Origin of the sequence: Pleomorphomonas diazotrophica (assembly GCF_002844595.1) — a bacterium.
GTDB classification, from domain to species: Bacteria; Pseudomonadota; Alphaproteobacteria; order Rhizobiales; family Pleomorphomonadaceae; genus Pleomorphomonas; species Pleomorphomonas diazotrophica.
The window spans coordinates 110,371-166,881 of record NZ_PJNW01000009.1; the positions used below are offsets into that span (position 1 = coordinate 110,371).

Below are 56,511 nucleotides of genomic sequence, written 5' to 3' on the forward strand. Positions count from 1 at the left end.
TGGGAACGGCAAGGCTTCAAGCTGAACCGGACCAGCGGGCCGCACGCCTTCGGCAAGCGGCATCACCTGGTCCACAGGTTGGAGCTGCCGCTCGGCGGGAACGCATAAGGATTGCCCGCACACGCTGCAATCTTCGGGTTATCGCGAAATCTTCATATCCGCTTTACGCCTTCTTTACGTGCGACCGCGCACAAACTCAGACGAAAGTATCGGTGGCGGCGGGAACCAGTCGTCGGTGGAAGCCGAGCCGGTCTGCCGGTTCGGGACGAGCGCTCGACGTTCGCTCCCGGCCTCGGCATCGCGAAAACAGGCGGTCCCGCGCCAACTTAGCGGGGACAGGCATGCTGAGATCGTTCACGGGGAGAATAGTTTTCGTCGTGCTGGCGTCCGCGCTGGCACTGGCTGCCGTCCTTACCTTCGCGACGCAGCGGATGGCCGAGCGGACGGTCACCGATCTGTCAGGTGAGGCCATCGTCACGGCGGCCGGCGCTCGCGCCGACGCGCTGCAGGCCTGGATCGACAGCCTGACCAGCCAGGCGGCCGCCGTCGCCTCGGCCTCCGGCCTCCAGGCATCGGCGCGCGAGTTCAAGAGCGCCTGGAACCAGCTTCTCGACGACGATCCCGGCGCCCGCCTGCGGCAGGTGTTCGTCGACGGCAATCCGAACCCGCAGCATCGCGAGGAGATGGTGACCGTCGACGATACGTCGGAACGCTATTTCATCTACCACGCCACAGGCCACAAGGCGGTGGCCTCCGCCCTGCGTGACACCGGTTTCGACGACCTGGTGCTGTTCGACGACGGCGGCAAGGCCTATTACTCCTACGCCAAGGACGACATGTTCGGCCGCCGTATCGGCGATGTGGCGGGCAAGCCGGCACTGGTCGACGCCGTCAAGGCGATGATTCCGGCGCCCGGTGCCAAGCCGGCCGAGGCCAAGCCCGCTTTCACAGGCTTCCTGCCGGATCCATCTGCCTCCACCGGTCTCAGTGGCTATTTCGCGGCCCCGGTGATCCTGGAGGGACGCTTCGTCGCGGTGGTGGCGCTGCGCATCAACATGGAACAGGCCGCCAGGATCCTGAGCGACAAGACCGGCCTTGGCGCCGAAGGCCGTTCCATCCTTCTGTCGTCGGAAACCGGAATCGGCTTTGCCTTTGGTCAGACGGCGAAGGGCGACATGACGATCGACCTTTCGGCCAATCCCCTGCGCAAGGCGGCGGAGGAGGGCATCTTCGAGGCCGAGATCGATCCGGGCGTCGTCGAGCTGGCGGTTCTGGCGCCGGTGCGCCCCGGCTGGCAGGTGCTGTCCCTGCGCGACCGCAGCGCGGCGCTGGCGCCGGTCAACCGGCTGACGCTGATCCTCGTGGCGGTTGCCGCGGCGGTTCTGCTGCTGGTCGGCGGTATCGCCGTGCAGCTTACCCGCCGGCTGACCCGACCTCTGGCAGTCCTGGCCTCCGATGTCCGCCGTCTTGGAGCGGGCGAGCTGGAAACCGAACTGTCGGGCCGCGATCGCAAGGACGAGATCGGCGACCTCGCCCGCGCCGTCGACGTGTTCCGCGCTGCCGCCATCGAACGGTTGCGGCTCGAGGAGCAGCAGATCGAGGAAGGACGCCGGCGCGAGAGCCGCCAGCAGGAGGTTGACCGCCTCGTCACCGAGTTCCGGGCCGAGGTGCACAACACCATCGAGGCGGTTGCCCGCCGCATGGCCGACATGACCGCCACCGCCGCCGACCTGACGCAGGTCGCCGAGGAGACTACCGTCCGCACCGGCGAGGCTGCCCACGCCTCTTCGACCGCATCGGGCTCGGTGGGATCTGTCGCCGCTGCCGCCGAGGAGCTGGACGCCTCGATCCGCAACCTCGGCACCCAGGTGAACGCCGCCCGCGACGTGGTGGAAAGCGCCACCGAAGGCGCCAATGCCGCCAATGCCAAGGTCGGCGGCCTGCGGGTCGCCTCAGAAGAAATCGGCAAGATCGTCACGCTGATCCAGTCGATCGCCGGCCAGACCAACCTGTTGGCATTGAACGCCACCATCGAGGCGGCGCGGGCAGGCGAAGCCGGCAAGGGCTTTGCCGTCGTGGCCAGCGAGGTCAAGAACCTCGCCGGTCAGACCGCCAAGGCCACCGAGGAGATCTCCCACCAGATCGCCGCGATCCAGACCTCTTCCGAAGAGGCGGCCGAGGCCATCCAGGCGATCACCGACACCATGGCGACCGTCAATCGCTATACCGTCGCCATGGCCGACGCCATGGGGCAGCAGAGCGAGGCGACCACCTCGATCAGCGGCAACGTCCACGCTGCCGCCGCTGCCACCGGCTCGGTGCTCGGCATCGTCGAGCGAGTCGCCAGTGCCGCTGATGCCACCACGCGTTCGGCACAGTCGGTGAAGGACAGCGCCGCCGACGTCGAGCGTGAGACCAAGGCACTCGAAGACCTCGTGGCCGGCTTCCTTAGCAAAGTCACGGCGGCATAAGGCGCACACCGCGCAACCGCGGTGGAATCGATCAGGCCCGGAGCAGGCGACGACACCTGTCAGTCGCACGGCTCCGGGCCTTTCTTCTGCGGCTCCCCTCAGATCGGCAGCTTGGTCGAGCGCTTCACCGTCCGGAGCGTCAGCTGCGACTGAACGCGCACGACGCCGGGCAGGGGCGTCAGGATCTCGCTGTGGATGCGTTCGAGGTCGGCGGCGTCGCGGTAGACGACGCGTAGGAGATAGTCATGTTGGCCGGCCAGAAGGTAGCATTCGGTGATCTCGGGAATGGCGCGCACGGCGGCTTCAAACTTGTCGAGCGAGGCGCGCCCTTGGCTGTCGAGCGTCACGGAAACATAGGCGGTGCCGGGCACGCCGGCTATTCGGGGGTCGAGAATGGCGACAAAGCGGGCGATGAGGCCGCTTTCCTCGAGGAGGCGCGTGCGCCTCAGGCAGGCCGAGGCTGAGAGATGGACCCGATCCGCGAGCTCGGCGTTGGTCGGTCGGGCATTGTCTTGCAAGGCGGTCAGGATCGCACGATCCGTCACGTCGAGGCGCATGGGTTGAATTTCCTGCGTTTCAAGGGGCGATGATCAGAATTTTATGCTGTTTTTCGACCATAGTCTGCTGAATCTCTGCAAGAAATTGCGCCAAGATTGGCCAATTATGCGCCATCTCGCCAAGCTGGGACCAAACCCGGCGGCAGAACCAGCAGGGGACAATCCAGAATGCTTGTCGGTACGCCTAAGGAGATCAAGGATCACGAGGACCGCGTCGGCCTCGTTCCCTCGTCCGTGCGCGAACTCGTTGCCGCCGGACACAAGGTCATCATCGAGAAGAACGCCGGCGCCGGCATCGGCGTTGCCGATGCGGCCTACGTCAAGGCAGGCGCCACCATCGTCGACACGCCCGACGAAATCTTTGCCAAGGCCGACATGGTGGTCAAGGTGAAGGAGCCGCTCGCCGTCGAGCGCAAGAAGCTGCGCGAAGGCCAGACGCTCTTCACCTATCTCCACCTCGCTCCCGATCCGGAGCAGGCCGAGGACCTGATGAAATCGGGCGCCACCTGCATCGCCTATGAGACGGTGACGGCGCCCAACGGCTCGCTGCCGCTGCTCGCCCCGATGTCCGAAGTGGCCGGCCGCATGGCGCCTCAAGTCGGCGCCGCCGCGCTGGAGAATGCGGCCGGTGGCATGGGCATCCTGCTCGGTGGCGTCGCCGGTGTGGCGCCGGCCAAGGTGGTCATCCTCGGCGCCGGCGTCGCCGGCACCAACGCCACCCACGTTGCCCTGGGCATGGGCGCCGACGTGACGCTGGTCGACAATTCGATCGATGCGCTGCGCCGCGCCATCGCCACCTTCGGCGTGCGCATCAAGACGGCCCATTCCAACAAGGACACTGTGGCCGATCTCGTCACCGGTGCCGATCTCGTCATCTCCACGGTGCTGGTGCCCGGCGCCGCCGCGCCCAAGCTGATCAGCCGCGAGCTGATCGCCGCCATGAAGAAGGGCTCGGCCTTCGTCGACGTCGCCATCGACCAGGGCGGCGCCTCTGAAACGTCGCGCGCCACCACACACTCTGCCCCGACCTATATCGAGAGCGGCGTCGTCCACTACTGCGTCGCCAACATGCCCGGTGGCGTCGCCCGCACGTCGACCTTCGCTCTCAACAACGCCACGCTGCCCTTCACGCTGGCGCTTGCCAACAAGGGCTGGAAGCAGGCTTGCAAGGACGACATTCACCTCGCCCACGGCCTCAACGTCCATGCCGGCAAGATCACCTACAAGGCGGTGAGCGACGCTCTCGGCTTTGCCTATCTCGACCCGGCCAAGGCGCTCGCCTGAGCCAGGGCTACCTGATACCAAGATGCATTGAAAATGCGGCTTGGTACTCCGCTTGCCGATTTCTCATGCCATTGATGCAACTGAGAAATCGACAATGGCTCAATGAGCGGATGCGGCAGCATCTTCGCGAGTTGGTATGACATGAACAGGGCCGGAGCGGGGGTATCTGCTCCGGCCTTTCGTTCGTCCGAAGCGGTCTTTTTCAGCGCCTCAGCACGGCCACCACCTCGACGTGGCTCGACCACAGGAACTGGTCGACGGGAGTCGCGCTCTCGATGCGATACCCGCCGTCGACCAGCGTCCTGAGATCGCGGGACAGCGTCGCCGGGTTGCAGGAGACGGCGACGATGGTCGGCACCTTGGAGCGCGCCAGCCACTGGCTCTGCTCGGCGGCGCCGGCGCGCGGCGGATCGAACACCACGGCGTCGATCTTCTCGAGTTCCTTTTCGATGAGCGGCCGGCGGGCCAGGTCGCGCTTCTCGGTGGTGATCCGATGGCGACCGGTCATGCCGCGCGCCGCGCGATCGAGAGCCGCCACGGCCCCAGCCTCCCCCTCGACGGCCAGCACTTCTGCCAACCGGGCGAGGCGTAGCGAGAAGGTGCCGACACCCGAGAAGAGATCGGCGACCCGTTTCGCTTTGGCTGGAATGGCAGCCGCCACCAGTTCGCCCATGATCGTTTCGGCTTCTTCCGAGGCCTGCAGGAAGCCGCCCGGCGGCAGAGTGACGGCAAGGCCGTCGATGGTGATCACGGCGGGACGGCGCTCGACGATGGCCTCACCGCCGGCCGACAGGCGGGCGAGGTCGAAGCGCGCCGCAAGCTCGATGAGTGGCAGGCGTAGCCGGTCGACGTCACGCGCCGCAATGCCGGCGACAGAGACGTCAAGGCCGCCGGAGGTGAGCGTCACCGTGAGATCGAGCCCACCCTTTCTGGGCGCGACGAGGCCGGTCAGGGCCGTCAGTGCCGGTAGCGCAGCAAGAAGCTGCGGCTTCACCACCGGACATTCTTCCAGGCCGACGAGGCGATGGCTGGCCCGCTCGTTGAATCCGACCAGTGGATGGCGACCGGCCATGATGCCGGCAAAGGTGGCGCGCCGGCGGGAGTGCGGAGGCACGACACGCGTCTCTCCGACCTCGGGCGACAGGCCGCGATCATCAAGCGCATCGATGACGAGTTGCCGCTTGAAGTCGGCATAGGGCGACGGCGCGATGTGCTGCAGCAGGCAGCCGCCGCAGGTGCCGAAGTGACGGCAGGCCGGTTCGATGCGGTCTGGGGAGGGCGTCACGATGCGGTTGAGCCGCGCAGAGCTGCCCTGCAGCTCGACATCGACGGTTTCGCCGGCCAGCGTGTAGGGCACGAACAGCGGCTTGCCGTTCGGCTGGAGGACGACGCCGTCACCGCGATGGCCGAGGCGATCGATCACGAGTTCAGTCAAGGCTGGCTCCGAGTAGATATTCGTGGTTGCCGTCGCCGCCGAGGATGGGCGAGGGGATGAGATCATGGACGCGCCAGCCGTCGCGGCCGTCGAGCCAGGCGCGCAGGCGCTCGGCGGCGGCGCGGCCGGTTGCCTCGTCGACGAGGCCGCCCTTGCCGATCGCCTGCCGCCCCGCCTCGAACTGCGGCTTGACGAGAAAGAGGCCGAGGCCGGGGCGCCGAGCCAGCGTTAGCGCCGGCGGCAGCGCCAGGGTCAGCGAGATGAAGGATACATCGGAGACGATCACCTCGGGGCGGAAGGGCAGGTCGGCCGAGGTGAGCTCGCGGGCGTTCAGTCCCTCGATATTGCTGACGCGTGGATCGCCGGCGATGCGGGGATGCAGTTGGCCGTGGCCGACATCGAGCGCCACCACGCGGGCCGCCCCCCGTTGCAGCAGCACCTCGGTGAAGCCGCCGGTGGACGCGCCGACGTCGAGACAATCCCGGTTGCTGACATCGAAGCCGAAATGGTCGAGGCCGGCGACGAGCTTCAGGGCGGCACGCGATACGTAGGCGGCCGCCGGGTCGGACATCCCAAGCTCGGCATCCTCCTCAATGGTGAGGCCGGGCTTGTCGGCCGGCTGTCCCGCCACGGTCACGTGGCCGCGCAGGATGGCGTCGCGGGCGCGAGCGCGACTCTCCGCGAAGCCGCGGGCGACGAGAAGCTGATCGAGACGGATCCTTGCCATGGCGGTTGCTTTGCTGCAGACGCCCGCCTTTGGCAAGACCCGTCAGGGAGAATCAGCGTCTGGCGGTGTCTTTGGCTCAGCCGACGGCACCACGGGCGTCTGTAATATTGGATCATCCGGCGCCGGCGCTTCCGGCGGGATGGCGCCACCCACCGGAGCAGTGGCAAACATCTCGTAAGCTTCCTTCGGATCATCCGGACGCGAGGGGCGCATGCGCCAGCGCAACGCGATGAAGGCAACAAGCATCAGCTCGACGATGGCCATGAAGACGAACAGCGAGGCGTTGCCCCAGCTCTCCATCGCGAAGGAGGCGATCAGCGGCCCGAGCACGGCGCCGACACCGTTGGCAAGCAGAACGCCGGTGGCCATCTCGACATAGGCGGTCTTTTCGGCCCGGTCATAGGCATGGGCGGCAGCTACCGAATAGGCGGTCAGCACCACGGTGCCGAGCACGAAGGCCATGATGAACAGGCCGTAGCCATCGAGCGGCAACAGAGCGGTGAGAAGGCTAGCGATCGCCGAGAGAACAACCACGCCGGCAAGGACCAGACGACGGTCGTAGGCATCGGACAGCCGGCCTACTGGCCATTGCATCAGGGCGCCGCCGATGACGGCGAGCGACAGGAAGATGGCCGCACCGTTCGACGTGAGGCCTCGATCGATGGCGAAAACGGTCACCAACGACCAGAATGCACCGTTAGCGACGCCGATCATGAAGGTGCCGGCAAGACCCACCGGGGCGATCTTGAGGAGGCGTAGCGGACGGAACTGCACGATGGCGATCGGCGCCGGCTGGGCCGAGGTGGTAAGCGCCACCGGCACCACCGCGAGCGATACCAGCAGCGAAGCGGCTGCGAACAGCTCGAAATGCTCGATGGGGGCCAGCAGCACCATCAACTGGCCGGCGGTCGTCGTCAGGAAGTTGACGACGATGTAGACGCTCATGATGAGGCCGCGATTGTCGTTGGTGGCGCGGTCGTTGAGCCAGCTTTCGATGATGAGATAGAGGCCGGCGAGGCAGAAGCCGGTGATGGAGCGTGCCCCGATCCAGACGAGCGGATCGACGATCATCGGATGGACGAGCGTCGTGGCGGCGGCCAGCGACACCAGCGTCGAATAGGCGCGGATATGGCCGGCCCGCAGGATCAGGTAGGGGCAGGCGAGACAGCCGACCACGAAGCCGAGATTGTAGGACGACCCCATCAGACCGATCGTTACCGGCGTGAAGTGCTCGTAGAGGCCACGCAACGGAATGACCGTGCCCAGCAGCGCATTGCCGCACAACAGGAAGCCGATACCGGTCAGGAGCGAGACGAGCGGAGCGAAGGTCTTGGACAAGGACAAACTCGTGTGCAGGCGGAAGAACGATGGCCGCCGGCAGAACCGGCCACGATAGCCGCGCCGACATCGGTCTGCGCGACCACTCGACGCGGAAGGTGTCGAAGCTCTACGGCGTTTCCATGAACTTTGTATTTTTGAATCGGTTTGAGGCAGTTCGTCTGGAAATGCAAGCAGGCCTCATCCATATTCGCTGCGTTGGGAGGAGGCTGCGGCATGGCGAAGACAGCTTGGGCGATGGCCGAAGGGCAGTTCGACGCCGGCGATGGTGCTTTCCAGCCGGCGAGAGCTGAACTGTCCCACGACGGACTGGCGATCATTGCCGCCGATGGAGAGCCGATAACCCTTTGGAGACCGGCCGACCTCATTCGCGCGATGGTCCCGGACGGCTTCAGGATCGGTGCCCGAAGGCAGACCGGCATATTCGTGTTCGATCCCGATCACGGCGGAGAGTTGATCCGGGCGCTGGCTTCCATTCCCGATGCCGATGCGCCGATGATGCCGCGCGCCTTGATCTCGACAATGGTGATGATCGTCGGGCTGGCGCTCGCGGCGCTATTTGCCCTCGGCTGGGGATTTTTCTGGCTGATCGAATGGCTCACGGCGCCGGCGATCCCGGGATGAGAGAGTCCATGCGGGTTCATCCGGACTCATGGCGAGTCATGCGACTTCGACGAGATTCATGGAGTGCCATGGACGGCCACGCCGTACCGTGGCGGCCGGGTCTGGTACCATGAGCGACGACGAGATACCTGAGTTCATGCCCACCTATGGTGTCGCCGAAAAGATCGCCGAGGGTGTCCGCCGTCTCACCGCCCGAAACGGCGGACCGCTGACTTTCCGCGGCACCAACTGCTATCTGCTGGGTGAGCATGAGGTCACCGTCATCGATCCCGGCCCCGACGACGAGAGCCACGTTTCCGATCTTCTTGCGGCTGTCGGCGCGCCGATCCGCCGGATCGTCGTGACCCATGACCACGCCGACCACGCCGGCGCTGCGCGCCGGCTTTCCGAGCTGACTGGTGCCGAAGTGATCGGCGCCGCGCCCAGTCCGGCACGTCCCTTCTACACCCCGGATCGAGTGCTCGCCGATGGCGACACGGTGGCGACGGAACCGGGCGGCCTTCGCGCCATCGCGACGCCGGGACACACCGCGAACCATCTCTGTTACGACCTTGCCGACTCGGGACTGCTCTTCTCCGGGGATCACGTCATGGGCTGGTCGACCAGCGTCGTGGTGCCGCCGGACGGCCGTATGGCCGATTACATGGCCTCCCTCGACCGCCTCGCCGCGATCGGCCCCCGCACCTATCTGCCGGGACACGGCGACGAGGTGATCGACGGCCTGGCCCGCGTCGCTGAGCTGAAGCGCCATCGTGAAGCGCGCGAGGCAGCCATCCTCCGCGCGCTCGACGGAGGCGACCGAACCGTCGAGGACATCGTCGCCGCCGTCTACATCGGCCTCGATCCGTCGCTGGCCGCTGCGGCGGCGCTGTCGGTCGCAGCGCATGCCGACTGGCTGGAGGAGCGGGGCCTTGTGAGGAAGGTTGCCGACCGGCTGAGCCGGCTCTGATCAGTTGGCGGCCTGCCGCTGCGACACTTCGGCGAAGCGGGCGATGAAGTCGCCGACATGGCGGGCATTCTCGCCGAGGTCGGGCATCGCCACGCGGCTCAGCGACCGCACGTCGATGCGGCTGCCGCCATCGCCGGGGCGGATGCGAACGACGACATCCTCCTGCGTGCCGAGCACCAGCGACCGTGCCTCGGCCTCGATCCGGCCGCTCGCCGCCTCGGTGTCCGGCTCCTCGGCCAGCCGGATCACCCAGCCGAGGTCATCGATGGTCTGCCGGGCCAGCGCATAGGCCTCGACGGTGGAGAGGTCGGCGGCCTGCGTGGTCAGGTCGGGATAGGCGTCTTCCTGAAGGGCGGCGGCTTCGTCGGGCGCCGCACGCAAGTCGATCGGCAGGACCACCTGCGAGAAGCTGGCCGGCACTGCCGGCGGGTCGTCCGGGTCGGTCGAAACGCTGTCGAGAGCGGGGTAGGCGACATAGGCCGCCGCGGCGCCGATCAGCGGTGAAAAGGCGGCGATGATCAGCAGCAGCGTGCCGAAGGCGCTGTCCGCCCCGCCTCGCCCCTCGCGCCAGACGTCGCGTATCGTCACCGCCAGTACGCCGACCGCCACGAGACCGAGCAGCAGGCCGGTGGCGACAGCAGTGTACATGGTGCCGCTCGAAATCAGGTCGAGGTGACGGGAGATGATTCCCACCACCATCACCATGAAGGCGAGGCTGGCGACGAAACGCGCGGGACGGGCGCCGCGCGCCGGCGGCAGCGGCAGCGGCGGCAGACGGCTCATGAAGAAAATTCCGGGCCGCGTACGTCATAGGGACGCACCTCGCGCCAGCGCTCCATCAGCTTTTCGAGCCCGGCGTCGGCGCCGTCCGGCAGCACGATGCGCGGTGTGACGAAGATGTCGCCCCGAACGCCCTTCTTGTCGGGCAGGCCCTTGCCGCGCAGGCGGAAGGCCTTCGATCCGGTGACACCGGCCGGAATGGTCATGTCGACGGCGCCTTCCAGCGTCGGCACCCGCACCTTGCCGCCCAGCACCGCCTCGTCGAGCGTAACCGGCAGGTCGAGGCGCAGGTTATAGCCATCCGGGCGGAACAGACCGTGCGGCTCGTAGACGAGGATGGCGATGGCGTCGCCCGGCGGCGTGCCCTCGCCGCCCTGGCCCTTGAGGCGGAGCTGCTGGCCCGGCTCGAAGCCGGCGGGGATCTTGGCGTCGAGCGACTTTCCGTTCGGCAGTGTGATGCGCACCTTGCCCGAGCCGACGATATCCTCAAGACGGACGCGGGCCGTCACCATGACGTCGGCTCCCTTGGCCGATGCGGCGCTCGCGCCGGACGTGGAACTTCCGGCACCGCCCGGCGCAAAGCCCTCGAAACCCGAGAACCCGCCACGACGGCCGCCGCGCCCACCGCGGGCTGTGCCATTGGCAAAGCTGGCGAAGGCGTCGCCGAAGATATCGTGCAGAATGTCGTCGGTCGGCCGGCCGCCAGCCTGACGGAAGCCGCCGCCCATGCCGCTCGCCCCGCCGAAGCCCTCGAAGCCGGTGAAACGCGGCTTGCCGTCGGCGTCGATCTCGCCGGCGTCGAACTGGCGACGCTTGTCCTTGTCGCCGACGATTTCATAGGCCGAGTTCACCTCGGCGAAACGCTCTTTCGAGCGCGGATCGTTCTTGTTGGCATCCGGATGATGCTGCTTGGCGAGCTTACGATAAGCCTTCTTGATCGTCGTTTCGTCCGCGCTCCTGGGCACGCCCAGGACCTCATACGGATCACGCATGCTGGTTGGCCCTCTTCAGATGGATGATGGCGCTCCATGGCGCCAAGGTTCTGCCAAGCATGTAATGCCCGATCACGTTCCGTTCCAGAGTGTGCCATTATACGGGTCGGACCGCTTTGACAAAATCTTTTAGAGGGGGAACGCCTCAGAGGTTGTCGCCGGCCCGGATGTGGCTATATGCCGGTCGAACGCTTGCCCGAATCTGGTCGCCGGCCAGACCGCATGACGAGGCGCCAACGAGAAATGTCCAGTTCCGAGCCCGATTTCACCGAGGCCTCCGAGCCCTACCAGCTGTTCGTGAGCTGGATGAAGGAGGCGGAGAAGAGCGAGCCGAACGATCCCAACGCCATGGCGCTCGCCACGACGGACGAGGATGGGCTGCCGGACGTGCGCATGGTGCTTCTCAAGGGCTTCGACGAGCGCGGCTTCGTCTTCTACACCAACTTCGAGTCCGCCAAGGGCCAGCAGATCCTGGCGAACCGCAAGGCGGCGCTGCTCTTCCACTGGAAGAGCCTGAAGCGGCAGGTGCGCATCCGCGGCAACGTCTCCGAGGTGTCGAAGGACGAGGCGGACGCCTATTTCCAGAGCCGCGATCGCGGCAGCCGCATCGGCGCCTGGGCGTCCAAGCAGTCGCGTCCGCTCGAAAGCCGCTTTGCGCTTGAGAAGGCGGTGGCCGAATGGGGCCTCAAGTTCGGCATTGGCGCCGTGCCGCGCCCCGACCACTGGTCGGGCCTGCGCGTTACGCCGACCGCCATCGAGTTCTGGCGCGACGGACTGTTCCGTCTGCACGATCGCGTCCGCTTCCTGCCCGATGGCAACGGCGGCTGGACGCGCACCCGCCTCTATCCCTGACCGTTGAAAGGCCGACGAACATGACCACCGCCACTGACGTCAGCGCCCTCAGCTTCGAGCAGGCTCTGAAGGAACTCGAAGGCATCGTCGCCCGGCTGGAGCAGGGTTCGGTGCCGCTCGAGGAAAGCATTTCCATCTACGAACGCGGCGACGCGCTCCGCAAGCATTGCGACGGCCTGCTGAAGGCTGCCGAAGCCAAGGTCGAGAAGATCCGCATCGCCGGTGACGGGTCTGCCGCTGGTGTCGAGCCGCTCGATCGCGAATGATCGATCCGAGGCGGTATTTTTCTCGCCTGCGGCCTGACCCCCAAAATATGTTTCGTGCATTTGCCGCAATCGAGTCCGATAAACACGAAGCTTGCGAATTGAAGAGACTGTGATTGACTGGTATCTGAGGACGAGGGATTTGCCCTCGTAATTTCACGGATTTTTGGATTGTCGCGTCCTGCCACACCGCTTCTCGACACGGTCTCATCGCCTGATGATCTCAAGGTGCTGTCGGTTGCCGAGCTTGAGCAGCTCGCATCCGAAGTGCGCGCCGAGATGATCGACGCGGTGTCGGCGACCGGCGGCCATCTCGGCGCCGGGCTTGGCGTCGTCGAGCTGACGGTGGCCTTGCATGCCGTGTTCGATACGCCGCGCGATCGGCTGATCTGGGACGTCGGTCACCAGGCCTATCCGCACAAGATCCTGACCGGCCGGCGCGGCGACATCCGTACCCTGCGCCAAGGCGGCGGCCTTTCCGGCTTCACCAAGCGCAGCGAGAGCGTCTACGACCCGTTCGGCGCCGGCCATTCCTCAACGTCGATCTCGGCCGGCTTGGGCATGGCGGTGGCCCGCGACCTCAAGGGCGACGACAATCAGGTGATCGCCGTCATAGGTGACGGCGCCATGTCGGCCGGCATGGCCTATGAGGCGATGAACAACGCCGGCGCCATGGACAGCCGCCTCGTCGTCATCCTCAACGACAACGACATGTCGATCGCGCCGCCCACCGGCGCCATGAGCGCCTATCTGGCGCGTCTCGTGTCCGGGCCCACCTATCTGACGCTGCGCGAGGCGATGAAGCAGCTCGCCTTCAATCTGCCGAAAGGCCTCCGGCAGAAGGCGCAGCGGGCCGAGGAATACGCGCGTGGTTTCCTCACCGGCGGCACGCTGTTCGAGGAACTCGGCTTCTACTACGTCGGCCCTATCGACGGGCACAACCTCAACCACCTGCTGCCTGTGTTGCGCAACGTCCGCAACGCCAAGGACGGGCCGGTGCTGCTGCATGTCGTCACCAAGAAGGGCAAGGGCTATCCGCCGGCCGAGGCGGCGGCCGACAAGTATCATGGCGTCAGCCGGTTCGACGTGGTGACGGGGGCTCAGGTCAAGCCGAAGGCCAATGCGCCGAGCTACACGCAGGTGTTCGGCGAGACGCTGGTGGATGAGGGGCGACGCGACGAGCGCATCGTCGGCATTACCGCCGCCATGCCGGCCGGCACCGGTCTCGACCTCTTCGCTGAAGCCTTCCCCGATCGCGTGTTCGACGTCGGCATTGCCGAGCAGCATGCCGTCACCTTCGCGGCGGGCATGGCAACCGAGGGCTTGAAGCCCTTCTGCGCCATCTATTCCACCTTCCTGCAACGCGCCTACGATCAGGTCGTGCATGACGTGGCCCTGCAGAACCTTCCCGTGCGCCTGCCGATCGACCGGGCCGGTTTCGTCGGTGCCGACGGCGCCACCCATGCCGGTGCATTCGATACGGCCTTCCTTGCCTGCCTGCCCAACATGGTGGTGATGGCGCCGGGCGACGAGGCGGAACTCCGGCACATGGTGGCGACGGCGGTCGCCTATGACGATGGTCCCATCGCCTTCCGCTATCCGCGCGGCGAGGGCGTCGGCGTCGAGCTGCCGGCGCGGGGCCAGCTTCTGGATATCGGCCGGGGCCGCATCGTCTCCGACGGCGGCAAGGTGGCGATCCTGTCCTTCGGCACCCGGCTTGCCGAGGCGATGAAGGCGGCCGAGGAACTGGCCACCTTCGGCCTGCCGGCCACCGTGGCCGACGCGCGTTTTGCCAAGCCGCTCGACCGCGAGCTCATCCGTCAGCTTGCCGCGCACCATGAACTGCTGATCACCGTGGAGGAAGGCTCGGCCGGCGGTTTCGGCAGCCAAGTGGTGCAGGCGCTGGTCGAGGACGGCCGCTTCGATCGCGGTTTCCGGTTTCGGGCCTTGACCCTGCCCGATGCCTTCATCGATCACGACAGGCCGGAGCGCATGTATGCCGCCGCCGGCCTTGATGCGCGCGGCATCGTCCAGGCGGTGCTCACGGCGCTTGGACAGCATCGGGTCGAACTTGCCGGCGTGGTTGCCAAGTAAGGCGGGCGCGGCGAGAGCATCGTGCTGAAGGCGGGGGCTTTCACAGGCGATGCGTTGACAGGGAGATGGAGCGCCGCCACTGCGTTCTCGGCGAGCGTTGCCCATAGGGGGACACATGAGCTTGCGTGAGACGGACGGCAGCGATGATCCGATAGGACCGGTGGTCGTGGGGTGGGCGCCGCGCCCGCGCCCGTCGCACATAACCCTGGAGGGCCGGACGGTCCGCCTGGAGCCCCTATCGGCCGCCCATGTTCCCGACCTCTTTGCTGCCTATTCCGCTGATACGACCGGCCGGATGTGGACCTATCTTTCGGTCGGCCCTTTCGCGCGAGAGACCGACTTTGCCGCCTGGATCCATGCCCTCGTTCCCTCCGAGGATCCGCTGTTCTTCGCAGCGCGGGACAAGACGACGGGCCGGGCGGTGGGCATCGTTTCCTATCTCCGCATCGATCCCGCCAACGGCTCCATCGAGGTCGGCTGGGTGACATGGTCGCCGCTGATGCAGCGCTCGCCCATTTCCACCGAAGCTCATTATCTGCTGATGAAGCATGCCTTCGATGATCTCGGCTATCGTCGCTACGAGTGGAAGTGCAACGCGCTCAATGCGCCGTCGATGAAAGCCGCCGAACGCCTGGGCTTTACCTACGAGGGGACGTTCCGTCAGGCCGTCATCGTCAAGGGACGCAACCGTGATACTGCCTGGTTCTCGGTGATCGACAACGAATGGCCGGCGCTGAAGCGTGCGTTCGAGGCTTGGCTGAACCGGGACAATTTCGATGCGGCGGGGCGACAGAAGAAACGCCTGCAAGACTTCAGGTAGCGTGTTTCGCGTCGTCGCCGAAGCGTTTCGCCCGCAGCGGGCGTTCATTCATTGAGGAGACAAGTCGTTATGCCGATCCATCGTCTCAGCCGCCGTGAGTTGCTTCTGGCCACCGCTGCCGGCGCGCTCGTCGCTTTTGTTCCCGCCGTTGCCTCGGCCGCAGAACCCGCCGTTCGCCTGCGCTTGATGGCGACCACCGACCTTCACGTCAACGTCTACCCTTACGACTATTATCGCGACAAGGCGGACGACACGGTTGGCCTCGCCAAGACAGCCGCGTTGATCGCCGCCGCTCGCGACGAGGTACGCAACGCCCTTCTGTTCGACAACGGCGACCTCATCCAGGGTAGCCCGCTCGGCGACTATATCGCCTATGAAAAGGGGCTCGACGGCGGCAACAAGCACCCGATCGTCGCGGCGATGAACGGCCTCGGCTATCTCTGCGGCACGCTCGGCAACCATGAGTTCAACTACGGGCTCGATTTCCTCGGCAAGGCGCTGTCCGGGGCGGAGTTCCCGGCCGTCTGCGCCAACGTTCTGAAGCCGGACGGCACGCCGCTCATCGAGCCGACCCGCGTTTTCGATGCCAAGGTGACCGACGCGTCCGGCGGCGAGCATGTGCTGCGCATCGGCGTCATCGGCTTCGTGCCGCCGCAGATCGTCCAGTGGGACAAGGACAACCTAGCCGGCAAGGCGACCACCATCGATATCGTCGACGCCGCCGGAAAATACCTGCCGGCGCTGCGACAGCAGTCCGACGTCGTCGTGGCGCTCTGCCATTCCGGCATCGCCGGCGGCGAGCGGGCGGGCGACGAGGAGAACGCGGCGCTGTTCCTGTCGAAGGTTCCTGGCATCGACGCCATCTTCACCGGCCATCAGCACCTCGTGTTTCCCGGCAAGGACTTTGCGGGGATCGACGGCGCCGACATCGAGAAGGGCACGCTCAACGGCGTGCCGACGGTCATGCCCGGCTTCTGGGGCAGCCACCTCGGCGTCATCGACCTCGATCTCGTCAAGGAGGGCGAAGGCTGGAAGGTGAGCGGCTTCAAGGTGGAGGCGCGTCCGATCTACGAACGCACCCCCGACAAGAAGATCGTCTCGCGGGTAGACGCGGTGCCGGCCGTGCTGGCGTCGGTGAAGGACGATCACGAGGCAACGCTCGACTATGTCCGCCGCCCGGTCGGCGAAACCTCGGCTCCGATTTCCAGCTACTGGGCGCTGGTCGCCGACGATCCGTCGGTGCAGATCGTCAGCCAGGCACAGCTCTGGTATGGCGCCGCCCAGGCCAAGGCGGCCGGTCTGCCGGACCTGCCGATCCTGTCGGCCGCGGCGCCGTTCAAGTGTGGCGGCCGCTCCGGTCCGGACTACTATACCTTCGTGCCCAAGGGGCCGATTGCCATCAAGAACGTCGCCGACATCTATCTCTATCCCAACACCATCCGCATCGTGAAGGTGACAGGAGAGCAGGTGAGGGAATGGCTCGAACGCTCGGCCGGCATCTTCAATCAAATCGACCCGACCAAGACCGACGAGCAGCCGCTGATCGATACGTCCTTCCCGTCCTACAATTATGACGTCATCGACGGCGTCACCTACCGCATCGATGTCACGCAGGCGAAGCGCTACGACAACGACGGCAAGGTGATCGCGCCGGACGCGCACCGCATCGTCGACCTTGCCTATCAGGGCAAGCCGGTCGAGCCGACCCAGGAGTTCCTGGTGGTGACCAACAACTATCGCGCCGGCGGCGGTGGCCATTTCCCGGGCGCCGATGGCAGCACGGTGGTCTTCCAGGGGCCGGACAGCAACCGCGATGTCATCGTCCGCTACATCGTTGAGAACAAGACCATCAACCCGTCCGCCGACGGCAACTGGTCGATCGCCAAGCTGCCCGAGGGCGTCAACCTCACCTTCCCGAACTCGCCCAACGCGACGCTCGATACCGTTCCGGCGGGCGTCAGGGTGGAGAAGGTCGGCGATGCCGGCGAGGGCTTTGCGAAATATCGCCTGACGGTTGCGTGACGGTCGGCGCGGCCTCACATCGATCGCGAGACGTCCGACGCCCGGCCACGAGCCGGGCGTCGTCATATTCGGCGTGGCCCGGTGGCTTGATATTCCTTGCCCGGAATGTATGAGTACTTATCCAGACCGTCGGTTCCTTGCCGGAGCGCCCGATTGAGATGAGCGCTGATTCCCCCGATCCGAAACTCCTGCGTTCCCATTTCGACACCCGCGCCTTGCCCGCCCATCTCGCCCAGCAGGCGTGGACCGAGGCGATCGGCGTTCTCTTCGACTCCCGCCCGCGCAAGACCGTGGAGGAAGGCTTCTTCGCCGAAGTCGATGCCGCCTTCATGGGCGATGTCGCGCTCGGCCGGCTGCGGAGCACGGCGCAGGATTTCGATCGCTCGCGCTACAAGATCGCCCGCGACGGCATGGATGGCTATCTCCTGCAGTTCTATCTCTCTGGGCGCAGCGCGACGCGCGGCGGGAGCAACGCCGAGGTGGCGGGCGAGGGCGATCTCTATGTGATCGACATGGCGCAGCCATTGGCGACCACCACCACCGATCTCGACCAGATCAGTCTTGTGGTGCCGCGCCGGCTGCTCTCCGCCCGGCTGGAAAGCCCGGACGCCTCCCACATGCGGATCATTCCGGCGGGGCTGCCGCTGGTCACGCTGTTTCGTGAAAGCCTTAGGAGTTTCCACGGTCAGATCGACAACATGTCGCGCCGTGAGGCCGAGGCGGTGATCCATCCGCTCCTCGACCTCGCGGCAGCGGCCGTCAATGGTCATGTCGATGAGCGGAACATGACAGGCGTCAATCTGGCGCATTTCGTTGGCCTGAGGCGCCATGTCGAAGCCAACCTTCTCGACCCGGATCTGACGCTCGACAGCTTGCTCGCAACCTTTGGCCTGTCCCGGCGGAAAGCCTACCGGTTGTTTGAGCCGGTCGGCGGCTTTTCCACCTACGTCAATCGTCGCCGTCTGCAGCGGGCCTTGCAGGCGCTCCGCTCGGTGGACAGCCGGCACCTGTCCATTTCCGAGATCGGCCTGGCCCACGGTTTTCCAAACCCTGAAAACTTCAGCCGGGCGTTCCGCCGCGAACATGGCCTCTCGCCGCGCGAGGCGCGTCAACTCGCCGGTTCGGGCCGAAGCCTGCCGGAGTTGGCGGAAAAGCTGTCGGAAAAAGGCTGGGCCAAGTGGATCGAGGATATCGGCCGGTGAAGGCGGGCGGTCGATGCACCCACGTCCCTTAACGTGAGAAAAGGTGACACGAAATGCCGGATGGCTGGCACAAAACGACCATTTCCGAACCGCTACGTATTAGGCCATAGAATTCCGCCGCCCTGCATGCGATGGAGCATCGGTCCCGAGACAATCGGGCCCATCGAGGCGGTTGAACACATGGCGATCCCATTCGTAGCCATTTTCAAAGTAGATTTTTAGATCTTTCTTTTAGCCTTTAAGCAACCGCAAGATAAAGACTCCGGGTGAGTCCGGTGCAACCGCCTCGATCTCCTTCCGTTCAGAGATGCGACGATCTCGTCGTTCGACAGCCGTCCCGCCCTGCCGCCGTCCCTTGATGACAGCGACAGGGTAAGCTTCGACTTCAAACCATTGGGAAGGTCACGACAGCGGCAGGCAGGCGTCGACGTCGTCCGGTTTGACGCGTCCCGCCTTCAGGTCGCTCAACTGCGGAATGGAAGGATCGGGGCCGCCGATTGCCGCGTCATAGGTGGCGCGATCCACCTCGATCTGTCGGCCGCCGGTCGAGAACATGACCATGCCTTTCTTGCCGACATAGGCGCGTGCAGCCTTCAATTTGCAGAAATACTGTTTCTCGCCATTCGAGGCGACCCAGCCCGGCAGGCCGGACTTTCCTGTGGTGAGCTTGCCGAGCTTGTACCCCTGCTGGGCCAGCTTGGCATAGGACTCCGCTTGTGCGGCTCCCGTTACGGCGATCAAGGCAACAGTCGCGCCGATAACCATTCTTTTCAAAGGCATGAACATGAACTCCCCCACGTCACACTCAACCGGAGTCGTGTAGCAGGTTTAAAGGGACGCAACCACAGCCTGCGTTGCTCGGTCCCCGATGCTTTTGCTGGTGCCGTATCCGCTGCTCCCTCGTGGCCTGCAAGCACGTTCGCCTTTGGTCGTCATTGAATCCCGCCGTTTGTCGTCTAGGTGAGAGCTTCGGTGCCGAATTTGTTAGTCGACTAGCGCTTAGAGTTGCTGGCCTAGACTGCTCCACGGAAGCCAGTGCGATGACGATCCTGAACTTTGCGATCCAGCTGTTGAGCGGCGCCATGGTTCTCCTGTTTGCCGTACGCTTCATGCGTATCGGCATCGAGCGTCTGTGGGGCTCCCAGATCCGATCGAGCCTCAACGAGGGATCGTCGACCGTTCGCAACGTCATGACCGGCACGGGGCTGGGATTCGTCATGCAAGGGAGCACCGCCGTCGTGCTGATTGCGGCAGGTCTTGCCGGTACCGGGTCGATACCCGTTGGCGTGGCAGCAAGCGTGGCACTCGGCGCCGACATGGGCTCGGCACTGGCCGTCCAGTTTCTGCAGTTGCCCGTGTCGGCGCTCGGTCCGCTTTGCATTCTTGTCGGCGCGACCCTTTATCTGCGCGCGACGGAGCCGCGACTGCGCAATTATGGCCGCACCATTCTCGGCTTGGGACTGATCTTCCTTTCCCTTTCGATCATCAGGCAAAGCGTCGCCCCGCTTGCCGGTCTGCCGGGAGCGGCGGCCGTCGTCGGCTATCTCAACAGCGATCCGATAACGGCCCTGCTGGTCGGAAGTGCGCTGACGCTTCTCATGCATTCCAGCATTGCCGCGCTATTGGCCGCCTTGGCCTTTGCCCTTCATGCTCCCCTTGGCGTCAGCGCTGGACTTGGAATCGTGTTGGGCGCCAACCTTGGCAGCGCGCTCCTCTCCCTGTGGCTGCTGAAATATGAGAACGCGCGCAGCAAGGCGGTGGCGGGAGCTGTGGCCGGATTAAGGTTTGCCTTCGTCCTGCTGTGTCTTCTCCTGCTTGCCGCCGCGCAGTTCGGCGGGCTGATGGACCGAGTTGGCTTTGGCACTGGTCAGGCGATGCTTGCCGGGCATCTTGCCTTCAACGCCCTGCTGCTCCTTTCCGCTTCGCTTTGCGTGCGTTTGGCCCGTGCCCTCGACAAGCGCTTTGCCACCGACAACACGCCGTTGACGATCAACGTGCCGAAAGGGGTGGCCGACGACGTCGGCCTTGCCTTCCCGATGATCAAGCGGCAGCTCGCCAGCATGCTGGAAATCGCCGCGCTGATGCTCAATGAGGCCACCGCCACCACTCCCGATCCGGAGCGCATGGCGAACTTGGAAAAACGCATGAACGCCACGTTGGCCAGCATTCGCGAGATCTACGCCAAGCTGCCGACCGCCAACGACGCCGAGCTCGCGGACATTCAGCCCATCATCGACTTTGCAGTCCGCCTGGAACGGTGCGGGGACATCTTTGCCGGCAAGTTCATCGCGCTCAGGCTGGAGCAGATCAAGGGCGAGTATCAGTTCTCGGACGAAGGAAGGGCCGAAATCGAAGCCATGGTGCAGGCCGTTCACCGTGGAATCATTCTTGCCGAGGAGACGGCGTGGACTGCCGACATTTCCACGGCACGGCGTCTGGTGAGCCACAAGCAGACCGTGGCCGACATGGAAAGCCATAGCCGCGCCGCCCATCTCGCCCGCCTTCGCCAAGGTGACCATTTGAGCCTCGGTTCCAGCAACCAGCACCTGGAAATGATTGCGGCGCTCAAGGAAACAAACTCCAAGTTCGCCACCATTGCCTATGCCGTGCTCGACCGGCATGGCGACCTGAGAGAGTCCCGGATCAAGCCAAATCAATCGGGCGCGGCGCCCATTGCTTGACGACGACCGCCAACGACAAGGGTGCGCAAGCCTGACTCAGAGCCACCGCTTCCAGCGGAAGAAGCCGTAGGTGCCGGCAGCCGACAGGATCATCGCCGCGATGCCCCAGAGATAGCCGTAGGTCCATTCGAGTTCGGGCATGAAATGGAAGTTCATGCCGTAGAAGCTGGCGACCAGGGTCGGCGGCATGAAGATCACCGCCAGAACCGAGAAGATCTTGATGGTGTCGTTCTGCTGGATCGAGATGAGGCCAAGCGTCGCATCGAGCAGGAAGGTGATGCGCTCCTCCTGGCCGCGGCAGTGGTCGGCCAGCGCCGTCACGTCGCTCTTCATCGGCTTCAGGCGGGCGACGTCTTCCTTCGAATAGCGCGGTCCCTCCATCTTGGCCGTGAGGAACAGCAGCAGACGAGAGAGGGAGATCAGGCTCTCCTGGAAGTGGCCGAGACGCAAGCCCTCGCGGCCGATACGCCGAAGCGAACTCTTGTAGCGATCGCCCGTTGGTGAGGCGCGCGAGTCGTCCTCGAACACCCGGCGGGCAATGGTCTCGATGCGGGCGCCCGACTGCTCGATGACGTCGGCCAATCGGTCGATGGCCGCCTCCAGAATGGTCAGAAGCGCCCCATGCGGGGTCGTCACGTTGGCGCCCGCCGTCGTCACGTTCTTGATGGCGAGCGGAATGGTGCCCGGCTCGTCATAGCGGACGGTGACGAGGTGCTTGTCGGTGAGCACGAAGGTGACGACGGTGATGCCCGGATCATTGCTGCCGGCGCGGCAGGGCAGGGCGGCGGTGAGATAGAGGACGTCGTTGGTGACCGACAGACGGCTCGACGGCTCGATCTCTTCCATCTCCGCGCGGGTGGGAAGCTCGGCGCCAATAAACTGCTCGACCGCCAGCTCCTCGGCGCGCGTCGGCGTCATCAGGTCGATCCAAAGCGTCTGCTGGTCCGGCACCAGGGTGCCGCAGTTGGGAGCATATTCAAGCTTGTCGCCGACGGGATGAAACGCATTGAGCATGGGCGACGTCCAGAACTCTGGCCTTCGCGAGGCCGGTTCGCTTGGCGATGGGCGAATTCTCCGAATGCGGCGACTCCTCCTCGAAACGACAGAGGCTTCACCGTCCGCCGTTTCTCTATACGCGGTCGCGACGGCGGTCGAGTCTTTCTCGTTGGACATTGCACCGCCAAGGCAATCTGCTAAGTGTTTTGTCGGACGTGACCGGCGGGGAGGCCATGCGACGCACCGGTTGGCAGGAGGGAATCAGGGGGTTGACGCGGGACGTGATGCGCGTCCTGTTCGTCTATGCGCTTGTGATGCAGGCGTTGGCACCGCTCGCCGTCGCCCGGGCCGAAGCGCGTAGCGACCTTGGCAGCCATCATCTCGTCCTTTGCTCGGCAATGGCCGATGCGGCTGAGCCCGCCGAGGTTCCGCCGACTCGTGTCGCCCACGATTGCCTGTCCTGCTGCCTCGGAAGCGTTGTCGCCACCTTCGTTGTGCCGGCCGAACCGCCGCAACCGGCGCGCTTTTCCCTGTGGCTGGCGCCTGTCGCGCCGACAATGCTCGTCCGGCTTGAGTCGGCTGGCGGGCCGCCGCCTCAACGCGCGCCGCCCGGCATCGTCTGACCAATTTGCCCTTCGGCAAAGATCGACCTTCCCCTTTCATGCGACGGATCGGCCTGCAAGCGGGTCGCCTGCGCTGCGGCGACTGGCCGCAACTCCTCATCGAGGTATCCTATGACCCTTTTCAATCTTTTCCGCGCTGTCCTGGTTGCCGGCGCCCTTGCGGCGTCGCCCGCCGCCGCCCACGATTTCAAGGCGGGCACGCTCACGCTCGACCATCCGTGGACACGCGCCACCGCCAAGGGCGCCGAGATGGGCGGCGGCTTCGTCACCATCGTCAATGCCGGCAGCGAGGCAGACAGACTGGTCGGCGGCAGCTTCGCGCTGGCCGGTCGCACGGAAGTGCATGAAATGAAAATGGAAGGCGAGGTGATGAAGATGCGCCAGCTCGAAGGCGGCCTCGACATCCCTGCCGGCGCCACCGTCGAGCTGAAGCCCGGTTCTTATCACCTGATGTTCATGAAGCTGACGGCGCCTCTCGAAGCCGGCACCAACGTCAAGGGGACGCTGATCTTCGAGAAAGCTGGCGAGGTGCCGGTGGAGTTTGCCGTCGAGGCGTTGAGCGCCAAGGCGAAGGATCACAAAGCGGGCGGTCACGACGCCATGCCCATGGGCGGCATGAAGCACGGCGGCTGATCTTCCTCACTTCGGGCGATGCCCACAAACGTCGACGGCCGGAGCAGGGAGCTCCGGCCGTCGACGAGTTCAGGTTTTCGCTCCCAAGGCACAAGCCCTACCTCACGCGCAAAACCGTAGTGGTTCTTCGCGCCGCCTGCGGAGCAATCTGAAACAGAAATTGGTTCGCCGCCGGGCCGCCGCCTATGCGCCAGCCCTCGGAAGGCCGATCTATCAGTCCTCGTAGGAGAACATCGGGGCAGTCTGCTGACCCGTCGTGTAGTCCTTCTGCTGCACCTGGCGACGCATGGCGCGCGTCGCAGCATTCACCGCCGGAATGCCGATCGCATGATACTGGGCATCGAGTTCAGTCTCGCTGCCTTGTTGGATCTGGCCGTTGTTAACAGCGTCCGCCTGTTTGACCATCTGGGTACCGTCCTACCCCGTCGCCGGGTACGTGGTTTGTCTTATGTATTCATTCTGGAGTGTCGTGTCTAAATCACGTCTTCCACGGTCATATATTATGCCTGAGAATGAGGCCGAACAAGGGCGCTTAGCATTCACGCTGTTCGGATTTCTTACTAGGTCGAACTAGATTTCTGATCGCGTGGCTAAAATGCGACATTTGCTTTGGATTCAACTGAGACCAAAAGCTAATCAAGTATTCGACGTAGTGCGTAGCATGTGATCATGCCAAGAAAATCTTAACTAGTCATTAAGCAAAAGCTAGTCCATCGGTTGAGTTGTATGCCGCTCCCAACAGCAGCGCAGGACGAGACGAAGCCTTTGTCGGAGGATGACGGCGCGCGCCCGCCAACCAAGTCGCAATGAAATCGCAGCGCATGGCTGCGAACATTCACTTTGGCCGACGCCGCACGACCTATTGGACTCCAAGGCTTTTCCGTTTACGCAGCCGACTCAATGGCCCATCAAGGCCGAAACGTGGGCTGCCGCCGAGAGGCCGAGGGCGTCCAGGTCATAGCCACCTTCGAGCAGGGAGACGACGCGGCCGCCGCAGACGCGATCGGCGACGTCCATCACGGCGCGGGTCAGCACGGCGTAATCGGCTTCGACCAGGTTGAGGTCGCCGAGAGGGTCGCGATAGTGGGCATCGAAGCCGGCCGACAGCACCAGAAGATCGGGATGGAAGGCGGTGACGGCCGGCAGGATCGTGTTGGTCATCGCTTCGAGCACCGCCGCGCCATTGGCGCCCGCCGCGAGCGGCACGTTGAGGATATTGCCGGCAACGCCCGTCTCCGACGCCTCGCCGGTACCGGGGAAGAGATGCTGCTGATGGATCGAGGCATAGAACACCGTTTCGTCGGAATAGAAGATGTTCTGCGTGCCGTTGCCGTGATGGACGTCGAAGTCGACGATGGCGACGCGCTCGGCTCCGTGCTCCGCCTGCGCATGGCGGGCGGCGATGGCGGCATGATTGAAGAAGCAGAAGCCCATGGCCTGCCGGGCGCTGGCATGGTGGCCGGGCGGACGGGCGGCGGAAAAGGCGTTGTCGACGAGGCCGGTCATCACCTCGTCCACGGCGAGGCAGGCGGCGCCGGCGGCAAGTCGCGCCGCCTCATAGGTGCCGTTCGACAGGATGGTGTCCCGGCTGATCGACATCAGACCGTCATGCGGCGCCTGGATGCGGATATGGTCGACATAGGCGGCCGGATGGACGCGCTGGATCTCCGCGTCGGTGACCGGCCGCGCCATGTCGCGGATCAGGTTCTGGAACGACTCGCCCTCAAGTTGCCGCTCGATGGCGACGATGCGGCCGGGCTGTTCGGGATGGTTGTCGGGAGCAAGATGATCGCGGTAGCGCGGGTGGCTCAGGAAAAGTGTTCGCATGCGAGCCTCTCCGCATGGCGCCCTGTGGCGTCCGTGAAAATCCTGAGAACAGAGGATGCTGCTGCAACCGCGTCGTCAAGTGGCAGGAAGGCTTAGAGCACCCGCCGATCAGGTTGAATCAACCTGATCGAAAAGCGGCTGCTCCAGCAAATGAATCTGGAGCGTTCGCTCGACGACCAAATATTTCAATTTGGTCGGCGAATGTTTTAGCGCGGCGCTGCCGCCCGTGTCAGCCGGTCGCGGATCGCCTCGCCCAGTCCGTGGGTGGGAATCGGTGCCACGGCAATGCCGGCGACGTCGTCGCCGTCGGCCCGGCGCAGCATGTCGAACAGGTTGGCTGCCGCTTCGCGCAGGCTGCCCGACGGGCTGAGGTTGAGAACGCGTTTCGCCTCCTGGGCGCCACGGACCACGGTGCCACCGAAGGCGAGCAGCGCCTCGTCGGGTTCGACACGGCGAGCGTCGAGTCGAACGCGGGCACGCGGCGCATAATGGGAGGCGAGCATGCCGGGCGCCACCGGCGCGGCGGACGGATCGCCCTCCGAACGGACGACGGCAACGCCGGCCACGGCTTCGATCTCCTCGCGGGCAAGCCCCCCCGGCCGCAGGAGGTAGGGGATGTCGTCGCGGACTTGCAGAATGGTCGATTCGAGGCCCACTTCGGTGCGGCCGCCATCGAGGATCAGCGGCACGCGGCGGGAGAGATCGCCGTAGACGTGAGCGGCCGATGTCGGGCTGACATGACCGGATGTGTTGGCGCTGGGGGCGACGATTGGCACGCCGGCGGCACGGATCAGGCCGAGCGCCACCTTGTGCGAGGGCATGCGCACGGCGAGGGTGTCGAGGCCGGCGGTTGCCAGAGAGGACACCGGACAATCCGACCGCATCGGCAGCACCAGCGTCAGCGGGCCCGGCCAGAAGGTTTCGGCCAGCCGCCGCGACAGCGGATCGAAGACCACCAGCGTCTCGGCCATGGCGATGCTGTCGACATGGGCGATCAGCGGGTTGAAGGACGGGCGCCCCTTGGCCTCGTAGATGGCGGCGACAGCCTGCCCGCGGGTTGCGTCGGCGCCGAGGCCGTAGACGGTCTCTGTTGGGAAGGCGATGAGGAGGCCCTGCCGGATATGGTCGGCGGCGAGGCGAATAGCCTCATCGGTCGCCGCTTCGATGCGGGCAAATTCTGGAGAACGGTGGGGCACGGAGGATCCCGGTGGTGGACTGTCTTGGCGCTTCGCCCGACGGGTCTGTGTGGGACCAATCCGTGGCAAGGTCAAGGCAGGGAAAGCATCAGCTTCCGACCCCCGGCACATCTTCCAGCCGATGGTAGACCGGCAGCCCCCGCGCCTTGGCGATGCGCACGTCGTTGTCCGCCCCTTTGGACTCCCCTGGAAGGCGGAGAACCGCCTCGCAAATCGCCAGCAGGCGCTCGGCCGTTGGATAGAAGATCTGGTCATAGAGTTCGTCGCCGAGCGTTTTCCCGCCCGCCGATTGCCAGACGGGGAGGGCGACCCACTCGCCGATCATCGGGACATGCCCGGCCTTGAAGAGCGGCCAGGAGGCCTCCTCCAGGCGGCGAAGATTGGCGGCCATCTTCTCGGGATCGTCTCCCGTTCCGGAGCGGTAGGGGCCGGCGATCAGGATCAGCATGCGACGGTTTCCTTGTTTGGCATGGATTGAGGCAAGAGGTGAAGAGCGGCGTGTTGCAGGAGCATGATCGTCTTGCCGTCGCGGATGGCGCCGGAGCCGATCATCGCCAAGGCGTCGTCGATGCCGACTTCGAGAACGGCGATGTCCTCACCCTCGGCTGCGTTTCCACCGCCCGACGAGGCCCTGTCGCGAGGTTCGTATTCGCCGACAAAGAAATGCAGCCGCTCGGTGACCGAGCCAGGGCTCATGAAGGCATCGAAGATCGGCCGCACCTTGCGCACCCGAAAGCCCGTTTCCTCTTCCGTCTCGGCGCGGATGCGGGCCTCGGGCTCGGCATTATCGAGAAGGCCGGCCGGCGCTTCGATCAACAGATCGTCGTGACCGTTGACGAAGGCGGGATAGCGAAACTGGCGGGTCAGGATCACGGTGCGGCGGCGCGGATCGTAGAGCAGGATCGTTGCCCCGTTGCCCCGATCATAGGTCTCGCGTGACTGGCGCTGCCAGCTTCCGTCGCTGCGTCGGAAGGAGAAGGTCGTCTTCTTCAGGACATACCAGTCGTTGGAGAGGACGGTGACGTCCTCGACGCGAACGCGATCGGCTATGCTCAAGATCGTATCCTTAGAGTTTGGAACTGGACCTCTCTTTAGTTTCGTGCAATATCGTGCAGAGTCAAGTAATTTCGTGCAGACGGGGTTAGTATGCTGACATCGGAGCGCAAGGCACTGATTCAACAGGTGCTGAGGCAGGAGGGGAGGCTTGTCGCCAAGGACTTCAGTCAGAAACTTGGTGTATCGGAGGATACGATCCGCCGAGATTTGCGCGAACTTGCCGGCGAGGGTCTGCTGCAGCGGGTGCATGGAGGCGCCCTGCCGGCCTCGTCGGCGGTTGCCGATTTCGCCTCGCGCGAACAGGTCGGCTCGTCGGTCAAAGCCAAGCTCGGGCAGGCGGCAGCGCGCATGATCCAGCCCGGCCAGATCGTCTTTCTCGACGGGGGCACCACGAACGTGCAACTGGCCCGTCATCTTCCCTCTGATCTCAAGGCGGTCGTGATCACGCACAGCCCGAGCATCGCGGTGGAGCTGGTCCGCCATCCCCATGTGGAGGTCGAGCTCATCGGCGGACGGCTTTTCAAGCATTCCATCGTCGCGGTGGGGGCAACGAGCGCCGAGGCGATCTCGCGCATTCGCGCCGATCTCTTCTTCATGGGAGCAACCGGCGTGCATCCGGAAACCGGCGTCACCACGGGCGACCGGGAGGAGGCGGCGATCAAGGCTCTGATTGCCCGCCAGTCGGCGGAAACCATCGTTCTGGCGACGGAGGAGAAATTGGGGGCGGCCTCGCCCTACCAGATCATGCCGCTTTCCGACATCGGCACCCTGGTGACGGTGGCTGGCCTTCCCGAGGAAACGCTGCGCTCATTCAGGTCGTCCGGCCTGGCCCTGGTCGAGGTTTGACGGAGGCGATCGGCTATTTCCTGAGTCCAAACAGAGGGATCCTGACAGTCCTCGTCACAAGCCGTTCTTGACTCTTCAAAAGCCCCTCCTATACTGGAACATATAGAGAACAGAATTGCAGGAACGAAGGAGTTTGAGCCGTGCTCGCCAGCGAGTCGACGGACAGGATTGCTATGCTTCGACGGCACGTCGCCCAGTTAGAACGGGCGCGCGGCCGGGGCGAGACTCATGGTCAAGCGCCTGTTGTGACGGAGGAGCTGGCCGGTGTTCCGGTGCGCGACATCGGTCCCGCTGCTATTCGCCCCGTGCCGGCGCCAGCCTTCCGCGCCGGGCGAGCGACGAATGCCTGGGCGGGGCCGGAGACGACGGCGCTTGCCTTCGGCCATCCGGAGGTCGATGCGGCGACCGGCGGCCTCAGGCGCGGCGCGCTACACGATATAAGCCCGGCCGGCGCGCCCGACATGGCCTCTGCGACCGGCTTCGCCCTGGCATGTGCCGGGCTGCTTCTGGCGGCGGCCGGGCGGGACGGTCTCTGGCTCTGGGTGCGGGCCGAGATGGCCGGCCGCGAGGCGGGCGAGCCCTATGGGCCCGGCCTTGCTGCCTTCGGCCTCGACCCGTCGCGTCTCATTGCCGTGACGGCCCGCGATACCACGGATGTGTTGCGCGCCGCCGAAGAGGGGCTTGCCGCCCGCGCCTTCGCAGCGGTGCTGATCGAACCCTTCGGCGATGACCGGCATCTCGATCTGACGGCCTGTCGCCGCCTGTCGCTGATTGCTGATAACGGCCGCTCCACCGGCATTTTGCTGAGAACCGGCGGTGTTCCGGGGCCGACTAGCGCCGTCACGCGCTGGCGCGTCGCGGCGGCGCCGAGCCGTGGCGGCGGCCGGCATCCCGGCAATCCGGTTTTCGCGGCCGATCTCGCGCGCAATCGCTTGGGCCCGGTCGGCATGTGGACGATGGAGTGGCGTAGCGATGAACAATCCTTCCGAGCCCCGCGCGGCGGGTTCCAAGCCGAAGGACCCGGCCCCCTGGCAATCCCGCTATCTGGTCGTCTGGCTGCCGCATCTGGCGACCGATCGCCTCGTTCGGCTGGATCGGCAGCGGTTGTTCCCTTCCGCGGCCGCTGAGGGGGTGGCGCGTCCACCCATGGTACTGACGGCCAAGCATCGCGGCGCCGCGCGTCTTGCCCATGTCGACGGGCAGGCGGTGCGGCTCGGCTTGCAGCCGGGGCTCGGCCTTGCCGATGCACGCGCCCGCGTGCCCGGCCTTGATGTGCGCGCCGCCGATCCCGAGGCGGACGCGGCTTTTCTCGATCGTCTTTGCGACTGGGCGCAGCGCTATACGCCGCTCTCCGGCCGCCGCATCGGCACGTCGTCCATCGACCCTGAATTTCCCTATCCGGAAGATTTCACGCTGGTGCTCGACATCGCCGGCTGCGCCCACCTGCTCGGCGGCGAGGAGGCACTGGCCGCCGACATGGCGCGGCGGCTCGAGCGGCAGGGGCTGACGGCCTTCATCGGCATTGCCTCGACCATCGGCGCCGCCCACGCGCTGGCCGCCTTCGGACGGGGCGGGCGGTTGCAGACCGGCGAGGAACGGCGGGCATTGGCCGGTCTGCCGATTTCGGCATTGCGGCTCGACGCGGGCACGGTGGATGCGCTTGCCCGCGTCGGCCTCAAGCGCATCGGCGATCTCATCGATGGCCCGCGCGCGCCGCTCACCGCCCGCTTCGGGCGAACCGTGCTCGTCCAGCTCGATCGGGCGCTGGGACTTGCCGAGGAAGCCTTCTCGCCACGGCTACCGGTCGCACCCTATTGCGCCGAGCGGCGCTTTTTCGAGCCGATCGCCCGCCAGGAGGATGTCCGCGCCGTCGCCCTGTCGCTGATCGGCGCGCTGGCCGAGCGGCTGGAGGCGGCAGGCGAGGGCGCCTTGCGTCTCCGCCTCAGCCTCTGGCGCGTCGATGGCGCGCTCTCTCATATCGAGGCAGGCCTCAGCCGGCCGAGCCGCGAGGCGACGGTGATGCAGGACATTCTCTGTCGCCGCCTCGACAGCCTCGCCGAGGATTTCGACGCCGGCTACGGCTTCGACTGCGTTACCGTCGCCGTCACCGAGGCGAGCCGCCGCGACGCCGAGGCACTGTCGCTGGCCGGTCCCGACACGACGCTGGAGCTGACGCGCTTCGTCGACCGGGTCGGCGCCCGTATCGGCCGGGGGCGGGTGCGACGTCTCAAAGCCCGTGAGAGCCATATTCCCGAGCGGGCGAGCCGTGCCGTGCCGGCCCATCTGACGGGAGAGGAGGCTTTTCCTGCGGCCGGGGCATTACCCGGCGATCCGCCGGAACGTCCGATCCGCCTGTTTGCCCAGCCGGAGCTGGTGGAAGCCTTGGCCTCGGTGCCGGACGGCCCCCCGCTCCGCTTCCGCTGGCGGCGCGTTACCCATGAGGTGAAGCGAGCCGAAGGGCCGGAACGGATCGCCGGCGAGTGGTGGCGGCAGGACGCCCTGACACGCGATTATTTCCGCGTCGAGGACGCCGAGGGACGGCGCTTCTGGATGTTCCGCGAAGGCCTCTTTCTGACCGAAACCACCCACCCGCGCTGGTTCGTGCACGGACTGTTTGCCTGAACGGAGGCGATCATGACCGCTTATGCCGAGCTTGCCGCCGTCACCAACTATTCCTTCCTGCGCGGGGCCTCCCATCCTCTGGAGATGGTGGGAACGGCCGGGCAGCTTGGCTATGCCGGCATCGGCGTTGCCGACCGCAACACACTCGCCGGCGTGGTGCGCGCCCATGTGGCGGCCAAGGAGTATGACGTGCGGCTCGCCGTCGGCTCCCGCCTCGTCTTCACCGACGGCACGCCTGATATCCTCGCCTATCCCAGGGATCGTGCCGCTTATGGCCGGCTCTGCCGGCTCCTCACCACCGGCAATCGGCGGGCCGAGAAGGGCGACTGCATCCTTACGATCGCCGATCTGCTGGAGTTTTCCGAAGGGATCAGGCTGATCGTCGTGCCGCCACGCCGGCTTCTGCCGGCTTTCAGCGCTCAGGTCAAAAAGCTCGCCGCCGATTTGCACGACCAACTCTGGCTCGGCATCACCATGCCGCGCCTCGGCGACGACCGCCGGCGGCTTGCCGCCTTCGCGGCATTGGCGAAAACCAATGATCTCAAGCCGATCGCTCTTGGCGATCCGCTCTATCACACCCCGGAGCGGCGGCCGCTGCAGGACATCGTCACCTGCATCCGCGAGCATGTCACCATCGACGAAGCTGGCTTTCGCCTCGAACAGAACGCCGAGCGTCACCTCAAGCGACCGGAAGAAATGGAGCGTCTGTTCGCCGACCTGCCAGAGGCGGTGAGCGAGACGGTGCGCTTCCTCGACGGGCTCGATTTTTCCCTCGACCAACTCCGCTACGAATACCCTCGCGAGTCTTTCGAGGGCTATGCCTCGGCTGCCGAGGCGCTGGTGGCGCTGATCGAGGAGGGCGTGAAGCGCCGCTTTCCTGACGGCATTGACGACCGGATTCGCAAAACCATCGCGCATGAACTCGGCATCATCGCCGAACTCAAATACGAGCCCTATTTTCTCACCGTCTACGATATCGTCCGTTACGCGCGGTCGCGGGACATTCTTTGTCAAGGGCGTGGATCGGCTGCCAATTCCGTCGTCTGCTACTGCCTTGGAATTACCGATGTGGATCCGAGGCGCGGCGACCTTCTGTTCGAGCGCTTCATCTCGGCCGAGCGGGGCGAGCCGCCGGATATCGACGTCGATTTCGAGCATGGCCGGCGCGAAGAGGTGATGCAGTACATCTATGATCGCTATGGCCGAGAGCGGGCCGGCATCGCCGCCACGGTGATCACATATCGCGGCCGCAGCGCCGTGCGCGAAGTAGGCAAGGTATTCGGCCTCACCGACGACGCGGTGACGGCGCTGTCCGGCTCGGTCTGGGGCTCGCCCAAGGGCCTCAAGGACGATGATGCCCGCCGCACCGGTTTCGATCCCACCGAAGCGCGGCTCGCCATGGTGCTGAAATATGCCCGCGAACTCTCGGGTTTTCCGCGCCATCTCAGCCAGCACGTCGGCGGCTTCGTGCTGACGGCGGGCCGGCTGGACGAAGCCGTGCCGATCGGCAATGCCGCCATGGCCGACCGGACCTTCGTCGAATGGGACAAGGACGATCTCGACGCCTTGGGCATGCTGAAGGTCGACGTGCTCGCCCTGGGCATGCTGACGGCGCTCGCCAAGGCGCTGAAGATGCTCGAACAGCACTACGATCGATACTGGACGCTGGCCAGCCTGCCGGCCGAGCGGAAGGCGGTCTACGCCATGATCCAGCGTGCCGACACGCTCGGGGTCTTCCAGATCGAAAGCCGGGCGCAGATGAGCATGCTGCCGCGTCTGAAGCCGGACAATTTCTACGACCTTGTCATCGAGGTGGCGATCGTCCGGCCCGGCCCCATCCAGGGCAACATGGTGCATCCCTATCTCAGGCGGCGGCAAGGGCTTGAGTTTCCAGAATACCCTTCACCGTCGCCCGAGCACGGCCCGAAGGATGAACTGAAGCAGGTGCTTGGGAAGACGCTGGGCGTGCCGCTGTTCCAGGAGCAGGCGATGCGCATCGCCATCGTCGCTGCCGGCTTCACGCCGGGCGAGGCGGACAAGCTCCGGCGCGCCATGGCCACCTTTCGCCGCATGGGCACCATCCACACCTTCCGTGACAAGATGGTGGAGGGCATGGCCGGGCGCGGTTACGACCGCACCTTTGCCGAAAACTGCTTCAAGCAAATCGAGGGCTTCGGCGAATACGGTTTCCCGGAAAGCCACGCGGCGAGCTTTGCCTTGCTGGTCTACGCCTCGGCTTTCATCAAGTGCTATTATCCGGATGTCTTCGCCGCTTCGCTGCTCAACGCCCAGCCGCTCGGCTTCTACGCGCCGGCGCAGATCGTCCGTGACGCGCGCGATCATGGCGTCACCGTGCGGCCGCCGGACATCAACCTCTCGGAGTGGGATGCGACGCTGGAGCCGGGCGCATCGGAGGTGATCCCACATCCGCGCCATGCCTCGATGGCCGGACATATCCGGACGACCCATGCCCTCCGTCTCGGCTTCCGCGAGGTGGAAGGTCTCAAGGAGGGTGACGGCCGGCTGATCGCCGAGCGCCGGGGCGAGGGATATGATTCCGTCCGCGACGTCTGGCTCCGGACAGGCCTGCCGAGCTCGACGCTGGAACGGCTGGCCGACGCCGATGCCTTCGCCTCGCTCGGTCTCAGCCGCCGAGACGCCCTCTGGGCGGTGCGCGGCCTCGGCCGGTCCGGCGACAAGGATGACCTGCCGCTGTTCCTGGCGGCCGAGGAGGCCGGGCGCGAAACCGAGCCCGACATGCATCTGCCACCCATGCCGCCGGGCGAGGAAGTGGTGATGGACTATCGCCATCTTCGCCTGTCGCTACGCGCCCATCCGGTGAGCTTCCTGCGCTCCCATCTTGATCGCCTGCGCGCCATGCCCTGTGACGATCTGACGCGCACTGCCGACGGCCGCCGCGTCACCGTGGCCGGTCTCATCGTGGTGCGCCAGCGGCCGGGTACCGCCAAGGGCACCATTTTCCTGACGCTGGAAGACGAGACCGGCATCGCCAACATCATCGTTTGGGCCAAGGTGTTCGAGGCGCACCGGGCCATCGTGCTCGGCTCGCGCATGGTATCGGTCACCGGCCGCATGCAGGCGGAAAGCGGCGTCATCCACGTGGTCGCCGACCGCATCGTCAACCTGACGCATCTGCTCGGCCATCTCGCTGCCGATGACGCGGCGGCGGCGCTGACGCCGCCCGGCGAAGCGGCACGCGCCACCGATAAGGGCGGCGGGACGCCTGATCCGATCTACCAGCCGCCACATCCGGCCAATGCGCCCCTGCCGGCCGAACCGGAGGTGGCTGCCGACCTCGACGTACCGGCCCGGGCGACGCGGCACGTGCCGGCCCGACGGCGGGCATGAGGCGCGTTTTCCGCATGCATCGCTACCGCCGAACCGGTAAAGCAGAGGTCATCAAGGCGTGGGGATGAACATGCTGGGCTACGACTGGGCGCACTGGGCAACCTTCTTTGTGGCGGCCTTCCTGCTGAACGTGTCGCCGGGGCCGGATATCGCCTTCATCCTCGGGCACACGGCACGCGGTGGCCGTCGGCAGGGGCTCGCCGCCATGTTCGGTCTCTGGGCCGGCGCCTTCTGTCACGTGGTCTTTGCTGCCGTCGGCCTGTCGGCCATCGTTGCCACCTCGGCCACCGCCTTCTCGCTGGTGAAATGGGCGGGTGTCGCCTATCTCGCCTTCCTCGGCATCTCCGCCCTGCGATCGAAGGCGAGCGCCTTCGACGTCAAGGCAACGCCGGTCGAGAGCCGCCTGTCGGCCGTCTTCCTGCAGGGCATGTTGGTCGACATCCTGAACCCCAAGGTGGCGATCTTCTTCCTCGCCTTCCTGCCGCAGTTCGTCGTCGACGGCGCCGGGCCGGTACCGCTGCAACTCTTGCTGCACGGGGCGCTGATCATCGTCGTTGCTGCGACCGTGGAGCCCTTGGTGGTACTCGGCGGCGCTTGGCTGACGGCGCGACTGCGCGCCAGCAACCGGCTTGCCTTGTGGCTCGACCGATCGCTGGGTGCGCTGTTTCTCGGCCTCGCCGCAAAGCTCGCCGCCCTGCAGCGGTAAGGGACTTCAGAGGGTCACGCCCGTCTTGAAGATGACGATCTCGCCGATGTCGTTGGTCTCATTACGGGTTGGCTTGCCCGAGGCGATGTCGAGGACGGCCTCTACGAAGCTGTCTCTGAGACCCGAGACAGTGGTCTGGCCGGTGGCGATGGGGCCGGCGTCGAAGTCGATCCAGTGCGGCTTGCGGGTGGCAAGGTCGCTGTTGGTGGCGATCTTCATGGTCGGTACCACGCCGCCGAGCGGCGTGCCGCGGCCGGTAGTGAACAGCACCATGTGGCAGCCCGAGGCGGCGAGCGCGGTGACCGCGACGCCGTCATTGCCCGGCGCCGAGAGGAGGTTGAGACCGGGCTTCCTGATCCTGCCGGTATAGCCGACCACGTCGCGCACCGTGGAGAGGCCAGCCTTCTGGGTGCAGCCGAGCGACTTCTCTTCGAGCGTCGAGATGCCGCCCGCCTTGTTGCCCGGCGAGGGGTTTTCATAGATCGGCTGGTTGTTGTCGACGTAATAGCGCTTGAAGTCGTTGATCAGTGCCACCGTCTTGTCGAACACCTCGCGGTTCTCCGACCGCTCCATCAACAGCTGTTCGGCGCCGAACATCTCCGGCACCTCGGTGAGCACCGTGGTGCCGCCGATGCCAGTCAGCCAGTCGGAGAAGGCACCGAGCAGCGGGTTGGCGGTGATGCCCGAAAAGCCGTCGGAGCCGCCGCACTTGAGGCCGATGCGGAGACGGTCGGCCCCGACCTCGGTCCGCTTGTCGTCTTTCATCTTCGCCGCAAGCTCGCGGCAGATGGCGAGCGCCTCGGCCATCTCGTCTCCAGCCTCCTGGCTGGTCAGGAAGCGAACGCGGTCGGGGTCGGGCAGCTCCAGCCCTTCCTTGAAATAGGCCTTGGTGTTGTTTTCGCAGCCGAGGCCGAGCACCAGCACGCCACCGGCATTGGGATGGGCCACATAGTTCTGCAGGATGCCGCGGGTGTTGGCGAGGTCGTCGCCCAGCTGCGAGCAGCCATAGGGATGGCTGAGCACGGTGACCTTGGAGCCCTCAGGCAGCATGCCCTCCTTGTCCACCGCCTTGGCGATGTTGTCGGCGAGGCCATTGATGCAGCCGACCAGCGGCACGATCCAGAGGTCGTTGCGGATGCCGATGTCGCCGTTCACTCGCTCGTAGGCCGAGATGGTCGGCACCGGCCCACCATTCTGCGGCCGCGCCGCGACATTGCCGGCGTAGCTGTAGTCGAGGATGTCGCCGAGTGCGGTCTTGAGATTATGGACGTGGACATGCCCACCCTTGGGTACCGCCTCGCGGGCGAGGCCGATCACCGCGCCATACTTCAGCACCTTCTCGCCCTCGGCGATGTCGCGCAGGGCGAACTTGTGCGCCTGCGGCACGTCGTCGCGCAGCGTGAGATCGAAGGCGGGGATGTCGGTGCCCTTTTCGAGCGGCTCGAGGGCGACGGCGACGCTGTCGTCCGGATGGATCTTGAGAACGCGCGGCATGGCTCTCATCCCTGGGTTCTGAGGCAAGGGAGCCGACGCCGTGACAGCGTCGGCCATCTTTGACATATGGGGGCCGGGCGCTGCCCCGTCAGCGGGCGTCGATCAGCGCGCCCAGCCTCTCGAAACTCATCGGCGCCTGGGTCAGCACCTCGAAGTTGGCGACTACGGCGGCCCGGAGCGCCGGCGTGTCGATCGACCGGCCCCAGAAGGCGGCCTCGCTGAGATAGGCCGAGACCATCGCCTCGCGCCCCCTCGCCGTGCCGTCGTCGAGCGCGCCGATCGCCTTGACCCTCTCGATGATGTCAGCGGCATCGCGCGGCGGATAGGCCTCCGCACCTTCAAAGCGGCCGAGATAGAAGACGAGCCAGGAGGCGAGCGACAGCGTCAGGAGCGGCGCCGGCTTGCCGTGACGATCGAGGTAGGCGAGGAGCCGGTCGAGATCGCGCGTCTGGTATTTGACGAGGCCGTTCAGCGAGATGTCGTACCAGAGGTGACGGATATAGGGGTTGGCAAAACGCCTGAGCACCGCGTCGGCAAACGCCTGGAGCTCGTCCTTGGGCAGCGTCAGGAAGGGGATGACCTCCTCGTTGAGCAGCCGGTCCAGGAACTTCGCCCCCACCTTGGTGGTCACCGCCTCGCCCACCGTCTCGACGCCGGAGATCAGGCTGAGGGCGCAGAGTGCGGTGTGTGCCCCATTGAGGATCGCCACCTTGCGCGCCTTGTAGGGCGTCGCATCCGGCACGACGATGGTGTTCTCGTCATACTGGGCGAGCGGCAGGCGCAGCTCCGGCTGGCCGGGTTGCCGTTCGATGACGAAGAAGTGGAACAGCTCGGCCGCCGTCATGAAGCGGTCGCTGTAGCCGAGCTCCTGCTCGATCGCCTCCGCTTCGGCCTTGGGATAACCTGGCACGATGCGGTCGACCAGCGTGTTGTAGAAGGCGTTCGCCTCCTTCACCCAGGCGATGAAGGCCGGCTCCAGCCCCCACTCCTCGGCATGACGCAGAACGATGCGCCTGAGTTCATCGCCGTTGTGGTCGATCAGCTCGCAGGCGATCATCTGCCAGCCGGCCTCAGCCTTGCCGTCGAACGCCTTCCAGCGCTCGTGCAGGAGACGCGTCATCTTGCCCGGGAAGGAGGCCTGCGGTGCATCCTCGTACTTCTCCGTTGGCACATAGGCGATGCCGGCGTCGGTAGTGTTGGAAATGACGACGGTGATCTCGGGGGAACGGGCGAGCGCCAGCACCTCGTCCCAATGCTGGTAGGCGCCGATCTCCTTCAAGACCGAGCCGACGGCGCGTGCTTCCGACACCTTGGCGCCGTCCTCGGCCACACCGCGCGACAGCACCGTGTAGACCCCGTCCTGCTCGTTGAGCCAGTTGGGGTTGCCATGGGCGATCGGCCTGATGACCACAATACCCCAATCGAGGCCGCCCGCCTCGTTCATGCGGTCGATCTTCCAGTCGACGAAGGCGCGCAGGAAGTTGCCCTCGCCCCATTGCAGGATGCGGGCTCTCGGCCGGGGGCGCCCCACGAGGGCGGATGCGTCGATGCGGTTCATGATGGCCCTCAGCACTCGATCAGGATCTTCAAGGTCGAGGCGCGCGCCTCTGTCCAATAGGGCAGGGCCTTGTCGGCCTCACCGAAGGGGAACACCTTGGAGATCAGGTCGTCGGGCGCATGGTTGAGGCCTTCGAGATAGGCGATCACCGCCTTGAAGTCATCGCTGGTGGCGTTGCGGGAGCCGTGGATGTCGAGCTCCTTCATGTTGAAATACTTGGTGTCATAGGTCACCGGCGCCTTGGAATAGCCGATGTAGACCACCCGTCCGGCAAAGCAGGCCAGATCGATCGCCTGGGTGAAGGTGGCCGGCAGGCCAACCGCCTCGATCACCACGTCGGCGCCGTCGCCGCCGGTCAGTTCATTGACGCGGGCAACGACATCCTCCTTGCCGGCATCGATGGCATGCTTGGCGCCGTATTTCAGGGCCATGGCCGTCTTGTCGCCGAGGTCGACGGCGATCACCTCGGCGCCGCGCGATACTGCGCCGGCCACCGCGCCCATGCCGATCATGCCGCAGCCGATCACCACCACCCGGTCGCCGGCCTCGACGCGGCCGCGATCGACGGCATGGAAGCCCACTGACAGCGGCTCGACCAGCGCGAGATGGCGCGGCGCCAGCGTGTCGTTCAGGATCAGCTTGCCGTAGGGCAGCACAATCTTCTCGGCGAGGCCGCCTTCCTGCTGGACGCCCAGCGTGCGGTTGTAGCGGCAGGCATTGACGCGGCCCTTGCGGCAGGACGAGCATGTGCCGCAGGCCGTATAGGGTACGACGATGACGCGCTTGCCGGGGGCATAGTCGGCCGGCACGCCTTCGCCGACGCAGACGATCTCCGCCCCGATCTCGTGACCGGGAATGCGCGGCAGGCTGACCAGCGGATTGAGGCCCGAGAAGGTGTTGAGGTCGCTGCCGCAGAGACCGACGTGCTTCACCGCGATCAGGACCTCGCCGGTGCCGGCGACCGGCTCCGCGATGTCGTGAAACGAACTCGCACCCGCACCGTCGATCTTCAAAGCACGCATGGTCATCCTCCCGGTGAAACGCGATTCGCCGTGGATCATGCGTGGCCGCGTTTCTTGTCTATTATCGATATCTAGACAAATCGCCCTCGAATTGTCAAAGCGTATTTTGGTGAACGGGCGGTCCGGCCGTCCTATTCGCGCGATCGGCTTGCCGTGCTACCATGGCCCGACGCCGCCGAGACCGTCGTCCTTCCGCCCGGACCGGTCCGGTCCAGCAAGGAGGTGTGTCATGACGCCCACCGCGCTCTATTGGCTTTTCGCGCTTGCCATCACGGTTCACAACATCGAAGAGGGTCTGTTCCTGCCGGCCTATGCGGGTGCGGTTCCCCGTCTCGCCGGCCGGGTTTCGCCCTTCGCCTTCCGCTTCGCTCTGGTGGTGGTGACCGCCGCCGCCTATGTCGTTGTGGCCTTTGCCGCGGCCGGCAGTCCCTACGCCGCCCAACTCCTGGCCGGCGTCGCGATGGTAATGATCGTCAACGCGGTGGTTCCGCACCTCGCGCTGACCCTGATCTTCCGCCGTTATGCGCCGGGTACGGGCACGGCTCTCTGCATCATGTTGCCGTTGTCGCTGCTCGTTATCGTCAACGGCTTTGCCGCAGGCGCGCTGACCGGAAACGCTCTTCTGCTTGCCAGCTTGATCGTGGCAGCAACATTGCTCGTCGCCATTCCCTTGCTGTTCTCGGCCGGTCGTTACGCCGAACGGCATATGCCCTGGCTGTCGGCGAACGGAGCAACTTGAGCTTTCCCTGTCGGCTGATCATCATCGATCGGCACCGCCATGTTTCCACTCTGCGGGATTGCCCTAATTGCGAATGCCTCGCAACAGCAATTAGGCTTAGCCCAAGGTCGAAGCCGCAAGGCTCCGTCGCAGCAGAGAGGACAAGGAAATGACCGTTCACGTGATCTATGGATCGGACTCCGGCCGCACCAGAGCGGCCGCCGGCAAGATCGCCGCCAAGCTCGACGCCAAGATCATCAATATCAGCGATGCGACGGCCGCCGACTTCGAGGGCTGCGACCTCCTGGTGCTCGGCTCGCCCACCTATGGCGAAGGCGACCTTCAGGCGGATTGGGAAAGCGGCGTCGACGTGCTCGGCGAGGCCGACCTCTCGGGCAAGCGGGTGGCCTTGTTCGGTCTCGGTGACCAGAGCACCTATCCGGACAGTTTCGCCGACGCCATGGGCACGCTCTACGACGCGGTGGTCGCCAAGGGTGCAGAAGTGGTCGGCTTCACCGATACCAAGGGCTACGAGTTCGAGGGGTCGACCGCCGTCCGCGACGGCCAGTTCGTTGGCCTCGTTCTCGATCAGGACAATCAGGCGGGCAAGTCCGAGAAGCGGATCGCGGCATGGACCAGCCAGATTCTCTGATCTCCGTCAGCGGCCGCATCGTCAACCACTCGCTCTACGAGCTGGACAAGGGCGTGCGGCAGCTGTTCATGCTGACCCTCTCCTGGGCCGACCTGCCGGGCGTCGTCGCCCGGTTGGCTGCCGATCGGGTGGATCACTATGTCCACCGGCTCAACGATAGCCGCGTCAACCTGTTCTTCGGGCGGGCCGCGCTGGTGGAGACGGTCCGGCGCTTCGTCGACAAGCCGCTCTGCGAACTGACGGCCGAGGAGGACTTCATGCTGGGCATGCTGCTCGGCTATGACCGCGAGCAGCAGTGCCGCCGTTATCTCGAACGGACCGCGACGCCGGAACGGCACCCCTATGCCGGCGCCTACGCGCCCGCGCCCTTCTGCTGAGCCTCAGCCGCCGATCAGCGACGCGGCCAGCGGCACCAGCACGGCGGTCAGAAGTCCGTTCAGGCTCATGCCGACGCCGGCGAAGGTGCCGGTGAGAGGATGCACCTGGAAGGCGCGCGCCGTGCCGACACCGTGCGCGGCCAGACCGACTGCGAAGCCGCGAGCCCGACGGTCGGTGATGCGCAGAAGGTTCAGAAGCGGCGTTGCCATCACCGCACCGGCAATGCCTGTGGCGACGACGATGATCGCCGTCAGCGAGGCATCGCCTCCGACTGATTGCGAGATGCCCATGGCGACGCCGGAGGTCGCCGATTTCGGCAGCGACGAGATGGTGATGGTCGCCGGCAGGTCGAAGACGGCGGCGCACACCATCACCGAGCCGATGGTCGCCACCGATCCCACGGCGAGCGCCGCGGCAATGGGCACCAGCGAGCGCAACACGACACGCCGGTTTTCATAGAGCGGCAGGGCGAGCGCCACCGTGGCCGGCCCCAGCAGGAAATGGATGAAATAGGCGCCGTCGAAATAGGTCTCGTAGGGTGTGCCGCTGACCACCAGGATCGTGCTGATCACCCAGACCGAGTGCAGCACGGGGTTGGCGAGCGGGTTGCGCCGGGCCAGCAGCGACAGCCGGTCGGCGACCGAGTAGACGACGAGGGTCAGCGTCAGCCAGAACAGCGCGCCGCCGGAAAGGTGGGCCCAGAGGCCATCCGTCGTGGTCATTCCTGGCTCTCCGTCGGGGCAGGGAACCAGCGCGAGACGAGCCGGAAGGTATAGGCGGTGACGGCGATCGAGAAGGCCGTGGTCACCACGATGATGGCCAACACGCCCAAGACATTCGCTTCGAGAATGCCGAGGCGCTGGACGATGCCGACGCCGGCTGGAACGAACAGCAGCGCCATCTGCTGCACCAGCGTCTCGCAGCTCTTGTCGATCTCCTCGCTGCGGAGCGAGAAGGGCAGCCACTCCCAGCGGTCGCGCACCAGAAAGAAGCCGAACAGCAGCACCAGTCCGACGACGGGGGCCGGCACGGGCAGGCGCGTCAGGTAGGCGAAAATTTCACCGAGGAGCTGGCAGAGCAGCACCACCGCAAGTCCGACGACCATGGGAGACCTTCTGGAAAGGTTTCAAGTTGGCTTCCGAATAGTCGACCTTGCGCATCTCGTCCAATGCGTAGTGCGCGTTACAGCCTCGCGCCGCCAACCGGATCGCAGGTCAGGCGCCATGTCCGGCGGTCTTCAGCACCTCCGCGCCGGTCAGCCGGGCCGGCCGGCCGAACAGGAAGCCCTGCGCTTCCTCGCAGCCTTCTTCTTCCAGGATGCTGAGCTGGCCGACCGTCTCGACGCCCTCGGCCAGCACGGGCACGTCGAGGCTGCGGCCGAGCGCCACCACCGCCTTGACGATGGCCCGCGAGTCATCCTTCACCTCGGCCTCGGAGAGGAAGGAGCGGTCGATCTTGATCTTGTCGAAGGGGAAGGAGTTCAGTGTGTCGAGCGAGGAGTAGCCGGTGCCGAAATCATCGAGCGCCACGGTGATGCCCAGCGCCTTGAGCTGCCTCAGAACGTGCAGCGCATGCGCCTTGTCGCCGATGATAGTGGACTCGGTGATCTCGAGTTCGAGCCGCTGCGGCGCAAGGCCGGTGTCGAGAAGCGTCTCATGCACCAACTTGACGATGTCGTCGTTGGCGATCTGAACCGGCGACAGGTTGACGGCAACGCGCAGGCCGTCGTTCCACGCCGTGGCGTCCTGGCAGGCGCGCTTCAACACCCAACGGCCGATCGGCAGAATGGCGCCGCATTCCTCGGCAATGGGAATGAAGGCGTCCGGCGGCACGGCGCCGCGCGTCGGATGCGTCCAGCGGATGAGGGCTTCGTAGCCGATGGTCTCGCGAGAGCGGATGTTCTTCTGCACCTGATAGGTCAGGTGGAACTCGCCCCGGTCGAGCGCGTCCCAGAGATCCCTCGCCATGGCTCGCCGCTCGCGCGACACCTCGTCCATTTCCGCCTCATAGAAGCAGACGTTCTGCGTCACCGATTTCTTGGCGCGGTACTTGGCGAGATCGGCATTGTTGACCAGCTGCTCGGCGTCGACCGCATCGTCAGGGTAGATGGCGACACCGATCGACACGCTGACCGATATGTCGTTCTCCTCGACGCGTATGGGGTCGTGGAAACAGCGCTCCAGGCGGGAGATGAACTCGCCGACTTCGGCCTGATTGCGGAACTTCTTGAGCGCGCAATACTCGTCGCCGCCGATGCGGCCGACGAACTCGCCGTCCTGCGCGACGCTGTCGAGTCGGCGGCCGATCGCCACAAGTACCGCGTCGCCCGCGGCATGCCCGCGCTGATCGTTGATCTCCTTGAACTGGTTGAGGTCGAGGCCGATGGCCGCAAGCTTGATGCCATTGTCGGCGGCCCAGGCGAGGTCGAGCGCGAGGCGATCGGTGAACTGGGCGCGATTTGGCAGGCCGGTGAGCGCGTCGAAGCGCGACAGGTAGGCAAGGCGCGCCTCCTGCGCCCGCCGCTCGGTGACGTCCTCGACGGTGGTGACCCAGCCGCCCTCGCCGGTGACGACGTGGGTGAAGGAGATGATGCTTTCGCCGAAGGTCTCCTCGCCGGACACGGCCTCCGCCTGGGTGAACAAGCGGCCGAAATGCCGGCCGAACAGCTCGCCAGCAGTGGCGCGGTCGTCGGCGCCGCGCGCTTCCGCAAGTCGGCTGGCGATCAGATCTTCGAGGTCCTGCGCCGACAGTCTGGTGCCAAACGCCGTTTCGGAGAGGTGGAAAATCTCCAGAAAGCGTTCGTTGACGAGGAGGAGGCGGTGCTGCGCGTCGAAGAGGGCAAGGCCCTGCGTCATCGAGCGGAGCGCCATGTCGAGATTGCCCGTTGCCCTCTCCAGCTTGCGCAAGGCAACGACGTTGGTCGCTTCCAGGCTGTTCTTCTGCGCCAGATTGTTGCGGAATACGACCAGTGCTTCGGAAAGATCGCAGATTTCGCGAGCGTGCTCGGCAGGCTCGGGCACTTCGACCAACTCGCCTGCGGCAAGGCGGCGGGTGAGGCCGCTGAGCCTCTCCAGCGGACTGACCACCGTCACCCGCATCAGCAGCACGGCGAGCATCAGCACCGACAGGACGATGAAGGCGGCGAGCTGGATACGGTCGCGGATGCTGTCGTGCCAGCGGGCATAATCCGCGCTGAGATCGATGCGTGCCGACAGGACGCCGGAGGCTCGATTGGTGCCATCTCCGAGAAGAAAGCCACGGCGGACAACGAGATCGCTGTCGCCCCACGCCACGCTGTCCTCGCCGATGGAAGTCGACCTGCGGGACACTTCGTCGCCCGTTTCGATCGTGATCGTTTCGCCCGGATGGTTGCGGGCATAGATGTCGGCCATGGATCGAAGGGAGTTCACCAACGCCGTGGCGTCGCTTGCGGGCGACACGCTCTCCGCATTGCGAGCCGGCATGGCGGTGAGGAGATCGAGCCCGGTCTTCGCGCGATACATGGCCTCGGACCGGATGCTGTCAAGCTGGCGCGCCGTTTCCGTCACGCCGACGGCCAACTGCAACACAGCGAGCATCAAACCGAAAATCGCGACGACGATCGCTTGCAGCGACAGGACGCGGGGTTTGCGAAGGGAGACTTCGTGAGGAGGCTGCTGTTCCGAGAACGTTTTCATGATAACGGCGCCCGCCACCTGACCCGACGTATCAATCGCCGAAACTAGCCCTGTCTTTGATAACAATTTGCTAAGCTATCTTGGCATTGCCGAGGAAATGCCTGAAGTCCGAAGGATTGGATTTGCCAGATTGCGTATATTTGAATATTATGAGTTTAATAACACACGAGAGGTTCCCAGCATGTCCTCGGTCGAAACCAGCCTTTGCGAACCGTTCGCCAATCCGGTCGACGCCATGGAGTCGCGGGCCGAAGAAGCGGCCCGCCTGCTGTCGGCCCTCGGACAGACCAAGCGGTTGATGGTTCTGTGCCGCCTCGTCGACAACGAGATGTCGGTCGGCGCGCTTGCCGAAGCCGTCGGGCTTGGTCAGTCGGCACTGTCGCAACATCTCGCTCGCCTGCGCGACCTCGGCATCGTCGCAACGCGCCGCGAAGCGCAGACCATCTATTATCGTCTCGCATCCGACAACGCGCGGCGGCTGATCGGCCTGCTTTACGAACTCTATTGTGCCCCCACGGCCCAGAGGGGCAGTTGACGGCCACTGGTCGCTCGCCCATTGAGTGGGGCCGGCGGTTCCATTGACGGATGTTAAACATTAGAATATTATGATTTAATAATACAGATAACGCATTTGATCGGAGGTCGTCATGGTCTCGTTCTTTTCCCGCAATCCCCTCAAGACCCTGCCGCCGGATGAGGTCAAGGACCTGCTCGATCGGGAGGCCATTCACCTCATCGACGTGCGCGAGGTCCATGAATGGAACGATGGCCACATTCCGGGCGCCGTTCATCGGCCGCTGTCGGAAATGGCCACCTGGGCTGGCGACTTGCCGGACGACAAGCCGGTGATCTTCTATTGTCTCTCCGGCGGTCGGTCGGGACAGGCGCTCGCCTGGTGCCAATCGGCTGGGCGGGCTGTTGAGGGTCACATGGGCGGCGGCATCAGTGCCTGGCGGATGCATGGCCTGCCGGTGACGCGGGACTGACGGATCGAACTTTTCGGTCCGGCCGGGGTGAGGGTAACTAACCCCTTGCCAGCCTTGCGCGAAAAAGCCAATAGTGGCCGTCACGCGCCGGCAACGGAGGGATCTCGTTCCGGCTACCTCAGCGACGGAGGATCCTTTCATGCAAGGTGTTGCGAAGGTGGCGGCTGCCGCCGCCGTTGTGTTGTCCGCTTTTCTTTCAGGGGCAGGTGCCGCCGAGCTTCCCGATCTCAAGGGGCGTACCATCGTCGCGGTCACGGAGAACGCCTACGTTCCTCTCAACTTTGCCGACCCGAAGACGGGCGAGGGCATCGGCTGGGAATATGACGCCTTCAACGAGATCGCCAAGCGTCTCAACGCCAAGGTCGAGTGGAAGCTGACCTCCTGGGACGCCATGATCCAGGCCATCCGCGATGGCCAGTTCGACGTCGGCATGGATGGCATCACCATCAACGACGAGCGCAAGCAGCAGGTCGACTTCTCCGATCCCTACATGATCTCCGAGCAGTTCATGTTGGTGCGTGCCGATGAGAAACGTTTCACCGACGGCCCGTCTTTCGCGGCTCTTAAGGATGGTCTGGTCGGCGCACAGCCCGGCACCACCAACTTCTATGTCGCCATCTACAATGTGCTCGACGGCGACGAGAAGAACCCGCGCGTCAAGCTGTTCGAGACCTTTGGTGCCTCGGTTCAGGCGTTGAAGGCCGGCGACGTCGACACCGTGCTGATGGACCGCACGTCGGCCGACGGCTACATCGGCGCTCAGCCGGGTGCCTTCAAGATCGTCGGCGGTCCGCTCGGCCGCGAAGAGTTCGGCTTTATCCTGAAGAAGGGATCCGACCTTACCGCCCCGATCAACGCCGCCATCGCCTCGATGAAAGCGGACGGCACGTTCGACGCGCTCAACAAGAAGTGGCTCTACGACTACAAGAGCCAGAACTGAGCCGGCCTTGACCCCGACAGAGCCCCGTCGCCGCGAGCTGCCTTTATGGCTGATCGCGGCGATCCTCCTTGCGATCGCCTTCGGCCTCGTCATCGGTTCCGACGAGAGCTATCGCGTCATCTTCAGCGCCGTGGCGACCGGCATCTGGGTGACGGTCTTCGTGACGGTCATCGCCTATGTTCTCGCCTGCCTGATCGGCCTCGGCATCGCCTCGGCCAGCCTGTCGAAACACCGCTTCCTGCGCGAGGCGGCTACCTTTTACGTCGAGATCATCCGCGGCGTGCCGGTGCTGGTGCTGCTGTTTTACATGGCCTTCGTCGCGGCGCCGGCCCTGGTCGCTCTCTGGAACCTCGTCACCGCGCCGCTGCAGGCCACCGGGCTCATCGAGCCGGCCAGCGTTCGCGACTTCGATCTCCTGTGGCGGGCCGTCGTGGCGCTGGTCATCTCCTATTCGGCCTTTCTGTCGGAAATCTTCCGCGCCGGCCTGCAATCGGTGGATCGCGGACAGATCGAGGCGGCCAAGGCGCTCGGTCTCACCCGTTTCAAGGTCTTCCGCCTGATCATCCTGCCCCAGGCCTTCCGCACGGTGCTGCCGCCGCTCGGCAACGACTTCGTGGCGATGATCAAGGACTCCTCGCTGGTTTCGGTACTGGGCGTGCAGGACGTGACGCAGCTCGGCAAGGTCTATTCGTCGGGCACCTTCCTGTTCTTCGAGACCTACAACGTCGTCGCCTATGTCTATCTCTTGATGACCGTGTCGCTGTCGCTCGCCGTCCGCGGGCTGGAAAGCCGCTTGCAGCGTCACCGCGACTTCATCGGCGACCGACGCTGACCGGCGTAGACTGCTGACGGGATCCGGTGCCGCCGCCGCTATGATCCGGCCCCCAAAACCGGAGCCTTGCCATGATCTGCGGATACATCGCCTCGACGCTCGACGGCTACATCGCCGCTCCCGACCACAGCTTCGCCTTTCTCGATCCCTATCCCGCCGAGGATGCCGGCTACGAGGAGTTCTACGCCGGTATCGGCACGTTGGTGATGGGGCGCATGACTTACGAAGTCTGCCGGCGAGCCATGCCGTCATGGCCCTACGCCGGAAAGCGCCTGATTGTCGTCACCTCCAGGGAAATCGCCGATCTGCCTGACGATGCCGAAACCTGGACAGCTGGTGTCGATGCCTTGATTGACCATCTCCGCAAGGACGCCAAGCAGGATGTCTGGATTGTCGGCGGCGGTCGGCTGCAACAGGCTTTCATCGATCGCGACGCGCTCGACCGGCTCGATCAGTTCATCGTCCCGATCATCCTCGGCGGTGGCATTCCGCTGTATTCCGACGTCGCCCGGCAGAAGACGCTGAAGCTCGTGGAGGTCGGTCGCTTCGACCAGATCGCCCATCTCCGGCTTGAGCGGGCGTGAAGAAACACGGCGCCGGCGATGACCGGCGCCCTCTGCCGTGGGTTGCTTCAGGCGGCGGCCGTCATCGCCCGCCCTTTGCTGACCAGACGGCGTAGACGGTTCGATGCGGCCGGCGTCATCTCGGCTTGCCGGAACTCGACGCCGATATTGCCGTCACGGATCCAACGGATCGTGGCCGGTACGTCGATGTCCGCTTCACCGGTGATATGCACGTCGTCACCGATCCTGAGGTCGGGCAACTGGCCGCCGAACCGGCCGCCGGTCATGGAAATGTCGACGCAGGTCGCCTGAAACGAACCCCGCGCCGAGGCGATGGTGACGGCATGGCCACCCGGTACGCGCTCGGCTGCCTGACGGCGATCCAGCGGTCCCCGCCGCAGTCTGACCAGGAACTCGCGGACCGTGACCGCCAGCCGGTCTCCTTCGGCCGACAACGCGCCGGAGGTCGAGAACAGGCCTTGCGCCAACGCGGAGGTTTCGCGAGCGATGCCGGTGATGCCTGCGATACGGTCGGAGACCTGCCTGGTTCCTTCGGAGGCGTTGCCGACGCCCTGGGCGATCTCTGTCGTGGCGGCGATCTGCGCTTCGATCGAGCCGCGCATGTCCGCCGTGATGGCGTTGATCTCGGCGATGGTGCCGCCGATACCGGCGATACTGCCCACCGCTGCGCGGGTGGCCGCCTGCACCTCGGAAATGTGACGTGTGATCTCGCCGGTGGCGGCGGCGGTCTGCGAGGCCAGTGCCTTCACCTCCTGGGCGACGACCGCAAATCCCTTGCCCGCCTCGCCGGCGCGTGCCGCTTCGATGGTGGCGTTCAACGCCAGGAGGTTGGTCTGGCCGGCGACCTGTTCGATCATGCCGATTACGGCGCCGATCTTCTCGGCAGCCTCGGACAGGCCGGCGACGATGCGCTGGGTTTCGTCGGCGCGGCTGACGGCTTCGCGGGCAATGGCCGCGGACCGCTCGACCTCCCGGCCGACCTCGCGGGCAGAACCGGTGAGCTGCGCCGCCGCCTGAGCGACCCGCTGCACGTCGCCGGAGGCCATGCTCGAGCTGGACGCCGCGTCGCTGGCGCGCTGGTCGGTCGAACTCGCCCCCTCACCGAGGCGCGTCGCCGCTCCTCCCATGTCGCGCGAAGCGTCGACGAGGCTTTCGACGATCGAGTTGATGGTGGCGCCAAACTCGTCGGTCGATATCTCGAAGGCTTCGACGCGTTCCTGGATCACGTCGGTGGCTTCGTTGATGGTGGTGGAGGCGCGGAGCAGGGCGCCTTTCATGCCGTTGGGCAGGATGCGGCGGTAGTAGCGGTTGAGGCGAACCGCCTCCATGGCGGCGCTGGCTTCGCGCACAAAGGCATCAATGTGGTCGGCCATGTCGTTGATGGCTTCCGTGAGCTCGCCGGCCTGCCCCCACTGGTCGAATGCGAGATCACGAACCTCAAAATCGCCCTCTCCAAGGGCGCGGGCCACCTGGATAGACCGTCTGACAGCGGCGGAGAGGCGCAAGGCAAGCACAAGAACCACAGCGGTACCGGCCGCCGCGGCGGCGATCAGGCAAAGCGCGACGGTCGGCATGTCGGCCATTACGGCGCCGGCAGCGCCGGCAAGCAGCAGGATGACCGCCAGGCCCGGGGCGAACGCCTCAAAGCGAGAAGATGAGTTCGTCATAGCTGGCGGCTTTCGATTTCACGATGTTCATGAGCTGGGCGAAGGAGGCAACGAGCCCGTCCTTGGGGCTGGCGTGTGCCGCTTCGGTTCTGAGCAGCTCGCCATAGAGCGGCTCGATCACCTCGCGAACGATGCGCCGATCCGGCACGCGCCGGCTGGAATGATAGCCGGTAACCTTGCCGTCACTGCCGAACGACGGCGTGACATGGGCGAACACCCAATAGAAGGCGCCAGTACGGGCCATGTTCTTCACATAGGCGAAGACTTCCCGCTCCTCGGCGAGCTGATCCCAGAGCAGCTTGAAGACGCAGCGCGGCATGTCGGGGTGGCGAATGATCGAGTGCGGCGCGTTCATGAGCTCGGCGCGGCTGTAGCCGCAGATGCGAGAGAAAGTGGAGTTGGCGTAAGTAATTCGTCCCTTGAGGTCGGTTTTGGAAACAATAATTTCGTCGGGCAGAAAGGTGATTTCTTCGGAGGTCGGCTGAATGCGCGGCTTCATGAGCTGCACCTCGGTGCACAAGGCTATAGTTGCGCAAACATGGCGGGGTAGTCGTAAACAAAGAATAACGGTTCAGGAATATAACCGGCCACCCGCCCAAAGAGGTAATTTTACGTATACCTGTCCTGTCTTTTTGTTTCGATGGGTGTAGTTCAGTCAGTTGAAATCGTTCTTCTCTATTCTCTCAACGGCGCTTGGTACTGATGGTCGGCGCCGCCAAACAAAAAGGGCGCCACCGAGGGCGCCCTTCCTGCGTTTGTTTGTCAGTGCCGACGATCAGCCCAGAATGGCTTCCACCTTGACCGTCTTCACGCCCTTGGCCGGCGGCGCCACGATGTCGCCCTCGACAGGCTTGCCGTCGACGGTGAGCGACACCTTGTTGCCGGCGCCATTCCGCTTCACCGAGATGTCGTAGGTGACGCCACGGAAGGTGCGGCTCGCCGTGAAGCCGGTCCAGCGCTCCGGCACCACTGGCGCAATCCTGAGGCCGGTGTACTCGGGACGAATGCCGAGGATCCACTGGGTGATGGCGTAGTAGTTCCAGGCGGCCGTGCCGGTCAGCCAGGAGTTCTTGGCCTCGCCATGGGTCGGCGCGTCGCGGCCGGCGATCATCTGGGCGTAGACATAGGGCTCAAGACGATGGACGTCCGAAATGCCCTCGCGCACCGACGGCGAGATGCGGCTGTAGTAGTCGAAGGCCGCGTCGCCGTTGCCCAGCACCACTTCGCCGATGATCACCCAGGGATTGTTGTGGCAGAAGATGCCGGCATTTTCCTTGTAGCCAGGCGGGTAGGTCGAGATCTCGCCATACTCGATGTAGTAGCGGCTATAGGCCGGTTGCTGCAGCACGATGCCGTGCGGCGTGGCGAGATGCTTGCGCACCGCGTCGAGTGCCGAGCGGGCCTTGCCATCGTCGACGCCAATGCCGGCGAGCGCCGCAAAGCCCTGGGATTCGATGAAGATCTTGCCTTCCTCGTTCTCCTTCGAGCCGATCTTGCGGCCGTAATCGTCATAGGCGCGGACGAACCACTCGCCGTCCCAGCCATGGGTGCGCACGGTCTCGTCCATCTTTTTGGCGACGTCGGCGTAGAAGCTGGCATCGTCAGCCTTGCCGACCTGAGCCGCCAGGGCCGACAGCTCGCGGGCCGACAGCACCATCAGCGCGCCGATGAACACCGACTCCGCCACCTTGCCGTCCTTGCTGGTGGTCGTCTGGAACGACTGGCCGGGCGTGTCTGAGAAGCAGTTGAGGTTGAGGCAGTCGTTCCAGTCGGCGCGGCCGATCAGCGGCAGCCCATGCGGGCCGAGCCGGTCGAGCGCATACTGGATCGAGCGACGGAGATGTTCGTAGAGCGGCGCCTCGGTACCCGGCTGGTTGTCGAACACCACGGGCTCGTCGAGGATTGAGAAGTCACCGGTTTCCTTGAGATAGGCGGCAACGCCGATGATCAGCCAGTGCGGATCGTCGTTGAAGTCGCCACCGATGTCGTTGTTACCCTTCTTGGTCAGCGGCTGGTACTGGTGGTAGGCGCCACCGCTCGACAGCTGGGTCGCCGCGAGGTCGAGAATGCGCTCGCGCGCCCGCGACGGCACCATGTGCACGAAGCCCAGAAGGTCCTGGTTGGAATCGCGGAAGCCAAGGCCGCGGCCGATGCCGGTCTCGAACGACGAGGCCGAGCGCGACATGTTGAAGGTGGCCATGCACTGGTAGGCGTTCCAGATGTTGACCATGCGGTTGGCATGCTCGTCCGGCGAGGCGACCTGATAGACGCCGAGCAGATCGTCCCAGTGCTTGCCGAGCGCCGAGAAAGCCGCCTCGACGTTCTTCACGTTGCGATACTTGGCGATGATCGGCTTGACGGTCGCCTTGTTGATGGTCTGCGAACCCGGCGGGTCGAACTTCTGCTCGTTCGGATTCTCGTGGTAGCCCAGCACGTAGATGATCTGACGGCTCTCGCCCGGCGCGAGCGTCAGCTTCACGTGATGCGAGCCCATCGGCGACCAGCCGTAGGCGATGGAGTTGCGCGACTTGCCTTCCTCGACGGCGACCGGGCGGTTCCAGCCGCGCCACGGACCGAGGAAGCTCTCGCGCTGGGTGTCGAAGCCGGCGAGCGGCTCCGAGCAGGAGAACCAGGCGAAGTGGTTGCGACGCTCGCGATACTCGGTCTTGTGATAGATGACCTCGTCCTCGACCTCGACCTGGCCGGTGGAGAGGTTGCGCTGGTAGTTGGTGGCGTCGTCGTTGGCTTCCCAGAGGCAGAATTCAACAGACGAGAAGATCGAAATATCGGCCGGCGTCAGGCGCTCGTTGGTGACCGTCGTCTGCCAGATCTCCAGCGTCTCGTCGAGCGGCACGAAATAGCGGGTGGCGGTGCGGATGCCCGAACGCTTGGCCGAGATGGTGGAATAGCCCATGCCGTGCCGGCAGCTATAGTCTTCGAGGTGCGACTGGGTCGGCATCCAGGAGGGCGACCAGTAGTCGCCGCTGGCGTTGTCGCGGACATAGACATAGCGGCCGCCGAAGTCGGCCGGCACGTTGTTGTAGCGGCCACGGGTCAGTCGGCGCAGGCGGGCGTCGCGATAGTAGGAATAGCCGCCACCGGTGGCGGACAGGATGCCGAAATAGCCCTGGCAGCCGATGTAGTTGATCCACGGCAGCGGCGTGTCCGGCCGCGTGATCACATACTCGCGGGCCTTGTCGTCGAAATAACCATACTTCATGGCGGCATCCTGCTTGTCGATGCTATGGTCCCGCCTCAGCGGGCAGAAAATCGAGGCGAACGCGTCCTCTCCGGCGGTATCCGGCCAGCGTTCGGCGCACCTCTTAGCACAGTTGCGCGCAAGGCAGAAGCGTAACGTTTCGGATTTGCCCAGACTTAGGAATTCTACCGGTGGCGCGCGCTTGCGAGCCGCCGGCGTTTCCACGCGTTTGGCGGAAGAGATGGAAAAAATGCAGCCGTCATCCGCCTCGGAAGGCGGACTTCGCTTGTCGGTCGTCCGGAGCACCGGAAACGTTCAGGATGACGTCATTCCTACTCTTCCCGCCGCCGCGCCGCGTAGACGCCGAGATGAATCGCCGCCAGATGGAAATAGGGCGTCTTCACGCCGACCGAAGCCGCGCGTGCCAGCAGATCATCGATGATCTCGTCATTCTCGACCGGCAGGCCCTTGATGAGGTCACGATACATCGAGGCGGTCATCGGCGAGCCCTGCGCGGTGAGCAACTGGCGCGTCGCTTCGAGATAGGCCGGATCGGGCGCCTTGCCGTGGGCGGTGGCAACGGCCGTCACCTCGGCGAGCAACGCCTCGATGAAGGAGCGGCCGCCCGGCCGGGCGACGATGTCGCCAATGGTGCCGCGCATCAGGCAGGTGGCGGCGCCGAGGCTGGCGAGCAGCACCCATTTCTCCCAAAGCTCGCGGCCGATGTCATCGGACAGCCTGGCGTCGAAGCCGGCGTCCTTGAAGAAAGCGTCGATGGCGTCGATGCGCGCACTGCGGCTGCCGTCATACTCGCCATAGATCAGGTCGTGCAGCGGCGACATCTGGATGATCCGGCCGTGGTCGTCGAGCCGGGCGTTGATCTTGCAGAAGCTGCCGATCACCCGTTCGGCGCCGAAACGCTCGGCCAGCACGTCGAAATGCTTGAGGCCGTTCAGCACCGGCAGGATCAGCGTGTTCGGCCCGACCACCGGGGCAATGTCGTCCATCGCCGCCGCGAGTGAGTAGGCTTTCACACTCATCAATATGAGATCGTAGGAGCCTTTCAGCATGTCGGCGGTGACGATCTTCGCCTCGATCCGGGTCTCCCCCTTGGGGTCGACGATGACGAAGCCGTTCTTGGCGATCTCCGCCGCCCGCTTGGGGCGGATGAGGAAGGTGACGTCGCGGCCGGCGGCCGCCAGCCGTCCGCCGAAATAGCCGCCGGTGGCGCCGGCGCCGACCACGAGAAGCCGCATGAGATGTCCTTTCCCTTGATCCATCGAGCGCCTGATGGCGCAGAAGTTGCCGCAGGATAAAGGATTCCCGCCGGGCTCGTCACGCACTCGACGCGAAAACGAACAGCAATCGCCCATCGATGGCCGTCGGCTGCTATAGTCCATCGGAGTTGAGGGAGATGCCGATGAAGACCGTTCGCTTGCCAACTGGCGAAACCGTGCCGGCGCTGGGCCTCGGAACCTGGATGATCGGCGATGATCCGCGCAAGCGTGCGGATGAGATCGCCGCGCTGCGCCGGGGACTGGATCTCGGCATGACTCTGATCGACACGGCGGAAATGTATGGTGAAGGGGCGTCCGAGCAACTGGTCGGCGAGGCGATCGCCGGCCGGCGCGACGAGGTGTTCCTGGTGTCCAAGGTCTACCCGCACAACGCATCGAAAACGGGGACGGTGGCCGCCTGCGAGCGTTCGCTGAAGCGCCTCGGCACCGACCGGCTCGACCTCTACCTGCTGCATTGGCGCGGAAAATATCCGCTTGCGGAGACGGTGGCGGCCTTCGAGACGCTGAAAGCGGCCGGCAAGATCCGCCACTGGGGCGTCTCCAATCTCGACGTGACCGACATGAAAGAGCTCGTCGGCGTGCCGGATGGTGGCGGAGTGGCCGTCAATCAGGTGCTCTACAATCTGTCACGGCGCGGCATCGAGTGGGATCTCCTGCCCTGGATGCAGCAGCGCGGCGTGCCGGTCATGGCCTATTCGCCGGTGGAACAGGCCAAGCTTCTGAACGATCGGCGCCTCGCGGCGCTGGCCGCCGAGCATGGCGTGAGTGTCGCCCAACTGGCGCTCGCCTTCGTGCTCGACCGCGACGGCATGATCGCCATCCCCAAAGCCGGTCGGGCCGCCCATGTCGAGGACAACGTCGGCGCCCTCGATATCGTCATCACCGACGAGCTGCGTGCCGCCCTCGACAAGCTGTTTCCGCCGCCCAGGCGAGCGACATCGTTGGAAATGATCTGATAGGAGTCGTTGCGACCCTCAGGACAGGGGCCCCGCAACTCTCCCCGCGCGGCCCCGTCTCATCCCTATGTCGTCTCCTCTCAGAGCTTGACCATGACGTGGCGGACCACCGAATAGTCCTCCAGCGAATAGACCGACATGTCCTTGCCATAGCCCGACTGCTTCATGCCACCATGCGGCATCTCGCTCGCCAGCATGAAATGGCAGTTGATCCAGCTTGCGCCATATTGCAGCCGTGCGGCAGCATTCATGGCCTTCGAGACATCCTTGCTCCAGACTGATGACGCCAGGCCGTAGTCGCTGTCGTTGGCCCAGCCGATCACGTCATCCTCGTCGGTGAAGCGGGTGACGGAGACCACCGGCCCGAACACCTCCCGGCGAACGATCTCGTCGCTCTGCAGGGCACCGGCGACCACTGTCGGCTGGTAGAAGAAGCCGGGACCATCGACGGCCGTGCCGCCGGTGGCGATCTCGATATGCTTCTGCTCCATGGCGCGCTCGACGAAGCTGGCAACGCGTGCCCGCTGGCGCGCCGAGATCAGCGGGCCGATCTCATTGTCGCTATCGTCGGTTTCATTGAACTTGATGGTGGAGACCGCGGAGGCGAGTTCGGCCACCAGCTTGTCGTAGATCTTCGAGCCCGCATAGACACGGCAGGCTGCGGTGCAATCCTGGCCGGCATTGTAGTAGCCAAAGGTGCGCAGCCCCTCGACCACCGATGCAATATCGGCGTCGTCATAGACGATGACCGGCGCCTTGCCGCCGAGTTCGAGATGCGTGCGCTTGACGGTCTTGGAGGCCGCCTGCAGCACTTTCTTACCGGTGGCGATATCGCCTGTCAGCGAGACCATGGACACATGCGGGTGGTTGATCAGCGGGCTGCCTACACTCTCGCCACGGCCGACGATGACGTTGACGACGCCGGGCGGATAAATGTCCGCGGCCGCTTCGGCCAGCTTCAGCGTGGTGAGCGGTGTCTGTTCGGAGGGCTTCAACACCACCGTGTTGCCCGCGGCAAGCGCCGGCGCGATCTTCCAGGCCGCCATCATCAGCGGATAGTTCCATGGCGCAATCTGGCCGCAGACCCCGATGGGATCGCGGCGAACCATCGACGTGAAGCCTTCGATATACTCGCCGGCGGCCATCGCCGGCACAACGCGCGCGGCACCGGCAAAGAATCTGAGACAATCGATAACGGCGGGAATCTCATCGCGCAGCACGGCGTGATAGGGCTTGCCGCATTGCAGGGCTTCGAGGCGGGCGAAGGTCTGCGCCTCCGCCTCGATGCGGCTTGCAAGCTGCAGCAACAGGGCCGAACGGGCAGCAGGCGTCAACCGGCCATAGCTCGCGAAGGCTTCGGACGCGGCCGCAACGGCGGCCTCCACCTGATCGATGGAGGCTTCGGGCATGGCAATCAGCGTCTCGCCAGTTCGCGGATTGAGCACATTCTCAACCGTCTCCGTTCCGGCGACGAACTCCGATCCGATCAGCATCTTGGAAGGCAGGACGACAGTCATTTTGGGCTCCGTCTGGGTCTTGTCTGTCTGATGTCAGCGCGAGCCGCCGGCAACATGCTCACCCTCGC

The 56,511-nt window shown here is 65.1% G+C and carries 53 protein-coding genes (2 of these 53 cut by a window edge); 28 read left to right on the top strand and 25 right to left on the bottom strand.

Annotated features, from left to right (window positions below; genetic code table 11):
• Both CXZ10_RS12075 and CXZ10_RS12080 read left to right on the top strand, forming a co-directional pair.
• On the top strand, positions 1–108 hold the end of the coding sequence (locus CXZ10_RS12075) for a GNAT family N-acetyltransferase (protein WP_101289598.1). The gene continues 408 nt to the left of window position 1, outside the view; only the last 108 of its 516 coding nucleotides appear in the window; the start codon falls outside the window, past its left edge; it ends in the stop codon at positions 106–108.
• Between the two features lie 233 nt (positions 109–341).
• The gene (locus CXZ10_RS12080) at positions 342–2,471 is read left to right on the top strand and encodes a methyl-accepting chemotaxis protein (RefSeq protein WP_101289599.1); all 2,130 of its coding nucleotides are present in this window, start codon (positions 342–344) and stop codon (positions 2,469–2,471) included.
• A 98-nt stretch (positions 2,472–2,569) separates the two neighbouring features.
• On the opposite strand, the gene CXZ10_RS12085 is transcribed toward CXZ10_RS12080, so the two are convergent.
• The gene (locus CXZ10_RS12085; protein WP_101289600.1) at positions 2,570–3,028 is read right to left on the bottom strand and encodes an Lrp/AsnC family transcriptional regulator; all 459 of its coding nucleotides are present in this window, start codon (positions 3,026–3,028) and stop codon (positions 2,570–2,572) included.
• 168 nt (positions 3,029–3,196) lie between these two features.
• On the opposite strand from CXZ10_RS12085, the gene ald reads away from it, so the two are divergent.
• Positions 3,197–4,312: an alanine dehydrogenase gene (gene ald / locus CXZ10_RS12090; RefSeq protein ID WP_101289601.1), complete on the top strand. Its 1,116-nt coding sequence runs from the start codon at positions 3,197–3,199 to the stop codon at positions 4,310–4,312.
• Between the two features lie 202 nt (positions 4,313–4,514).
• On the opposite strand, the gene CXZ10_RS12095 is transcribed toward ald, so the two are convergent.
• The 3 genes from CXZ10_RS12095 to CXZ10_RS12105 are packed head-to-tail and all read right to left on the bottom strand — an operon-like array spanning position 4,515 to position 7,812.
• Positions 4,515–5,747: a class I SAM-dependent RNA methyltransferase gene (locus tag CXZ10_RS12095; RefSeq protein ID WP_244617146.1), complete on the bottom strand. Its 1,233-nt coding sequence runs from the start codon at positions 5,745–5,747 to the stop codon at positions 4,515–4,517.
• On the bottom strand, positions 5,740–6,474 hold the full coding sequence (locus CXZ10_RS12100; protein ID WP_101289603.1) for a TlyA family RNA methyltransferase: 735 nt from the start codon (positions 6,472–6,474) through the stop codon (positions 5,740–5,742). The genes CXZ10_RS12095 and CXZ10_RS12100 overlap by 8 nt, the downstream gene beginning before the upstream one ends.
• A gap of 42 nt (positions 6,475–6,516) precedes the next feature.
• Positions 6,517–7,812, bottom strand: coding sequence for an MFS transporter (locus CXZ10_RS12105; protein WP_101289604.1), 1,296 nt, complete (start codon positions 7,810–7,812; stop codon positions 6,517–6,519).
• Positions 7,813–8,028: 216 nt separating this feature from the next.
• Between CXZ10_RS12105 and CXZ10_RS12110 the strand changes: the two genes are divergently transcribed.
• Both CXZ10_RS12110 and CXZ10_RS12115 read left to right on the top strand, forming a co-directional pair.
• Positions 8,029–8,436, top strand: coding sequence for a hypothetical protein (locus tag CXZ10_RS12110; RefSeq protein ID WP_101289605.1), 408 nt, complete (start codon positions 8,029–8,031; stop codon positions 8,434–8,436).
• A 109-nt stretch (positions 8,437–8,545) separates the two neighbouring features.
• On the top strand, positions 8,546–9,385 hold the full coding sequence (locus CXZ10_RS12115; RefSeq protein WP_101289606.1) for an MBL fold metallo-hydrolase: 840 nt from the start codon (positions 8,546–8,548) through the stop codon (positions 9,383–9,385).
• Here the strand turns inward: CXZ10_RS12115 and CXZ10_RS12120 are convergent, their stop codons facing one another.
• Both CXZ10_RS12120 and CXZ10_RS12125 read right to left on the bottom strand, forming a co-directional pair.
• Positions 9,386–10,168, bottom strand: a complete 783-nt coding sequence (locus CXZ10_RS12120; protein ID WP_101289607.1) for a DUF1499 domain-containing protein — start codon at positions 10,166–10,168, stop codon at positions 9,386–9,388. It lies immediately after the preceding gene.
• Positions 10,165–11,157: a DnaJ C-terminal domain-containing protein gene (locus tag CXZ10_RS12125; protein ID WP_101289608.1), complete on the bottom strand. Its 993-nt coding sequence runs from the start codon at positions 11,155–11,157 to the stop codon at positions 10,165–10,167. Before CXZ10_RS12125 ends, CXZ10_RS12120 begins: the two co-directional genes overlap by 4 nt.
• Positions 11,158–11,400: 243 nt before the next feature.
• Here CXZ10_RS12125 and pdxH point away from each other — a divergent pair, with 243 nt between their 5' ends.
• From pdxH to CXZ10_RS12155, 6 genes are all read left to right on the top strand, one after another.
• Positions 11,401–12,009 (top strand): pyridoxamine 5'-phosphate oxidase, encoded by a 609-nt coding sequence (gene pdxH / locus CXZ10_RS12130; protein ID WP_101289609.1) that lies wholly within the window; start codon positions 11,401–11,403, stop codon positions 12,007–12,009.
• Between the two features lie 20 nt (positions 12,010–12,029).
• Positions 12,030–12,275 (top strand): exodeoxyribonuclease VII small subunit, encoded by a 246-nt coding sequence (locus CXZ10_RS12135; protein ID WP_026789483.1) that lies wholly within the window; start codon positions 12,030–12,032, stop codon positions 12,273–12,275.
• Positions 12,276–12,443: 168 nt separating this feature from the next.
• A complete protein-coding gene (gene dxs / locus CXZ10_RS12140) occupies positions 12,444–14,366 on the top strand; it encodes a 1-deoxy-D-xylulose-5-phosphate synthase (protein ID WP_101289610.1) in 1,923 nt (640 codons plus the stop codon).
• A gap of 115 nt (positions 14,367–14,481) precedes the next feature.
• Positions 14,482–15,186, top strand: a complete 705-nt coding sequence (locus tag CXZ10_RS12145) for a GNAT family N-acetyltransferase (protein ID WP_101289611.1) — start codon at positions 14,482–14,484, stop codon at positions 15,184–15,186.
• A gap of 69 nt (positions 15,187–15,255) precedes the next feature.
• On the top strand, positions 15,256–17,208 hold the full coding sequence (locus CXZ10_RS12150; RefSeq protein WP_101289612.1) for a bifunctional 2',3'-cyclic-nucleotide 2'-phosphodiesterase/3'-nucleotidase: 1,953 nt from the start codon (positions 15,256–15,258) through the stop codon (positions 17,206–17,208).
• 158 nt (positions 17,209–17,366) lie between these two features.
• The gene (locus CXZ10_RS12155; RefSeq protein WP_101289613.1) at positions 17,367–18,410 is read left to right on the top strand and encodes an AraC-like ligand-binding domain-containing protein; all 1,044 of its coding nucleotides are present in this window, start codon (positions 17,367–17,369) and stop codon (positions 18,408–18,410) included.
• 402 nt (positions 18,411–18,812) lie between these two features.
• Here CXZ10_RS12155 and CXZ10_RS12160 read toward each other — a convergent pair whose 3' ends face one another.
• Positions 18,813–19,190, bottom strand: a complete 378-nt coding sequence (locus CXZ10_RS12160; protein WP_245412976.1) for a hypothetical protein — start codon at positions 19,188–19,190, stop codon at positions 18,813–18,815.
• Positions 19,191–19,312: 122 nt separating this feature from the next.
• Between CXZ10_RS12160 and CXZ10_RS12165 the strand changes: the two genes are divergently transcribed.
• Entirely contained in the window at positions 19,313–21,091 is a 1,779-nt protein-coding gene (locus CXZ10_RS12165; RefSeq protein ID WP_188129099.1) for a Na/Pi cotransporter family protein, read from the top strand.
• Between the two features lie 36 nt (positions 21,092–21,127).
• On the opposite strand, the gene CXZ10_RS12170 is transcribed toward CXZ10_RS12165, so the two are convergent.
• A complete protein-coding gene (locus CXZ10_RS12170; RefSeq protein WP_180335972.1) occupies positions 21,128–22,105 on the bottom strand; it encodes a magnesium transporter CorA family protein in 978 nt (325 codons plus the stop codon).
• A 215-nt stretch (positions 22,106–22,320) separates the two neighbouring features.
• Between CXZ10_RS12170 and CXZ10_RS12175 the strand changes: the two genes are divergently transcribed.
• Positions 22,321–22,710 (top strand): DUF2946 family protein, encoded by a 390-nt coding sequence (locus tag CXZ10_RS12175; protein ID WP_143741527.1) that lies wholly within the window; start codon positions 22,321–22,323, stop codon positions 22,708–22,710.
• Positions 22,711–22,821: 111 nt separating this feature from the next.
• Entirely contained in the window at positions 22,822–23,343 is a 522-nt protein-coding gene (locus tag CXZ10_RS12180) for a copper chaperone PCu(A)C (RefSeq protein WP_101289618.1), read from the top strand.
• 213 nt (positions 23,344–23,556) lie between these two features.
• On the opposite strand, the gene CXZ10_RS12185 is transcribed toward CXZ10_RS12180, so the two are convergent.
• The 5 genes from CXZ10_RS12185 to CXZ10_RS12205 all read right to left on the bottom strand — a co-directional run bounded on the left by CXZ10_RS12185 (position 23,557) and on the right by CXZ10_RS12205 (position 27,422).
• A complete protein-coding gene (locus tag CXZ10_RS12185) occupies positions 23,557–23,748 on the bottom strand; it encodes a hypothetical protein (RefSeq protein ID WP_101289619.1) in 192 nt (63 codons plus the stop codon).
• A 492-nt stretch (positions 23,749–24,240) separates the two neighbouring features.
• Positions 24,241–25,170 (bottom strand): histone deacetylase family protein, encoded by a 930-nt coding sequence (locus CXZ10_RS12190; RefSeq protein WP_101289620.1) that lies wholly within the window; start codon positions 25,168–25,170, stop codon positions 24,241–24,243.
• A gap of 206 nt (positions 25,171–25,376) precedes the next feature.
• The gene (locus CXZ10_RS12195; protein WP_425298925.1) at positions 25,377–26,366 is read right to left on the bottom strand and encodes an L-threonylcarbamoyladenylate synthase; all 990 of its coding nucleotides are present in this window, start codon (positions 26,364–26,366) and stop codon (positions 25,377–25,379) included.
• An 88-nt stretch (positions 26,367–26,454) separates the two neighbouring features.
• Entirely contained in the window at positions 26,455–26,814 is a 360-nt protein-coding gene (locus CXZ10_RS12200) for a DUF4406 domain-containing protein (RefSeq protein WP_101289622.1), read from the bottom strand.
• Positions 26,808–27,422 (bottom strand): NUDIX domain-containing protein, encoded by a 615-nt coding sequence (locus CXZ10_RS12205; protein ID WP_101289623.1) that lies wholly within the window; start codon positions 27,420–27,422, stop codon positions 26,808–26,810. The genes CXZ10_RS12200 and CXZ10_RS12205 overlap by 7 nt, the downstream gene beginning before the upstream one ends.
• A gap of 90 nt (positions 27,423–27,512) precedes the next feature.
• On the opposite strand from CXZ10_RS12205, the gene CXZ10_RS12210 reads away from it, so the two are divergent.
• From CXZ10_RS12210 to CXZ10_RS12230, 5 genes are all read left to right on the top strand, one after another.
• Positions 27,513–28,268, top strand: coding sequence for a DeoR/GlpR family DNA-binding transcription regulator (locus CXZ10_RS12210; RefSeq protein ID WP_101289624.1), 756 nt, complete (start codon positions 27,513–27,515; stop codon positions 28,266–28,268).
• A gap of 245 nt (positions 28,269–28,513) precedes the next feature.
• Positions 28,514–29,395 carry an ImuA family protein gene (locus tag CXZ10_RS12215; protein ID WP_101289625.1) on the top strand — a complete coding sequence of 294 codons (882 nt, stop codon included), beginning with the start codon at positions 28,514–28,516 and terminating at the stop codon, positions 29,393–29,395.
• A gap of 19 nt (positions 29,396–29,414) precedes the next feature.
• Positions 29,415–30,890: a Y-family DNA polymerase gene (locus tag CXZ10_RS12220; protein ID WP_101289626.1), complete on the top strand. Its 1,476-nt coding sequence runs from the start codon at positions 29,415–29,417 to the stop codon at positions 30,888–30,890.
• A gap of 12 nt (positions 30,891–30,902) precedes the next feature.
• The gene (locus CXZ10_RS12225) at positions 30,903–34,259 is read left to right on the top strand and encodes an error-prone DNA polymerase (protein WP_101289627.1); all 3,357 of its coding nucleotides are present in this window, start codon (positions 30,903–30,905) and stop codon (positions 34,257–34,259) included.
• 70 nt (positions 34,260–34,329) lie between these two features.
• On the top strand, positions 34,330–34,965 hold the full coding sequence (locus CXZ10_RS12230) for a LysE family translocator (protein WP_101289792.1): 636 nt from the start codon (positions 34,330–34,332) through the stop codon (positions 34,963–34,965).
• A gap of 6 nt (positions 34,966–34,971) precedes the next feature.
• On the opposite strand, the gene CXZ10_RS12235 is transcribed toward CXZ10_RS12230, so the two are convergent.
• The 3 genes from CXZ10_RS12235 to CXZ10_RS12245 all read right to left on the bottom strand — a co-directional run bounded on the left by CXZ10_RS12235 (position 34,972) and on the right by CXZ10_RS12245 (position 39,039).
• A complete protein-coding gene (locus CXZ10_RS12235) occupies positions 34,972–36,459 on the bottom strand; it encodes a UxaA family hydrolase (RefSeq protein WP_101289628.1) in 1,488 nt (495 codons plus the stop codon).
• Positions 36,460–36,547: 88 nt separating this feature from the next.
• Positions 36,548–38,017, bottom strand: a complete 1,470-nt coding sequence (locus CXZ10_RS12240) for a tagaturonate reductase (RefSeq protein ID WP_101289629.1) — start codon at positions 38,015–38,017, stop codon at positions 36,548–36,550.
• A gap of 8 nt (positions 38,018–38,025) precedes the next feature.
• On the bottom strand, positions 38,026–39,039 hold the full coding sequence (locus tag CXZ10_RS12245) for a zinc-binding alcohol dehydrogenase family protein (protein WP_101289630.1): 1,014 nt from the start codon (positions 39,037–39,039) through the stop codon (positions 38,026–38,028).
• Positions 39,040–39,268: 229 nt separating this feature from the next.
• Between CXZ10_RS12245 and CXZ10_RS12250 the strand changes: the two genes are divergently transcribed.
• From CXZ10_RS12250 to CXZ10_RS12260, 3 genes are all read left to right on the top strand, one after another.
• Positions 39,269–39,778 carry an HXXEE domain-containing protein gene (locus CXZ10_RS12250; protein ID WP_180335973.1) on the top strand — a complete coding sequence of 170 codons (510 nt, stop codon included), beginning with the start codon at positions 39,269–39,271 and terminating at the stop codon, positions 39,776–39,778.
• 148 nt (positions 39,779–39,926) lie between these two features.
• Entirely contained in the window at positions 39,927–40,409 is a 483-nt protein-coding gene (fldA, locus tag CXZ10_RS12255) for a flavodoxin FldA (RefSeq protein WP_101289632.1), read from the top strand.
• Complete coding sequence (locus tag CXZ10_RS12260; RefSeq protein WP_101289633.1) at positions 40,388–40,786, top strand: DUF2023 family protein; 399 nt, start codon at positions 40,388–40,390, stop codon at positions 40,784–40,786. The genes fldA and CXZ10_RS12260 overlap by 22 nt, the downstream gene beginning before the upstream one ends.
• Positions 40,787–40,789: 3 nt before the next feature.
• On the opposite strand, the gene CXZ10_RS12265 is transcribed toward CXZ10_RS12260, so the two are convergent.
• The 3 genes from CXZ10_RS12265 to CXZ10_RS12275 all read right to left on the bottom strand — a co-directional run bounded on the left by CXZ10_RS12265 (position 40,790) and on the right by CXZ10_RS12275 (position 44,464).
• A complete protein-coding gene (locus CXZ10_RS12265) occupies positions 40,790–41,509 on the bottom strand; it encodes an LrgB family protein (RefSeq protein WP_101289634.1) in 720 nt (239 codons plus the stop codon).
• On the bottom strand, positions 41,506–41,892 hold the full coding sequence (locus CXZ10_RS12270; RefSeq protein ID WP_101289635.1) for a CidA/LrgA family protein: 387 nt from the start codon (positions 41,890–41,892) through the stop codon (positions 41,506–41,508). Before CXZ10_RS12270 ends, CXZ10_RS12265 begins: the two co-directional genes overlap by 4 nt.
• A gap of 109 nt (positions 41,893–42,001) precedes the next feature.
• The gene (locus CXZ10_RS12275; RefSeq protein WP_101289636.1) at positions 42,002–44,464 is read right to left on the bottom strand and encodes a putative bifunctional diguanylate cyclase/phosphodiesterase; all 2,463 of its coding nucleotides are present in this window, start codon (positions 44,462–44,464) and stop codon (positions 42,002–42,004) included.
• A 181-nt stretch (positions 44,465–44,645) separates the two neighbouring features.
• Between CXZ10_RS12275 and CXZ10_RS12280 the strand changes: the two genes are divergently transcribed.
• From CXZ10_RS12280 to CXZ10_RS12300, 5 genes are all read left to right on the top strand, one after another.
• A complete protein-coding gene (locus CXZ10_RS12280; RefSeq protein ID WP_210199914.1) occupies positions 44,646–44,999 on the top strand; it encodes an ArsR/SmtB family transcription factor in 354 nt (117 codons plus the stop codon).
• Positions 45,000–45,111: 112 nt separating this feature from the next.
• Positions 45,112–45,450 carry a rhodanese-like domain-containing protein gene (locus CXZ10_RS12285; protein WP_101289637.1) on the top strand — a complete coding sequence of 113 codons (339 nt, stop codon included), beginning with the start codon at positions 45,112–45,114 and terminating at the stop codon, positions 45,448–45,450.
• Between the two features lie 139 nt (positions 45,451–45,589).
• Positions 45,590–46,390: a transporter substrate-binding domain-containing protein gene (locus CXZ10_RS12290; RefSeq protein WP_101289638.1), complete on the top strand. Its 801-nt coding sequence runs from the start codon at positions 45,590–45,592 to the stop codon at positions 46,388–46,390.
• A gap of 7 nt (positions 46,391–46,397) precedes the next feature.
• Positions 46,398–47,222 carry an amino acid ABC transporter permease gene (locus CXZ10_RS12295; protein ID WP_101289639.1) on the top strand — a complete coding sequence of 275 codons (825 nt, stop codon included), beginning with the start codon at positions 46,398–46,400 and terminating at the stop codon, positions 47,220–47,222.
• Between the two features lie 71 nt (positions 47,223–47,293).
• Entirely contained in the window at positions 47,294–47,806 is a 513-nt protein-coding gene (locus CXZ10_RS12300; RefSeq protein ID WP_101289640.1) for a dihydrofolate reductase family protein, read from the top strand.
• A gap of 47 nt (positions 47,807–47,853) precedes the next feature.
• Here CXZ10_RS12300 and CXZ10_RS12305 read toward each other — a convergent pair whose 3' ends face one another.
• The 4 genes from CXZ10_RS12305 to panE all read right to left on the bottom strand — a co-directional run bounded on the left by CXZ10_RS12305 (position 47,854) and on the right by panE (position 53,928).
• Positions 47,854–49,473: a methyl-accepting chemotaxis protein gene (locus CXZ10_RS12305; protein WP_101289641.1), complete on the bottom strand. Its 1,620-nt coding sequence runs from the start codon at positions 49,471–49,473 to the stop codon at positions 47,854–47,856.
• On the bottom strand, positions 49,448–49,972 hold the full coding sequence (locus CXZ10_RS12310) for a PAS domain-containing protein (RefSeq protein WP_101289642.1): 525 nt from the start codon (positions 49,970–49,972) through the stop codon (positions 49,448–49,450). The genes CXZ10_RS12305 and CXZ10_RS12310 overlap by 26 nt, the downstream gene beginning before the upstream one ends.
• Positions 49,973–50,248: 276 nt before the next feature.
• Positions 50,249–52,693: a glycoside hydrolase family 94 protein gene (locus tag CXZ10_RS12315; protein WP_101289643.1), complete on the bottom strand. Its 2,445-nt coding sequence runs from the start codon at positions 52,691–52,693 to the stop codon at positions 50,249–50,251.
• 311 nt (positions 52,694–53,004) lie between these two features.
• Positions 53,005–53,928, bottom strand: coding sequence for a 2-dehydropantoate 2-reductase (gene panE, locus CXZ10_RS12320; protein ID WP_101289644.1), 924 nt, complete (start codon positions 53,926–53,928; stop codon positions 53,005–53,007).
• Between the two features lie 149 nt (positions 53,929–54,077).
• Between panE and CXZ10_RS12325 the strand changes: the two genes are divergently transcribed.
• Positions 54,078–54,926: an aldo/keto reductase gene (locus CXZ10_RS12325; RefSeq protein ID WP_425298927.1), complete on the top strand. Its 849-nt coding sequence runs from the start codon at positions 54,078–54,080 to the stop codon at positions 54,924–54,926.
• 80 nt (positions 54,927–55,006) lie between these two features.
• On the opposite strand, the gene CXZ10_RS12330 is transcribed toward CXZ10_RS12325, so the two are convergent.
• Together CXZ10_RS12330 and CXZ10_RS12335 are read right to left on the bottom strand one after the other, a co-directional pair.
• On the bottom strand, positions 55,007–56,443 hold the full coding sequence (locus CXZ10_RS12330) for a gamma-aminobutyraldehyde dehydrogenase (protein ID WP_101289646.1): 1,437 nt from the start codon (positions 56,441–56,443) through the stop codon (positions 55,007–55,009).
• Between the two features lie 33 nt (positions 56,444–56,476).
• Positions 56,477–56,511 carry the end of an ABC transporter permease gene (locus CXZ10_RS12335; RefSeq protein ID WP_101289647.1) on the bottom strand. 772 nt of this gene lie beyond the right edge of the window, so the window shows 35 of its 807 coding nt (coding positions 773–807); its start codon lies off the right edge, out of view — the gene reads right to left on this strand; the stop codon is at positions 56,477–56,479.

Coding starts and splice junctions, on each gene's coding strand:
- CXZ10_RS12080 (WP_101289599.1), top strand. CDS start 342: ATGCTGAGATCGTTCACGGGGAGAATAGTTTTCGTCGTGCTGGCGTCC.
- CXZ10_RS12085 (WP_101289600.1), bottom strand. CDS start 3,028: ATGCGCCTCGACGTGACGGATCGTGCGATCCTGACCGCCTTGCAAGAC.
- ald (WP_101289601.1), top strand. CDS start 3,197: ATGCTTGTCGGTACGCCTAAGGAGATCAAGGATCACGAGGACCGCGTC.
- CXZ10_RS12100 (WP_101289603.1), bottom strand. CDS start 6,474: ATGGCAAGGATCCGTCTCGATCAGCTTCTCGTCGCCCGCGGCTTCGCG.
- CXZ10_RS12110 (WP_101289605.1), top strand. CDS start 8,029: ATGGCGAAGACAGCTTGGGCGATGGCCGAAGGGCAGTTCGACGCCGGC.
- CXZ10_RS12115 (WP_101289606.1), top strand. CDS start 8,546: ATGAGCGACGACGAGATACCTGAGTTCATGCCCACCTATGGTGTCGCC.
- CXZ10_RS12120 (WP_101289607.1), bottom strand. CDS start 10,168: ATGAGCCGTCTGCCGCCGCTGCCGCTGCCGCCGGCGCGCGGCGCCCGT.
- CXZ10_RS12125 (WP_101289608.1), bottom strand. CDS start 11,157: ATGCGTGATCCGTATGAGGTCCTGGGCGTGCCCAGGAGCGCGGACGAA.
- pdxH (WP_101289609.1), top strand. CDS start 11,401: ATGTCCAGTTCCGAGCCCGATTTCACCGAGGCCTCCGAGCCCTACCAG.
- CXZ10_RS12135 (WP_026789483.1), top strand. CDS start 12,030: ATGACCACCGCCACTGACGTCAGCGCCCTCAGCTTCGAGCAGGCTCTG.
- CXZ10_RS12145 (WP_101289611.1), top strand. CDS start 14,482: ATGAGCTTGCGTGAGACGGACGGCAGCGATGATCCGATAGGACCGGTG.
- CXZ10_RS12150 (WP_101289612.1), top strand. CDS start 15,256: ATGCCGATCCATCGTCTCAGCCGCCGTGAGTTGCTTCTGGCCACCGCT.
- CXZ10_RS12155 (WP_101289613.1), top strand. CDS start 17,367: ATGAGCGCTGATTCCCCCGATCCGAAACTCCTGCGTTCCCATTTCGAC.
- CXZ10_RS12160 (WP_245412976.1), bottom strand. CDS start 19,190: ATGCCTTTGAAAAGAATGGTTATCGGCGCGACTGTTGCCTTGATCGCC.
- CXZ10_RS12170 (WP_180335972.1), bottom strand. CDS start 22,105: ATGCTCAATGCGTTTCATCCCGTCGGCGACAAGCTTGAATATGCTCCC.
- CXZ10_RS12175 (WP_143741527.1), top strand. CDS start 22,321: ATGCGACGCACCGGTTGGCAGGAGGGAATCAGGGGGTTGACGCGGGAC.
- CXZ10_RS12180 (WP_101289618.1), top strand. CDS start 22,822: ATGACCCTTTTCAATCTTTTCCGCGCTGTCCTGGTTGCCGGCGCCCTT.
- CXZ10_RS12185 (WP_101289619.1), bottom strand. CDS start 23,748: ATGGTCAAACAGGCGGACGCTGTTAACAACGGCCAGATCCAACAAGGC.
- CXZ10_RS12190 (WP_101289620.1), bottom strand. CDS start 25,170: ATGCGAACACTTTTCCTGAGCCACCCGCGCTACCGCGATCATCTTGCT.
- CXZ10_RS12200 (WP_101289622.1), bottom strand. CDS start 26,814: ATGCTGATCCTGATCGCCGGCCCCTACCGCTCCGGAACGGGAGACGAT.
- CXZ10_RS12210 (WP_101289624.1), top strand. CDS start 27,513: ATGCTGACATCGGAGCGCAAGGCACTGATTCAACAGGTGCTGAGGCAG.
- CXZ10_RS12220 (WP_101289626.1), top strand. CDS start 29,415: ATGGTACTGACGGCCAAGCATCGCGGCGCCGCGCGTCTTGCCCATGTC.
- CXZ10_RS12225 (WP_101289627.1), top strand. CDS start 30,903: ATGACCGCTTATGCCGAGCTTGCCGCCGTCACCAACTATTCCTTCCTG.
- CXZ10_RS12230 (WP_101289792.1), top strand. CDS start 34,330: ATGCTGGGCTACGACTGGGCGCACTGGGCAACCTTCTTTGTGGCGGCC.
- CXZ10_RS12235 (WP_101289628.1), bottom strand. CDS start 36,459: ATGCCGCGCGTTCTCAAGATCCATCCGGACGACAGCGTCGCCGTCGCC.
- CXZ10_RS12240 (WP_101289629.1), bottom strand. CDS start 38,017: ATGAACCGCATCGACGCATCCGCCCTCGTGGGGCGCCCCCGGCCGAGA.
- CXZ10_RS12245 (WP_101289630.1), bottom strand. CDS start 39,039: ATGCGTGCTTTGAAGATCGACGGTGCGGGTGCGAGTTCGTTTCACGAC.
- CXZ10_RS12250 (WP_180335973.1), top strand. CDS start 39,269: ATGACGCCCACCGCGCTCTATTGGCTTTTCGCGCTTGCCATCACGGTT.
- fldA (WP_101289632.1), top strand. CDS start 39,927: ATGACCGTTCACGTGATCTATGGATCGGACTCCGGCCGCACCAGAGCG.
- CXZ10_RS12260 (WP_101289633.1), top strand. CDS start 40,388: ATGGACCAGCCAGATTCTCTGATCTCCGTCAGCGGCCGCATCGTCAAC.
- CXZ10_RS12265 (WP_101289634.1), bottom strand. CDS start 41,509: ATGACCACGACGGATGGCCTCTGGGCCCACCTTTCCGGCGGCGCGCTG.
- CXZ10_RS12270 (WP_101289635.1), bottom strand. CDS start 41,892: ATGGTCGTCGGACTTGCGGTGGTGCTGCTCTGCCAGCTCCTCGGTGAA.
- CXZ10_RS12275 (WP_101289636.1), bottom strand. CDS start 44,464: ATGAAAACGTTCTCGGAACAGCAGCCTCCTCACGAAGTCTCCCTTCGC.
- CXZ10_RS12280 (WP_210199914.1), top strand. CDS start 44,646: ATGTCCTCGGTCGAAACCAGCCTTTGCGAACCGTTCGCCAATCCGGTC.
- CXZ10_RS12285 (WP_101289637.1), top strand. CDS start 45,112: ATGGTCTCGTTCTTTTCCCGCAATCCCCTCAAGACCCTGCCGCCGGAT.
- CXZ10_RS12290 (WP_101289638.1), top strand. CDS start 45,590: ATGCAAGGTGTTGCGAAGGTGGCGGCTGCCGCCGCCGTTGTGTTGTCC.
- CXZ10_RS12300 (WP_101289640.1), top strand. CDS start 47,294: ATGATCTGCGGATACATCGCCTCGACGCTCGACGGCTACATCGCCGCT.
- CXZ10_RS12305 (WP_101289641.1), bottom strand. CDS start 49,473: ATGACGAACTCATCTTCTCGCTTTGAGGCGTTCGCCCCGGGCCTGGCG.
- CXZ10_RS12310 (WP_101289642.1), bottom strand. CDS start 49,972: ATGAAGCCGCGCATTCAGCCGACCTCCGAAGAAATCACCTTTCTGCCC.
- CXZ10_RS12315 (WP_101289643.1), bottom strand. CDS start 52,693: ATGAAGTATGGTTATTTCGACGACAAGGCCCGCGAGTATGTGATCACG.
- panE (WP_101289644.1), bottom strand. CDS start 53,928: ATGCGGCTTCTCGTGGTCGGCGCCGGCGCCACCGGCGGCTATTTCGGC.
- CXZ10_RS12330 (WP_101289646.1), bottom strand. CDS start 56,443: ATGACTGTCGTCCTGCCTTCCAAGATGCTGATCGGATCGGAGTTCGTC.